47 protein-coding genes and 1 tRNA gene (2 of these 48 only partly in view) are annotated in these 57,671 nt (G+C 66.1%); 17 read left to right on the top strand and 31 right to left on the bottom strand.

Annotated features, from left to right (window positions below; genetic code table 11):
* The 3 genes in view from ACW17X_RS08700 to ACW17X_RS08710 are tightly spaced (at most 10 nt apart) and all read right to left on the bottom strand, a layout consistent with a single transcriptional unit that may run on beyond the window.
* Positions 1-488, bottom strand: partial view of an RNA methyltransferase gene (locus ACW17X_RS08700; protein ID WP_492096781.1) — the 5' portion only. The gene continues 322 nt to the left of window position 1, outside the view; 488 of the gene's 810 nt are visible here — the first part of the coding sequence; its start codon is at positions 486-488; its stop codon lies off the left edge, out of view.
* A 10-nt stretch (positions 489-498) separates the two neighbouring features.
* Positions 499-1,968: a tetratricopeptide repeat-containing sulfotransferase family protein gene (locus tag ACW17X_RS08705; protein ID WP_492096782.1), complete on the bottom strand. Its 1,470-nt coding sequence runs from the start codon at positions 1,966-1,968 to the stop codon at positions 499-501.
* The gene (locus tag ACW17X_RS08710) at positions 1,968-2,987 is read right to left on the bottom strand and encodes a phospholipase C/P1 nuclease family protein (protein WP_492096783.1); all 1,020 of its coding nucleotides are present in this window, start codon (positions 2,985-2,987) and stop codon (positions 1,968-1,970) included. Before ACW17X_RS08710 ends, ACW17X_RS08705 begins: the two co-directional genes overlap by 1 nt.
* 225 nt (positions 2,988-3,212) lie before the next feature.
* Here ACW17X_RS08710 and ACW17X_RS08715 point away from each other — a divergent pair, with 225 nt between their 5' ends.
* Entirely contained in the window at positions 3,213-3,848 is a 636-nt protein-coding gene (locus ACW17X_RS08715) for a DUF4168 domain-containing protein (protein ID WP_492096784.1), read from the top strand.
* A gap of 2 nt (positions 3,849-3,850) precedes the next feature.
* Here the strand turns inward: ACW17X_RS08715 and ACW17X_RS08720 are convergent, their stop codons facing one another.
* Together ACW17X_RS08720 and ACW17X_RS08725 are read right to left on the bottom strand one after the other, a co-directional pair.
* Entirely contained in the window at positions 3,851-5,713 is a 1,863-nt protein-coding gene (locus ACW17X_RS08720; RefSeq protein WP_492096785.1) for a monovalent cation:proton antiporter-2 (CPA2) family protein, read from the bottom strand.
* Positions 5,714-5,795: 82 nt separating this feature from the next.
* The gene (locus ACW17X_RS08725) at positions 5,796-6,608 is read right to left on the bottom strand and encodes an isocitrate lyase/PEP mutase family protein (protein ID WP_492096786.1); all 813 of its coding nucleotides are present in this window, start codon (positions 6,606-6,608) and stop codon (positions 5,796-5,798) included.
* A 177-nt stretch (positions 6,609-6,785) separates the two neighbouring features.
* Between ACW17X_RS08725 and ACW17X_RS08730 the strand changes: the two genes are divergently transcribed.
* The 3 genes from ACW17X_RS08730 (at position 6,786) to ACW17X_RS08740 (ending at position 10,304) form a co-directional block, all read left to right on the top strand.
* Positions 6,786-7,193, top strand: a complete 408-nt coding sequence (locus tag ACW17X_RS08730) for a CBS domain-containing protein (RefSeq protein WP_492096787.1) — start codon at positions 6,786-6,788, stop codon at positions 7,191-7,193.
* Between the two features lie 64 nt (positions 7,194-7,257).
* Positions 7,258-7,824: a hypothetical protein gene (locus tag ACW17X_RS08735; RefSeq protein ID WP_492087940.1), complete on the top strand. Its 567-nt coding sequence runs from the start codon at positions 7,258-7,260 to the stop codon at positions 7,822-7,824.
* 176 nt (positions 7,825-8,000) lie between these two features.
* Complete coding sequence (locus ACW17X_RS08740) at positions 8,001-10,304, top strand: PAS domain-containing sensor histidine kinase (protein ID WP_492096788.1); 2,304 nt, start codon at positions 8,001-8,003, stop codon at positions 10,302-10,304.
* 112 nt (positions 10,305-10,416) lie between these two features.
* Here the strand turns inward: ACW17X_RS08740 and ACW17X_RS08745 are convergent, their stop codons facing one another.
* The 4 genes from ACW17X_RS08745 to tsaD form a co-directional block, all read right to left on the bottom strand.
* On the bottom strand, positions 10,417-12,918 hold the full coding sequence (locus ACW17X_RS08745; protein ID WP_492096789.1) for a TonB-dependent receptor: 2,502 nt from the start codon (positions 12,916-12,918) through the stop codon (positions 10,417-10,419).
* Positions 12,919-13,209: 291 nt separating this feature from the next.
* The gene (locus ACW17X_RS08750; protein ID WP_492096790.1) at positions 13,210-13,584 is read right to left on the bottom strand and encodes a Rieske (2Fe-2S) protein; all 375 of its coding nucleotides are present in this window, start codon (positions 13,582-13,584) and stop codon (positions 13,210-13,212) included.
* A gap of 5 nt (positions 13,585-13,589) precedes the next feature.
* Positions 13,590-14,588 carry an NAD(P)H-dependent glycerol-3-phosphate dehydrogenase gene (locus ACW17X_RS08755; RefSeq protein ID WP_492100457.1) on the bottom strand — a complete coding sequence of 333 codons (999 nt, stop codon included), beginning with the start codon at positions 14,586-14,588 and terminating at the stop codon, positions 13,590-13,592.
* A 26-nt stretch (positions 14,589-14,614) separates the two neighbouring features.
* On the bottom strand, positions 14,615-15,817 hold the full coding sequence (gene tsaD / locus ACW17X_RS08760) for a tRNA (adenosine(37)-N6)-threonylcarbamoyltransferase complex transferase subunit TsaD (protein WP_492096791.1): 1,203 nt from the start codon (positions 15,815-15,817) through the stop codon (positions 14,615-14,617).
* Here tsaD and hemC point away from each other — a divergent pair.
* The 4 genes from hemC (at position 15,816) to ACW17X_RS08780 (ending at position 18,210) form a co-directional block, all read left to right on the top strand.
* Entirely contained in the window at positions 15,816-16,769 is a 954-nt protein-coding gene (hemC, locus tag ACW17X_RS08765; protein WP_492096792.1) for a hydroxymethylbilane synthase, read from the top strand. The two genes, tsaD and hemC, sit on opposite strands and share 2 nt — an antisense overlap.
* A complete protein-coding gene (locus tag ACW17X_RS08770) occupies positions 16,766-17,488 on the top strand; it encodes a uroporphyrinogen-III synthase (protein WP_492096793.1) in 723 nt (240 codons plus the stop codon). Before hemC ends, ACW17X_RS08770 begins: the two co-directional genes overlap by 4 nt.
* Before the next feature lie 40 nt (positions 17,489-17,528).
* A tRNA-Thr gene (locus ACW17X_RS08775) sits at positions 17,529-17,604 on the top strand.
* A 252-nt stretch (positions 17,605-17,856) separates the two neighbouring features.
* A complete protein-coding gene (locus ACW17X_RS08780; RefSeq protein ID WP_492096794.1) occupies positions 17,857-18,210 on the top strand; it encodes a helix-turn-helix domain-containing protein in 354 nt (117 codons plus the stop codon).
* Positions 18,211-18,212: 2 nt separating this feature from the next.
* Here ACW17X_RS08780 and ACW17X_RS08785 read toward each other — a convergent pair whose 3' ends face one another.
* The 4 genes from ACW17X_RS08785 to ACW17X_RS08800 all read right to left on the bottom strand — a co-directional run bounded on the left by ACW17X_RS08785 (position 18,213) and on the right by ACW17X_RS08800 (position 19,863).
* Positions 18,213-18,461, bottom strand: a complete 249-nt coding sequence (locus ACW17X_RS08785; RefSeq protein ID WP_492096795.1) for a hypothetical protein — start codon at positions 18,459-18,461, stop codon at positions 18,213-18,215.
* A 129-nt stretch (positions 18,462-18,590) separates the two neighbouring features.
* The gene (locus tag ACW17X_RS08790; protein WP_492096796.1) at positions 18,591-18,917 is read right to left on the bottom strand and encodes a hypothetical protein; all 327 of its coding nucleotides are present in this window, start codon (positions 18,915-18,917) and stop codon (positions 18,591-18,593) included.
* Positions 18,918-19,051: 134 nt separating this feature from the next.
* Positions 19,052-19,387, bottom strand: a complete 336-nt coding sequence (locus tag ACW17X_RS08795) for a hypothetical protein (RefSeq protein WP_492096797.1) — start codon at positions 19,385-19,387, stop codon at positions 19,052-19,054.
* 29 nt (positions 19,388-19,416) lie between these two features.
* A complete protein-coding gene (locus ACW17X_RS08800; RefSeq protein ID WP_492096798.1) occupies positions 19,417-19,863 on the bottom strand; it encodes a helix-turn-helix domain-containing protein in 447 nt (148 codons plus the stop codon).
* Positions 19,864-20,020: 157 nt separating this feature from the next.
* Between ACW17X_RS08800 and metK the strand changes: the two genes are divergently transcribed.
* The gene (gene metK, locus ACW17X_RS08805; protein ID WP_492096799.1) at positions 20,021-21,226 is read left to right on the top strand and encodes a methionine adenosyltransferase; all 1,206 of its coding nucleotides are present in this window, start codon (positions 20,021-20,023) and stop codon (positions 21,224-21,226) included.
* A 3-nt stretch (positions 21,227-21,229) separates the two neighbouring features.
* Here the strand turns inward: metK and ACW17X_RS08810 are convergent, their stop codons facing one another.
* From ACW17X_RS08810 to ACW17X_RS08840, 7 genes are all read right to left on the bottom strand, one after another.
* Positions 21,230-22,501, bottom strand: coding sequence for a pentapeptide repeat-containing protein (locus ACW17X_RS08810; RefSeq protein ID WP_492096800.1), 1,272 nt, complete (start codon positions 22,499-22,501; stop codon positions 21,230-21,232).
* A gap of 53 nt (positions 22,502-22,554) precedes the next feature.
* Entirely contained in the window at positions 22,555-23,184 is a 630-nt protein-coding gene (locus ACW17X_RS08815; protein WP_492087953.1) for a bifunctional diaminohydroxyphosphoribosylaminopyrimidine deaminase/5-amino-6-(5-phosphoribosylamino)uracil reductase RibD, read from the bottom strand.
* Positions 23,181-23,894, bottom strand: a complete 714-nt coding sequence (locus ACW17X_RS08820) for a 2,3-bisphosphoglycerate-dependent phosphoglycerate mutase (RefSeq protein WP_492096801.1) — start codon at positions 23,892-23,894, stop codon at positions 23,181-23,183. The genes ACW17X_RS08815 and ACW17X_RS08820 overlap by 4 nt, the downstream gene beginning before the upstream one ends.
* A 281-nt stretch (positions 23,895-24,175) precedes the next feature.
* Complete coding sequence (locus ACW17X_RS08825; protein ID WP_492096802.1) at positions 24,176-26,686, bottom strand: TonB-dependent receptor plug domain-containing protein; 2,511 nt, start codon at positions 26,684-26,686, stop codon at positions 24,176-24,178.
* A 221-nt stretch (positions 26,687-26,907) separates the two neighbouring features.
* Positions 26,908-28,842, bottom strand: a complete 1,935-nt coding sequence (locus tag ACW17X_RS08830) for a methyl-accepting chemotaxis protein (protein ID WP_492096803.1) — start codon at positions 28,840-28,842, stop codon at positions 26,908-26,910.
* 90 nt (positions 28,843-28,932) lie between these two features.
* Positions 28,933-30,330 (bottom strand): OprO/OprP family phosphate-selective porin, encoded by a 1,398-nt coding sequence (locus ACW17X_RS08835; RefSeq protein WP_492096804.1) that lies wholly within the window; start codon positions 30,328-30,330, stop codon positions 28,933-28,935.
* A gap of 166 nt (positions 30,331-30,496) precedes the next feature.
* Positions 30,497-31,882, bottom strand: a complete 1,386-nt coding sequence (locus tag ACW17X_RS08840) for a dicarboxylate/amino acid:cation symporter (RefSeq protein ID WP_492096805.1) — start codon at positions 31,880-31,882, stop codon at positions 30,497-30,499.
* Between the two features lie 283 nt (positions 31,883-32,165).
* Between ACW17X_RS08840 and ACW17X_RS08845 the strand changes: the two genes are divergently transcribed.
* Together ACW17X_RS08845 and ACW17X_RS08850 are read left to right on the top strand one after the other, a co-directional pair.
* Positions 32,166-33,938: a sensor histidine kinase gene (locus ACW17X_RS08845; protein WP_492096806.1), complete on the top strand. Its 1,773-nt coding sequence runs from the start codon at positions 32,166-32,168 to the stop codon at positions 33,936-33,938.
* The gene (locus ACW17X_RS08850) at positions 33,938-35,275 is read left to right on the top strand and encodes a sigma-54-dependent transcriptional regulator (RefSeq protein ID WP_492096807.1); all 1,338 of its coding nucleotides are present in this window, start codon (positions 33,938-33,940) and stop codon (positions 35,273-35,275) included. Before ACW17X_RS08845 ends, ACW17X_RS08850 begins: the two co-directional genes overlap by 1 nt.
* A gap of 3 nt (positions 35,276-35,278) precedes the next feature.
* Here ACW17X_RS08850 and ACW17X_RS08855 read toward each other — a convergent pair whose 3' ends face one another.
* Entirely contained in the window at positions 35,279-37,798 is a 2,520-nt protein-coding gene (locus ACW17X_RS08855) for a tetratricopeptide repeat-containing hybrid sensor histidine kinase/response regulator (RefSeq protein WP_492096808.1), read from the bottom strand.
* Positions 37,799-37,994: 196 nt separating this feature from the next.
* On the opposite strand from ACW17X_RS08855, the gene rpsT reads away from it, so the two are divergent.
* The 6 genes from rpsT to gyrB all read left to right on the top strand — a co-directional run bounded on the left by rpsT (position 37,995) and on the right by gyrB (position 45,556).
* Positions 37,995-38,264 carry a 30S ribosomal protein S20 gene (rpsT, locus tag ACW17X_RS08860; protein ID WP_135194610.1) on the top strand — a complete coding sequence of 90 codons (270 nt, stop codon included), beginning with the start codon at positions 37,995-37,997 and terminating at the stop codon, positions 38,262-38,264.
* A 505-nt stretch (positions 38,265-38,769) separates the two neighbouring features.
* Complete coding sequence (gene dnaA, locus ACW17X_RS08865) at positions 38,770-40,182, top strand: chromosomal replication initiator protein DnaA (protein ID WP_492096809.1); 1,413 nt, start codon at positions 38,770-38,772, stop codon at positions 40,180-40,182.
* A gap of 138 nt (positions 40,183-40,320) precedes the next feature.
* A complete protein-coding gene (gene dnaN, locus ACW17X_RS08870) occupies positions 40,321-41,439 on the top strand; it encodes a DNA polymerase III subunit beta (RefSeq protein ID WP_492087964.1) in 1,119 nt (372 codons plus the stop codon).
* Positions 41,440-41,506: 67 nt separating this feature from the next.
* Entirely contained in the window at positions 41,507-41,794 is a 288-nt protein-coding gene (locus tag ACW17X_RS08875; protein ID WP_492096810.1) for a GIY-YIG nuclease family protein, read from the top strand.
* A gap of 54 nt (positions 41,795-41,848) precedes the next feature.
* A complete protein-coding gene (gene recF, locus ACW17X_RS08880; RefSeq protein ID WP_492096811.1) occupies positions 41,849-42,985 on the top strand; it encodes a DNA replication/repair protein RecF in 1,137 nt (378 codons plus the stop codon).
* Positions 42,986-43,129: 144 nt separating this feature from the next.
* Positions 43,130-45,556 carry a DNA topoisomerase (ATP-hydrolyzing) subunit B gene (gyrB, locus tag ACW17X_RS08885; RefSeq protein WP_492096812.1) on the top strand — a complete coding sequence of 809 codons (2,427 nt, stop codon included), beginning with the start codon at positions 43,130-43,132 and terminating at the stop codon, positions 45,554-45,556.
* On the opposite strand, the gene ACW17X_RS08890 is transcribed toward gyrB, so the two are convergent.
* From ACW17X_RS08890 to ACW17X_RS08935, 10 genes are all read right to left on the bottom strand, one after another.
* Positions 45,553-46,737, bottom strand: coding sequence for an acetyl-CoA C-acyltransferase (locus tag ACW17X_RS08890; protein WP_492096813.1), 1,185 nt, complete (start codon positions 46,735-46,737; stop codon positions 45,553-45,555). The two genes, gyrB and ACW17X_RS08890, sit on opposite strands and share 4 nt — an antisense overlap.
* Before the next feature lie 72 nt (positions 46,738-46,809).
* A complete protein-coding gene (locus ACW17X_RS08895) occupies positions 46,810-47,757 on the bottom strand; it encodes a flavin reductase family protein (protein ID WP_492096814.1) in 948 nt (315 codons plus the stop codon).
* Between the two features lie 94 nt (positions 47,758-47,851).
* Positions 47,852-48,754: a 3-hydroxyisobutyrate dehydrogenase gene (gene mmsB, locus ACW17X_RS08900; RefSeq protein ID WP_492096815.1), complete on the bottom strand. Its 903-nt coding sequence runs from the start codon at positions 48,752-48,754 to the stop codon at positions 47,852-47,854.
* Positions 48,755-48,781: 27 nt separating this feature from the next.
* A complete protein-coding gene (locus ACW17X_RS08905) occupies positions 48,782-49,837 on the bottom strand; it encodes an enoyl-CoA hydratase/isomerase family protein (RefSeq protein ID WP_492096816.1) in 1,056 nt (351 codons plus the stop codon).
* Positions 49,834-50,973, bottom strand: a complete 1,140-nt coding sequence (locus ACW17X_RS08910; RefSeq protein ID WP_492096817.1) for an acyl-CoA dehydrogenase family protein — start codon at positions 50,971-50,973, stop codon at positions 49,834-49,836. The genes ACW17X_RS08905 and ACW17X_RS08910 overlap by 4 nt, the downstream gene beginning before the upstream one ends.
* A 91-nt stretch (positions 50,974-51,064) precedes the next feature.
* Entirely contained in the window at positions 51,065-51,928 is an 864-nt protein-coding gene (aguB, locus tag ACW17X_RS08915) for an N-carbamoylputrescine amidase (RefSeq protein WP_492096818.1), read from the bottom strand.
* Positions 51,925-52,944 (bottom strand): agmatine deiminase family protein, encoded by a 1,020-nt coding sequence (locus ACW17X_RS08920; RefSeq protein WP_492096819.1) that lies wholly within the window; start codon positions 52,942-52,944, stop codon positions 51,925-51,927. Before ACW17X_RS08920 ends, aguB begins: the two co-directional genes overlap by 4 nt.
* A 160-nt stretch (positions 52,945-53,104) precedes the next feature.
* On the bottom strand, positions 53,105-55,465 hold the full coding sequence (locus ACW17X_RS08925; RefSeq protein WP_492096820.1) for a TonB-dependent receptor domain-containing protein: 2,361 nt from the start codon (positions 55,463-55,465) through the stop codon (positions 53,105-53,107).
* Positions 55,466-55,644: 179 nt separating this feature from the next.
* Positions 55,645-56,778: a capsular polysaccharide export protein, LipB/KpsS family gene (locus ACW17X_RS08930; RefSeq protein ID WP_492096821.1), complete on the bottom strand. Its 1,134-nt coding sequence runs from the start codon at positions 56,776-56,778 to the stop codon at positions 55,645-55,647.
* Between the two features lie 533 nt (positions 56,779-57,311).
* Positions 57,312-57,671, bottom strand: the final stretch of a protein-coding gene (locus ACW17X_RS08935; RefSeq protein WP_492096822.1) for an OmpA family protein. The gene runs 786 nt beyond the window's last position; only the last 360 of its 1,146 coding nucleotides appear in the window; its start codon lies beyond the right edge, outside the window; it ends in the stop codon at positions 57,312-57,314.

Genomic DNA, 57,671 nt, shown 5'->3' on the forward strand with positions numbered 1-57,671 from the left:
ATCGCCACCGCCTGAGCCAGGTTCAGCGAATGGTGTTTCGGGTCGATGGGAATGGTGACGATGCCGGCGCATAGGGCGATGTCGGTCGTCTCCAGCCCCGCCCGCTCGCCGCCGAACAACAGACCGGTCTTCAGGCCCGATGCGGTGTCGTCGTACAGGATACGGCCGGCTTCGCGCGGCGTCCGCACCGGCTGACGCGTCTCGCGCGGACGGGCGGTGGTGGCGAAGACGGTGTTCAGGTCGGCGACCGCCTCGGCGACGCTGTCGAACACCCGCACCCCCTCCAGCACCCAGTCGGCGCCAGAGGCCATCGCCCAGGCCCGCTCCTGGGGCCAGCCGTCGCGCGGCGTCACCAGACGCAGGTCTGTCAGGCCAAAGTTCGCCATCACCCGCGCCACAGCGCCGATGTTCTCGGCCATCTGCGACTTGTCGAGGATGACGGCGGGGGGCGTGAGTTCGGCGGCGGCGAAGTCGGAAGAAGCGGACATGGCCGCCTCCCTACCCGTCCAGCCCGTAGCGAGCCAGAGCTGCGCGCAGATCGTCCAGGTGCGGCGCATAATTCTTCCACCGCCCCGAGGCCCGGGCGTACAGCGGTTCGCGCACCTGCCAGACGCTGGCGGTGCGGACCGGCCCCTGGCGCTGATGGAAGTCCATCACCGACGGCTCCCACGCCAGGTCGCAGGCCGCCACCAGATCGCGCACGGCCGGCTCGCCCCGCGCCACCAGGTCGTCGTAGTCGACCTCGTGCACGTCATCCGGCCAGACCGATTTCCAGTGCGCCGCCAGCCGTCGTTCCTGGGCCGTCCAGTGGGCGGCGTGCTCCAAGTCCAGCGCATAGGCCATGTCGTAGGACAGGTGCAGGAAGAAGACCGACAGGGCGTTGTCGATCGGATTGCGCACGGTGTGGATGATCCGGGCCTTGGGGAACAGGGTCTTGGCCAGACCGATATAGAGGATGTTGTCCGGGCGCTTGTCCGTGACCACCCCGACGCCGGGCACGCGCTCGCGCACGGCGTTCAGATAGACGTCGCGGATCTTGCGCCGGCTGGCGTCGTCGAACACGCCCAGGGCTTCGGGGAAGGGATTGAAGACATTGGCGGCCAGAGTAGGCAGCAGGTCCAGCTCTCCACCGGCGCGCACGCCGCTGTGTCCGCCCAAGATGCGCTCGACCAGGGTCGAGCCGGAGCGGAACATGCCGCAGATGAAGATCGGCGCCGCTGCGGGATCATCGTCATCCAGGGCGGCAACCGGCGCCGGCGTCGCCGCGATAATGCGATCAACGAGGGCCTCGGCCTTGGCCGGATCGTAGACGACGCCCTTGGCGCGGGCCAGGGCGGCGCTGGCCTGGTTCGCGGCGACATAAGCGTGGAAGGCGGCGTGATAATCGCCCGCCGCGTCCAGAATCCGCCCCAGGGCGAAGCCCAGATCCGCCTGTCCCAGCCCTTCAGGCGTGGCGGCCAGGGCGGATCGCAGCCGACCGATCAGGGGATCATCGGACGTCGCCACGGTCTGCAAGCCCGCCAGCCGCGCCAGGGCGGTTCCATGGCCGGAATCGATGGCCAGGACGGACTCATAGGCCTGCCGCGCCTCATCGCGTCGCCCAGCGTCCTCGTGCAGATTGCCCAGGTTGAGCCAAGCGGGCGCATAAGCGGGCGCCAGGGCGAGCGCGGTCTTCAGCTCGGTTTCGGCCGCATCGGGCCGGTTCAGATCCTCGGCGAGGATCACGGCGCGGTTCAGATGGATTTCCTGCGGATCGCGCGCGCCCTGGGCCAGGGCCTGATCATAGGCGGCCAGGGCGTCGTCGAGGCGGCGCATGCGCCGCAGAAGCCGCCCGAGATCGTACCAGACGTCGCCCAGTTCCGGTCGCTCGGCCACGACGGATTGATAGAGGACCACGGCCTCGGGGATGCGCCCTTGGCGCTCGAGGGTCGCGCCTTGCGCGAGGCGGACTTGGTGTGCGTCGGACATCAGTCTTCACCAACCATGGCGATCCAGGGATCAACGGTTCCAGCCTCGACCTCGGCCACCTTGACGGCGGGCCAGCCGATGGAGGCGCTGCCCGAGGCGGTCCAGGCGGAGGCGATGAAGTCCCGCAGCTCGGCCGCGCCCGCCGCCAGACGTTGGTTGACGAAGGCGGCGCCGCGCGGATCGCTGTCGCGGAAGCCCCCCGCCTTCTCCAGTCGATAGAAGGGAATGACTGTGCCCACGGTCGTGGTCAGATAGGCGACTGTGCGCGCCTTGACGTCGAAACCGTCCAGATCGGCGGCCGGCATAGCCGCCTCGACCGCGTCCAGACGAGCGACGCGGTTGGTGAACGCGCCTTCGAACAGGGCGTGGGTCTGGCGCGAATTGGTAAAGCCTTCGGGGTTCGGGAAGTCGCCCCAGCCGTTGTAGTGGATCGTCGTGTGGTGGGGTTGGGATCCGTCGCCGACGTAATGGCCCATCACCCCGATGTCGCGCAGAATCAAGGCCTCGCGACGCAGGCGGTCGGCCCGGTACCAGGCCTGGCGCTCCATATTGGTCTCACGCTTCTCTGCGGCGTTCAGCACGCGCCAATAGGCGAAGTCGCGACCCAGATTCTGCCAGGCGTCGATCATGGCGTAGGGCAGATAGCCTGCGTCATCGACGTCCAGCCCCGCCTTTGTCAGAGCGGCGTCGTATTCCGACTTCAGGCGCGGCAGTTCGGCCAGGGTCATGCCGCGTTGGTCGAAGACGTGGCCGTTGTCGTCCAAGTCGATAAAGTGGGCGGTGTCGCGCTCGCGGTCATGCGGCTGGCCCGCGCCCTTCCAGCGGTCGGGCTCTCGCGCCAGTTCGCCGACGTCAGCAATGGCGCTGGGGGTCTTCAGGAAGGCGGGCAGCGCGTCAGGCAGGGCCCGCATCGCCGCCACCCCGATCAGCCTGTGTCCAGTATTGCCCCAGGCGTCCACATGGACGGCAGGCGCGACGACGGCGACGAGGGCCAGGGCGGCGAAGACGAGACGTTTCATGAGGGAACCTGTACGACGATCACGCCCGTCTAACGCATCGTTGATCGGCTCTCCAGCCCGTCAGCGAGCTTGGCGGGTTGCCATTAGGCGACGGCTGCCTAGGTTAAGGACGCTCCTCGTTCCTTTTTGGCCCATCAGGCTCCACATCCTGCGAGGAGGCCGGCGTGACTGCGCCGGCGCTGTCGCCGACGGCCCCTGTGGACGCCAGACCGAAAGGACACGCCCATGCGCGCGCCCCCTCTCGCCTTTCCCCCTCTCGCCCTTATTGTATCCACCGTCGCCCTAGCGGCCGCCGGCAGCGCCCAGGCGCGACAGGCCACGCCGACGCAGCCCGCGACCGCGCAAGCCGCCCCGACGACCGCCCCCTTCACCGACGCCGAACTCAAGATGTTCAGCGACGCCATGACCGAGGTTCGCGCCGTCAGCGACACCTTGAACGGAGCCGAGCCCACGCCGGAGCAACAGGCCGAAATGGCCCGGGCGGTGATGGACTCCGGGTTAGAAGTCACACGCTTCAACGCTATTTCCAACGCCCTGGCCAATGACCCGCAGTTGGCCGCAAGGATCGCGATCTTGTCAGCGCCCCCGCCGGCGCCCGGTTCGGTCGCCGCCAGCGTCACGCCTGAGGAGTTGACCCTCTACACCACGGCCATGACGAAGATGCGCGAGATCGCCGCTGGAACACCCAACGATCAGCTGACGCTGCAGCAGCAGACCGCCATCGGCAATGTGGTGGGCGAGTCCGGCCTGGATCCCCAGCGCTTCAGCGCCATCGCGGATGCTGTGGCCGGCGATCCGGGCCTGCGGGCTCGCGTGAACCTGGAGCGGGCCAGGCTCGAGCGCCAGACCGCCCGGCAATAGGATCAGGTGTCGGCGGGTTCGCGCAACGTCTCCGGCGCCGCCGGACCCGCCTCGTCTTCGTTGAGCAGCCGTCCCTCGCGACGGGGCTTGATATAAGGGGCGGGCTGGGGCGTGGGCATGTTGCCGCGCATCAGCTGACGGCCGGCCTTGATGCCGCCAGTCAGTTGCAGGTCCAGCCGCGCTTCGTCGCGACGGCGCACGTCGCCGATGGCCTCGGCCGCCTGCCCCTCGTCCATACCCAGTTCGATCAGGGCCCGCTCACCGAACTTCAGCGCCGATTCGAAAGTCTCGCGGATCTGGTAGTCGACCCCCGCCTGGATCAACCGCATCGAATGGCCCCGGTCGAAGGCGCGGACCATAATCTTGGTGGTGGGAAACTCTGACTTCACCAGTTCGACGATGCGGTCGGCGACCTCGGGCTTGTCGACACAGACCAGGACAATCTCGGCTTCGTCCGCGCCGGAGGCCCGCAGCGTGTGGAGCTGGGCGCCGTCGCCGTAATAGACCTTGAACCCGAACTGGGAGGCGGCCTGAATCATCTCGACATCGTTCTCGATGATCGAGACGTCCACGTCGCGCGCCAGCAGGGGCTGGGACACGACCTGGGCGAAGCGGCCGAAGCCGATGATCAGCACCTGCCCCCGCAGATCCTTGGCGAAGTCCACGCCCTCGGCGCCCTCGGCCGATACAACCGGTTTGGGCAGAAGCCGCGTCGTCAGCAGACTGGTCAGGGGCGTCAGGGCCATGGACAGGATGACGACGGCCGACAGCATGGCCCCGACCTGGGCGTCGAACAGGCCGGCCGTCACCGCCGCGCCGTAAAGGACAAAGGCGAACTCGCCGCCCTGAGCGAACAGCGCCGCCCGTTCGACCGCCTCGTGGTGCGAGGCCTTGAACAGGCGGGCCACGACATAGATACCGACCGCCTTGACCGCCATGAAGGCGACCACGCCGCCGACAACGAGGCGCCAGTCGGCGACCACCACCGCCAGGTCCAGCGACATGCCGACGCTGAGGAAGAACAGGCCCAGCAGGATGGCGCGGAACGGCTCCACATCCGCTTCCAGCTGATGACGGAAGGTCGATTCAGACAACAGCACACCGGCCAGAAAGGCGCCCATGGCCATCGACAGTCCGCCCAGGGACATGGCCCAGGCGGCGCCGACCACGACCAGCAGGGCCGCCGCCGTCATCACCTCGCGCCCGCCGTATCGCGCCAGCAGACGGAAGATCGGATTGACCAGATATTTGCCGGCCAACAACACGCCGCCGACGGCGGCAACCGCGAAGCCGATCGTCTGCCACAGGGGCGGCGCCTGCTCGTTCGCCACGCCCAGGACCGAGGCCAGGACGGCGACAATGGCCAGAAGCGGCACGATGGCCAGGTCTTCCAGCAGCAGGATCGAGACGGACCGCTGACCGGCGCCGCCGGCGACCTCGCCGCGCTCTTCCAGCATCTGCATGATGACGGCGGTGGACGACAGGACGAAGCCCATGGCGCCGACGAAGGCCACGGGCGCCGAAAAACCCGCCAACATAGCGGTCAGGGTCAGGATCAGGCCGCAGAACAACACCTGTGCGGCGCCCAGGCCGAAGATGTCTTTCCGGAGCCCCCACAGGCGTTTGGGCCGCATCTCCAGCCCGATGATGAACAGGAAGATGACCACGCCGAACTCGGCGACGTGCAGGATGGTCTCGGGTTCCTGGAACAGCTTCAGTCCGAACGGCCCGATGGCCAGGCCCGCCGCCAGATAGCCGAGCACGGAGCCCAGGCCGACCCGCTTGAACACCGGCACGGCGATGACGCCCGCCGCCAGCAGGGCCGCAGCCGCGCCCAGATCCAGTCCCGTCGCTGCTTCAGCCATCGTGTCCCCTGATATGCGAGCGACAATATTGGGGAAGCGAACGCGATAATGCGAGCCCTATCCGCCCGCACCAACGCCGTGTTCAGCCAAAGACGACACCGATTTTCGTCAGGCCGTCTCCGGCTGGAGACATGGCCGACCAATCTTCGGCCAGTCCGTCGGCCAGATTTTTCAATCGCTCCAGAATGGCGAGCATCGGATAGGGACCGGTGCTGATCCGACAAGCGCCCGCCGCGAACAGCGCCGTCGCCGGCGGAGCATCCGGCCCCGCCATCAGGCTGATCGGCCCGCCGACGCCATCGGCCAGACGTTTCACGACGGCGGGCTCGGTCACGCCCGGCAGGAAGACGACATCCGCCCCTGCCTCCAGCCAGGCGCGACCCCGTTCGATCGCCATTCCGACCCGCTCGGCGTCGCTGTCGCCCAGCCCCAACAGGAAGACGTCCGTGCGGGCGTTGATGACTATTTCAGGCGCGGCGGCGCGCATCGCGGCGATGCGCGCCTGCTGATCGGAAACCGACGTGAGGGCGCCCGGGGCAGAATAGTCCGCGTCCTCGAAATTGACGCCGACGGCGCCGGCCGCCCAGGCCTGGCGCGCGGTCTCGGCCGCATCAACCGCAGCGGGGCCGTAGCCGGCCTCGACGTCGGCGTTCAGCGGCAGATCGAGGGCGCGGGCGATGGTCGCGATCTCCCGCATCATCTCGGCGCGCGTCAAACCCTCCCCGTCGCGAGCGCCGCGCGCCCAGGCGACGCCTGCGCTGGTGGTGGCCACGGCGTCGAACCCTGAGGTCTGAAACACCCGCGCGCTGGCGGCGTCCCAGGCGTTCGGCAAAATCAGACCGCCCTGTCGATGCAAGTCGCGGAAGCCTTGGGCGCGGCGTGTCTGATCGGTCATGCTGATCTCCTGTCTGGACGAACATCTGACATCAAATCCAGGCCAGAGGGCTGGCGATTTTCGGACGCGGTCAACAATGGCGGCGTGACGGCCTCAGCTCGCCGCACAGTGGCGGTTCACAGCGGAACCCCGCTGCTTTCGACGGGTTTTACCGCCAAGCCTTCACAAGGAAATCCGATGAAAATCCACGACGTCATGACCCGGGATGTCCACCTCGCCCGGCCAGGCGACACGATCCAGGAGGTTGCGGCGCGGATGGCGAAGGGCGATTTCGGCTTCTTGCCCGTGGCGGACGGCGACCAGCTGATCGGCGCCATCACCGATCGCGACATCGTCGTGCGCGCCCTCGCCGCCGGCGCCGCCCCCACCGCGTCTGTCGTCGAATACATCACCCGCGATCCACAGACGGTCCTGGACACGGATGACCTGAAGTCCGTTCTCGATCTGATGGGATCGCGCCAGATTCGCCGCGCGCCCGTGGTCGACAAACATGGGCGGATCGTCGGGGTGATCTCGCTGGGCGACCTGTCTACGCGGGTCAAGGAGAAGTACGCCGGCGAGACGCTGGAGAGTATCTCGCGTTAACCCAACCCTCACACCGGGCGCTAACGCCCGTCGTGCATCCTCGCGCAAATCGCTGGAGGGTGGGATGGCGCGCGCGCAGTTCCAGAAGGGTCAAAAAGTCTGGGTCGAATGCGTCGGCGCCTGGGCCACCATCGAAAAGGTCCAGCCCGTCTGGGCCAAGGGTTTCGATGAGCCCGTTCGCGTCACCTATGACGTCGGCCTGGGGCGTGAATTCGCCGCCACCGAACTGATGATGGCTGCAGAAGACGCCGCCGGCGCCGAAGTCGGCGACTGGCGCCTGCTGCGAGCGCGCAACAAGTGGCAGGCCGAGGAAGACTGCCTGCATCATCCCCAGCCGGGAACCTATCCCGTCGTCGTCACCGACACCGCCGATTGGGGCGGCTGGCGGGTGCCGGGGGCCGAATATGACCGGGACCCTGAGAAAATCGAATTCCAGGCCCGGCTGATCGCCGCCGCCCCGCGCCTGATGCAACTGGCCGAGAGCTTGATCGATCTGGTGGCTGAAGCGCCCGACGACGCTCCGCCCGCTGTTCTGGCCTTGGCGCGACAGGCCCGCGACACCCTGCGGCCGGTGACCGAGATACTGGAGTCCGCGCCGTCGCGGATTCCATCCCCGGCGGCGGCGGCCTGAGGTTCAGAAACCGTTAACCAAGCCTCGACAGGAATCCGCGACGCAGCCTAGATTCCCCGTGAAGCTGATTTGGTCGGGAGAGCGCCTTGCGGGGCATGGAGCGGAGGCAGGAAGGACGGGGTCGACGTGCCACCGACCGCGCCTCCGGCGCTCCGGCCTGGATGCGGATCGGCGTCTTGGTTCTGGCCTTGGGCGCCACCGGTTATGGCCTGCTGCTGTCACGCGAGGCCGGCCGCCCTGTCCGTGAGGCGCTGCGCCTCAGCGAAGAGAACCTTACCCTCAATGCGCGGCTGACGGCCAGTCAGACCGCAGATCTGATGCGCGCTGCGCGCGACGGTCTGGACGCTGGCGAAGCCGCCCTGAGCGAGGACGCCGAACCCATTGCCGTCGTGGAGGCCGCGCGTCAGGCGGCGCCGGGCATTGGCTTCACCGTCATCGGCGCGGATGGCGCCGTCCTGGCCAGCCAGGGCGAGGGCGAAGTCGCCATGCCTGGATCCGACCTCTGGGAGCGACGGCTGGAAGCGCGGATCACGCCGCCGCTTGAGAAGGACGCCGGCATACGGATCGTTTCCGCCGCTGGGATCGTCATGGCTTCCTTGAACGCCGACGAGCGAGGCAAAACGGTCCAGGCCGTGCTGGGCGTCGCGGCGGGCGACCTGGCCTCGCTGGACCAGCCGCGCGAGATCAAGACCGGCGCGGACGAGCACACAGTCGTCGCCGTGCCGGTCGCGCCCGGCGGCCCCTATGTGGTGGCGGCGGGCGAGCCGCCGGCGCACGGGCTGGCCGCGCTGATCGACGACTCCTGGGTTCTGGGCGCGCCCATCGTTCTGGGCCTGGGCGTCATGGCCCTGTTCCTTTGGCAGGGCGTTCGCCGGGCCCGCGCCAGCCGCGAATGGGCCTCGTCCGAGCGCCGCTTCCGTGTCGCCGTCGAGGCCGCCCGTTGCGGCGTCTGGGAATGGGACCTGGAGGCCGAGGAAGTCACCCTGTCCGACTATATGGCGACCCTGCTGGGCTTCGAGCGCGGCGGCGTGACGTCTAGCGATGCGGTGATGGCCCGCATCCATCCCCGTTTCCGCGACGAGGTGCGGCACGCCCTGCGTCAGGCCTCGGCCTATGGCGCCTTCGAGGTGACCTTTCCCGTCCCTGGCGAAGGCGGGCGCACGCGCTGGATCGACGCCCGGGGCCAGGCGCGCGGCGAACGCGGCGAGACAGGCTTCTCGGTCATTCTCGGCGTGGCTCTGGACATCACCGAGGCGCGACGCGCCAAGGCGGCCGCCCAGTCGGCGGAAAGCCGACTGCGGGACGGGGTCGAGAGCATCTCCGACGCCTTTGTCCTGTTCGACCGGCACGGCAGACTGATCCTGTCGAACCAAGCCTTCGAAGACGCCTTCGGATTCGAGCGGGGCGTGGTGCGACGCGGCGCAGCGAAGGATGAGCTGAATCGGATCGCCGCCCTGGCCATCAAGGCCGAACACGCCCCGGCGCACGGCCGCGCGGGGCTGCGCGAGGTCGAGTTGCACGACGGGCGCTGGTTGCAGCTGTCCGAGCGTTTTACCTCAGAAGGCGGATCGGTCGTCACCGCCGCCGACATCACCGCCATCAAGCGCGAGGAGGCCGAGCGTCGCCGCGCCGTCGAGGATCTGAGCCGGACCGTGGCCCAGCTGGAATCCAGCCAGCAGATGCTGTCGCAACTGGCGCGGAAATACGAGATCGCCATGACCCGGGCCGAGGCCGCCAACCAGGCCAAGTCCGAATTCCTGGCCAATATGAGCCACGAACTCCGCACCCCGCTGAACGCCATCAACGGCTTCTCGGAGATCATGGCCGCCGAACTGTTCGGCCCCATAGGCGACAAGTACAAGGGCTATGCTGGCGACATCCTGAAGTCCGGCCAGCACCTGCTCAGCCTGATCAACGACATCCTGGACATGGCCAAGATCGAGGCCGGCAAGATGACCCTGCACTACGAGCCCGTGTCGCTGCGCGAGGTGTGCGACGACGCGGTCCGTCTTATGCGCGGCAAGGCGGAGGACGCAGGCCTGAGCCTGTCGGTCGAGGCCGGCGATCTGCCCAATATCGAGGCCGACCAGCGAGGCGTGAAACAGATCCTGCTGAACCTGATCTCAAACGCGGTGAAATTCACGCCCGAGGGCGGCGCCGTCACCTTGTCGCTGACGCCGTTCAGGGGACCGGCCGGCGAGGATCGCATCAGGGTCGCCTGCGCCGACACCGGTATCGGGATTGCGCCTGAGGATCTGGTGCGTCTGGCCCGCCCCTTCGAACAGGTCGAGGGGCAGCACTCGAAGACGACCCAGGGCACAGGCCTGGGCCTGGCCTTGACCAAGTCGCTGATCGAGCTGCACGGCGGCCAGCTGGCGATGCAGAGCGAACCCGGGGTCGGCACCGTGGTCAGTTTCGACCTGCCGACCCGCCGGCCGACGTCGTCGGTCACGCCGATGAAGACCGCCTTCGCCGCCTGAGGCGGCGCCCTTCGGCCATTCCACGCGCAAACGAAATCGCCCCGGAGCCTGAGCTCCGGGGCGTTGCACCTGCCTCTGGGACACCGCCCGAGGGCGGTGTCCCGACAGGGGATCAGAAGGCGTAGCGGACCGAGGCCTGGATCGTCCGCGGCGCGCCTTGCGACGCATACGGGCGGCTCGACGCGCTGTAGCCGGGCTCGCCGGGCGTGACCGTCACAATCGTTCCGAGCGAACCATAATAGTCCTCGTCGAACAGGTTGATGACGTTCAGCTGCACATAGGTGCCGGCCATGCCGAAATAGCCCAGGTCGAAGCGGGCGTCGGCGTTGACGGTCGTATAGGCGTCGACCTTCAGATCGTTGACGTCGGTGACCCAACGCTCGCCGACGTATTTGACCTGGACGCCGGTTTGCAGCGGACCGGTCTCGTACTGGGCGCGCAGACCGAAGGTCCAGTCCGGCACCTCGACCAGGGTCTTGCCGGCCGTGTTGTAGGTCGTGGTCGTGTTGTAGACCACGTCGTCCTTGATCTCGCTGTCGTTGTAAGAGGCCGACAGATAGATCGACAGGGGCTCGATCGGCGAGAAACCGAGCTGGGCGTCGAAGCCCTTCAGGTCCACGTCGCCGACGTTGCGATCCGCATAGATGCCGGTCTCTTCGTCATAGGTCGAGAGAATGCGGTTCTCGAACTGGCTGTACCAGAGGCTGGCCGAGGCGATCAGGGTTCCGCTCTGGTAGCGATAGCCGATGTCGAAGGTCTTGCTCTTCTCCGGATCGACGATCGGGCTGACCAGTTCGCCGGAGGCGTTGTACGTCACGGTGTACAGGTTATCCGTCCGCGGCAGGGTCAGGCTTTCCGCATAGGAGCCGTACACGCTCTGGGCGGAGTTGAAGCGCCAGCTCGCGTTCACGTTCGGCAAGATGTCGTCGAACGTCTTCTCGCGGCTGTAGGGCGCGATGTAGTCGGTCGTCGATGTGCCGAAGCGGTAGTAGGTATAGTTGGCCGTCGAGTTCGGCGAAACCGTCGCCGTCTGTGTGGTGCACAGCACCGAACTCGTGCCCTTCGCCGAGTAGCAGTACTGGTTCATCTCGCGCTTGAAGAAGGGCGCGCGGACGCCCAGGCTCAGACGCAGGTGGTCGTCGATGAACTTGCCGCGATATTCGAAGGCGACCTGGTTCAGTTCGGCGTAGGACAGGCGGTCACGCGAGCGCAGGGCGTAGCCGTCCAGGTTGACGACGCGGTTGCCCTCTTCCTTCAGGCCGCCCCAGATGTCGGCGAAGACCGGCTCGGAAGCGTTCGTATAGTCGATGTAGCCATACTGGCCCGTCTGACGGTGGCGCGCCCAATCCAGCGTATAGGCCAGGCGGAACGAATGGTTTTCGCTCGGCGACCACAGCAGCGACGAGTTGATGCCGTAGCGCTGGGTATGGGTATTCGACGGAGACATCACGCGAACAGTGTCCAGCGTGTCGCCGTCGCCGTTCAGATCGACGCCGCCCGAGGTCTGCGAACCGCGCAGCAGAGTGCTGGCCTCGGAGAGGGTCGTCTGCTGCGAGCCGCCGTTGGCCATGACGTACTGGAACGAGGGGTCGAAGGTGAAGATCAGACCCTTGGCCAGGGTGAAGCGCGACTGCCCCCGGATATTCCCGGTGTCGGACGGGTTGATGCGCAGGCCGTAGTAGCTGGTCGAGTTGCTATCAACGTCAGCCGAGCCGTTGACGAAGGTCGGCGCCGTATAGTTGTTGGAGAAGTCGACATCCCAGCCGTAGGGGCTGACCTCGACGTCCGAACGGGAGTCCGTTGCCGACTGGATCAGATACGGGCCATTGTAGGCATTGTTGCGGTTGCGGTTCCAGTGGGCGGCCAGCGAGACGAAGTCGCCGTTGTCCCGGATCGGCTGATAGATCTTGGCATTGTACTGGATCTTATTCAGGTCGCCCTGCCCTTTGAACTTGTCATAGGACTGGTCGGAATAGGCGAACCAGGCGCGCGTGCCCCAGGGGCCGACGGCGCCGGTGTTCAGCAGCATGGCGAACCGCTGATAGTTGAAGTCGCCCAGCGAGCCTTGAACCCAGCCGCCGAATTCCTCAGTGGGCGTCAGCGACGAGATGTTGATCGTGCCGCCGGTCGCCGAAGCGGTCGGGCTGTCGGCGTCGGTCGTGCCCGTGTTGACCGTCGCCTTGTCGACCAGATCGCTGTCGAGCTGCTGGTTCGTATAGAGGGAGTAGTTGCCCGAGTCGTTCAGCGGCATGCCGTCGAAGGTCTGGGCGATGCGGTTGCTGTCGAAGCCGTGCAGACGGATGTTGCCGCCCGACGAGCCGTAGGGGTCGTTGTTGGTGAAGTTCATGCCCGGCACGAGGTTCAGCACCTCGTTGATCGACTGGCCCGAGGCCTGGGTCGAGATGAACTCTTGCGTGATGGTCGAGCGGCTCTTGCCGACCTGTTCCGCCGTGATCACGCCGTCGATGGTGCGCGGACCACGCTGACCGGTGACGACGATTTCGTTCAGTTCGGCGGCTTCAGTGCCGGTCGACTGAGCATAGGCGGTTCCGGCGAGAGAGAGGACGCCGGCCAGGGCGGTCGTCGCCCAGATCAGCTGTTTGCGGCTTGTCATTTAATCGATCCCCGATTGATGCGTCCGGGCGGCCGTGTCGGCTCTCCCGTCGCTCGCCCGGTAATCGGTTCAGTAGAACAATTCTCGAAAATAATGTGAATTATAAGTGACAATCACGGTATTTGACCTCAATATTTCAAATTAGAAATAAAAGATCGTGTCATCTCTACTTTCATGCATCTCAAATGAATCACTAACCCATCAATCGTGTCCATTCCGACAACTAGCACGACCCCCACATGCCCCCGCGCGGAAGTTGGTCGATCCGAGTCGATATAGGCGAGTAATTTTTCAGGCCGTGCGAATGATCCCGCCCGCCGCCGTCACCGGCCAGGGCGTCAGCCGCCCGCCTGCGCACGGACCGCCCCTGCACTCGCCCGTCAGCGGCTCGAACACCGCGCCGTGCCAGCCGCACAAGATCAGCGAACCATCAGGCGTCAGATAGCGGTCCAACTCCATGGCGATGGGAAAGCCGGCGTGCGGGCAGCGGTCGACCCAGCCGGCGACCTCTCCATCCTTACGCACGACGAAGCCGTGAAAGAAGGCGTCGCCGATCTGGAGAACGAAGCCGCGCGACCCAGGATCGGCGATGTCAGCCTCGGCGCACAGGGCCACGCCGGGCGGCGTCTTCCAGACCCGCTTGCGCTCGGTCGCTTCGTCGGACACGGAGGTCAGACCCGCTCGGCCTTCAGAGGTCGCGACAGCAGGCCGTCGATCAGGCCGTCCACGGTGATTTCACCTGCCAGCAGGGCGGCGATGCCCTCGGCGATCGGGGTCTCCACCCCCAGGCGCGCGGCCAGGGCGCGAACAGCCGGGGCGCTCTCATAGCCTTCGGCCACCGAGCGCTTGCCGGCCAGGGCCTGTTCCACCGTCTGGCCCTGGCCCAGGGCAAGACCCAGGCTCATGTTGCGCGACTGGGGGCTGGAGCAGGTCAGGACCAGGTCGCCCAGGCCGCACAGGCCCGCCACCGTCTCGGCCTGTCCGCCCATGGCGACGGCGAGGCGGGTCATTTCCGCAAAACCGCGCGTGATCAGGGCGGCGTGGGCGCTGCGGCCCAGCTGCCGTCCCTCGGACACGCCGCAGGCGATGGCCAGCACATTCTTCAGCGCCCCGCCCGCCTCGGCCCCGACAAGGTCGGTGGCCAGATAGGGGCGGAAGCCCGGCGCCGACAGGGTGTTCAGCAGGGCCTGACCCAGGACCGGGTCGGCGCAGGCCAGGGTGACCGCCGTCGGCAGGCCGCGCGCCACCTCGCCCGCGAAACTGGGGCCGGACAGGACCGCGGCCGGGGCGTCCGGCAGGGTCTCGGCCAGCACTTCGGTCATCAGTTTCATCGTGCCGCGCTCGACCCCCTTGGAGCACAGCACGACCGGCACGCCGGTGCGGTGATGGGGCGCAAAGGCCGTCAGGGTCGCCCGCATATGCTGGGCCGGGGGCACGGCCAGGATCAGGTCGCAGTCGCGCAGGTCGGCCAGATCGGCGGTGAATTTCAGATCTTCGGCCAGGGTGACGCCCGGCAGATAGAGGTCATTGGCCCGCGTCGTCGTCAGGGTCTCGACCAACTGGAGCTCGCGCGCCTGAAGCGTCGTGTCCAATCCGGCGCGGACGCAGACCTGAGCCAGGGCGGTGCCCCAGGCGCCGGCGCCGATGACCCCTGCGGTGCGGAATTCCATGCGCCCTCCCGAGGCGGTCTCGTTGGTCATGCTTTCGCGCCCTTACGGCCCGGCTTGTGCGAAGGATCGGCCAAGGCGCGCGCTTCGTCCAGCGGCCATCGCGGTCGGGCGACCACGTCGATGTCGCTGGTCAGGCCCAGAGCCAGCCGTTCCGCCCCCGCCAGGGCGATCATCGCCGCATTATCGGTGCAATAGGCCATAGGCGGCGCCAGGAAGTCGAAGCCGTGTTTCGCCGCCGTCGCCTGCAAGGTGGCGCGAATGGTCTTGTTGGCCGCGACCCCGCCCGCCACCACGAACAGGCGATGGTCGTGGGTCTCGGCATAGGCGGCCAGGGCCCGCTCGGAACGATCCGACAATTGTCGGGCGATGGCGCTCTGGACCGCATCGGCCAGATCGGCCTTGTCCTGCTCGGTCTCACAGGTCTGGGCGATGCGGAAGGCGGCCGTCTTCAGACCCGAGAAGGAGAAGTCGCAGTCTTTGCGTCCCAACAGGGCGCGCGGAAGATCGATCTTGGATCCGTCGCCCTGCTGCGCCAGCCGCTCCAGCGCCGGTCCGCCCGGATAGCCGAGGCCCAGGGCCTTGGCGATCTTGTCGAAGGCCTCGCCGGCCGCATCGTCGATAGTGGCGCCGATCCGGCTCATATCGCCGACGCCACGCACCTCGAGCAGTTGGCAGTGACCGCCGGACACCAACAGCAGCAGGAAGGGATAGGCGACCTCCTCCCCCAGCCTGGCGGAAACTGCATGCCCCTCCAGATGATTGACCGCTACCAAAGGCAAGCCGCGCGCCAGGGCCGCGGCCTTGCCGAAGCTCAGGCCCACCATTACGCCCCCGACCAGACCCGGTCCGGCGGTCGCAGCGATCCCGTCTAGGCCCTCATAGCCCAGGCCGGAGTCGGCCATGGCGCGGCGCGTGACCTCCGCGATCATCTCAACATGGCTGCGAGCGGCGATTTCGGGAACGACGCCGCCGTAGGCCGCGTGGTCGTCGATCTGGCTATGGACGACCGAGGACAGGACCTCAGCCCTGCCGCCCCGTTCAGACGGGTGCAGTCGCACCACGGAGGCGGCGGTTTCGTCACAGCTGGTCTCGAGACCCAGCACCGTCAGGGCTTTACCAGGAAGGGGGGGGACATCCCGTCCAGTTGCCGCTGCGGCGCCGCTGCTATAGTCGGCGGAACTCTCCATCGGGTCGAGGTAGCGATCCGGCGTCCGGTAAGCAACGACCATGAACCTTCCTCTCCGCATTGGCACCCGGCGGTCCAAGCTCGCCCTGGCCCAATCGGGCATGATGCAACGCGCCATCGGCCGGGCCCTGGGCATAGCCGAGGCCGAGATTGAGACGGCCGTGCCCCTGGTCGAGATCGTCACCACCGGCGACCGGATCCAGGACCGCCGCCTGATGGAGCTGGGCGGCAAGGCCCTGTTCACCAAGGAGATCGAGGAGGCCCTGCTGGCCGGCCGGATCGACATCGCCATCCATTCGATGAAGGACGTCCCCGCAGAACAGCCCGACGGCCTGTGCATCGCCGCCATCCCGGAACGCGAGGACGCCCGCGACGCCTTTATCAGTCGCGACTTCGACAGTTTCGACGCCCTGCCCTTCGGCGCCCGCCTGGGCACCGCCAGCCTGCGGCGCCAGGCCCAGGCCCTGGCCCTGCGGCCCGACCTGAAGATCGAGATGCTGCGCGGCAATATCGACACCCGGCTGCGCCGCGCCGCAGAGGGAGATTTCGACGCCATACTGCTGGCCGTTTCGGGCATGGCCCGATTGGGCGTGACCGAACATATCCGCGAGAAGCTGTCGCTGGACGCCTTTCTGCCGGCGCCGGGCCAGGGCGCCCTGGCCATCCAGACCCGCGCCGCCGACATCGACGCCCCTTGGGTCGCCGCCCTCAACCACCCGGAGACCGCCGTCGCCGTCGCCGCCGAGCGTGGGGCCATGACGGCGCTGGAAGGGTCGTGCCGCACCGCAGTGGGCGCCTACGCCCTGATCGAGGGCGACACCCTGCGCCTGACCACCGAAATGCTCAGCCCCGACGGCTCGGCCCGCTGGCGCCGTGTCGGCGAACTGTTCCAACCGACCGAGGCCGACGCCCGCGTCCTGGGCCAGAGACTGGGCGGCGAGGTTCACGCCTTCGCCGGCGATCAAGAGGTCGATCCCGCGACCCTTGACGGATGACAGCCCCCCTCCCCGAAAGCCCGGCGAAACCGCGCGTCTGGGTCACCCGCGCCGAGCCGGGGGCCTCGCGCACCGCTGCCCGCCTGCGCGACATGGGGTTCGAGCCGCTGATCCATCCGCTGCTGGTAGTGGAGCATCTGACGCCGCCCCTGCCGGACCTTGATCGATTCGCCGCCCTGGCCTTCACCAGCGCCAACGGCGTCGCCGCCTTCGCCGCTCTGACCCCACGCCGCGACCGTCCCGTCTTCGCCGTCGGCGGGGTCACGGCACAGGCCGCACGTCAGGCAGGGTTCGTCGCCGTTCGTTCCGCCGACGGCGACCTGAACGCCCTGGCGCGATTGATCGCCGCCGAGTTGAGCGATGCGGTCCTGCTGGCGCCCCAGGCGGAGACGCCTTCAGGTGATCTGGACGCCGCTCTGGACATCGCAAATGCCCACGGTGTCACTATTCTGCCTCTCAGCGTTTATCGAACGACCTGCGTCGCCCCGTCTGTTCCGACGGCGTTTGAGGGCGTCCTGATCCATTCTCCACGTGCCGGGCGGGCGCTGGCGTCGTGCATGACCAAGCCCGCCGACGCCGTTTACGCCTGTATCTCGGCCGCAGCCGCGGCGCCCCTGATCGCCCTTGGCCTGACCGCGGCCGTGTCTGAACGACCCGACGAGGCGACATTGTTGGCGACCTTGAAAGCGGCGCTTGGCAAGCGCGATACGCCCGTATAAAGAGCCCCTCTCGCGCGGGCTGTTTCGCCTTCGCAACCGGGCCGCTTTAGCTCAGCCGGTAGAGCACCTCATTCGTAATGAGGGGGTCGCGTGTTCGAGTCACGCAAGCGGCACCACCTCGCGGCCTTCGTTGCCGCAGGTCTGAAGCAAACACCGGGCTCGTCTTGGGACGCTTTAGAATTGAGGCCGAAGCGGTCTATCTGAGACCTCCTGTATTAGCCTCGATACATTAACCTTGATAATCGCTTCATGGTTGACAGGAATGATAGTCTGAGTACGTAGCATTCCTCTAAAGTGCAGCTACGGCTTGACGCCTTCGATGATTTGGGGCCTGACGGCGGCATTATCGTCTCCCCCCGAAGGCAAAGATGAGCGACACTGTAGATCCCATCGACATCGCCATCGGCGCGCGTATCCGCAGCCGTCGCGAAGAACTCCGCATAACCCAGGCCCAATTGGCCGCCGGCGCCGGCGTGACCTTCCAGCAGATTCAGAAGTACGAGCGCGGCGTGAACCGCGTCTCGGCCGCCCGGCTGCTGCAGATCGCCGCCGTTCTGAAATCGACCGGCGCCGCCTTGCTCGGCGAACTGGAGACGGCAGAAGGCGACGAACTGGTTCTCGCCTCTCCCGGCGTAGCGGAATTGCTTTCGGCCTTCCGCAGCATCCGCGACGCCGAGAAACGCGACGCCCTGTTGATCGTCGCCAAGGGCCTTCGCGGCTGAGATCAGGGGCGGGGTTGAAGCAGTCGGGCCATGGCCGGGCCCGCGCCCCCGCCAACTGATAGGTCCGCCAGCCACGACTGGACGGCTTCCAGCGCCCGAGCATCCAAACTGTCCGAACGGCCCGAGTCGGCGATGTTCTGACGGACGATTTCCAGAAGGCAGGCAGCCTCGACGGCGCTGGACGGGGCGTGGTTCAGCAACCGCGCTTCGGCCTCGACCATGGGGCCGAGGTCCAGTTCGGCGAGAAGCAAATTATCGCCACTGGACGCAAGGCTGGAGACGCCGAGCTTGTCTGCGATATGCGCAGTTTCGAACCATGACCTGAAAAGCGGCATGAAGTTCGCGAGCGATTTAGAGGTCATAGTTGATATCCTTGTCTTTCACGACAGACGCGACTTGGTGTGCTCTGACTTCTGATTGGAGTAAGGCGCGGCGTTCGCCTCCCAGACGCCGAAAAGTCCCAGGACCATGATTTCAACCCAGGCCACCATGCGGGTGGTCACAATCGACCATGTCAGAGCGTCCGGTCCGACGAGAGACGACACATGGGTGCCCAGCACCAACAGCTGGGCGCCGGCGGCAAGCAGAAGCCACCAACGATCATAGCGAAGGCTGAGTTGGGCCAGCCAGGCCAGCAGCCCGGCGGACACCAACGCCACCGCCCAGCGAAACTCCCCCACGGCAAGATGGTCGACCCAGCCAGACAAGAGTTGCGCCAAGTATAGGCCCGCGGCCGCCTCTCTTTCAGGTCGCTTCCCTTTCCAGATCAGCAGAACCAGCGAGAGATAGGTAAGGCCGACGCCAAACATCCAGAGCGGAGATGGCATGCCGTCGACGCCGATCAGGCCACGAGGTGCAGCACGTCGGCCTGCGCGACAGGATTGGACTTGCTCTCGTGCATGCCATCCATACGCCATCCGATCCGGTGTGCGTCCGCCACAGACGCCAGACCCGCGTGCCCCGCAGTGACGGCCGCGCGAACCGTGGCGAGCCGGTTGAGGCCCGTCACGATGTCTTCCAGCGCCGACTGACCGACCTCGGCCGCCAGACGCGCCTCGACCCGCCCCTCCAGCGAAGTCTGGATCAGTTTACAGACTTCAATCATCGCCTGGTCGACCGCATGTTCCGCAGTTCTGACCTGGCGTGCGACCCTGAGCCCGACGTGCATGTTTCTCATTGTCTCATCCCTCCGAAATGGTCCCCGCGTCAGCGGGCCCATTCGGGAGCGATCCGATCAAACAGGGAGGGAACCACCATGCCTGCCGTCACGATCCCGATGGCGAGCAACAGGGCGACGGCGGCCCCTGCGACAATGACCGCCAACCTACCGCCGACGCCACGAGGCGGAGCAGGAAGGAACCAGGCGGTCCGAAGTCCCGGGCCGTCGTCCTCCGATTGTCCGGCCGACGCCAGACCAACAAGCCCGTCTTCGCCGACATCGGAAATGAGTATCGGCTCCCCTGAGTAAACGTTACTCAGCCGCCGCGCGGCCAGTCGGCGATCGGACACCCCCAGTTTGCCGTACGCGCGATGCAGGTGATTGCCGACGGTTCGCGGCGATATGCCCAGACGCGCGGCGATTTGCTTGTCCTCGAGACCCAGCCCCGCCAAGCGAACACACTCGATCTCTCTTGGCGACAGGCTGTCAGACATTCACGCGCTCCCCACCCATGTCATAGAGGAATTTGCAGTGACAACCAGATACGACGTGCTCCCAAGCGTCAAAGACGGGAAGGTCACTTGAACATATAAACATGTCTTTATATGTTTGACGGATACCATTTCGGGCTGACACAGACAGGAGCCTCTATTGGCCGCTCGTTCTTCCTTCCTCTTCACCTCGGAAAGCGTGTCCGAGGGTCACCCCGACAAGGTCGCCGATCGCATCTCGGACACCGTCGTCGACGCCTTCCTGTCGAAGGACCCTGAGGCCCGCGTGGCGTGCGAGACCATGGTCACCACCCAACGGATCGTCCTGGCCGGCGAGGTGCGCGCCACACAGCCGGGCAACACCAAGGAACAGAACGAAGCCTTCACCCAATCCATCATCGACAGCCTCGAGCCGCTGGTTCGTGCGGCGGTGAAGGACATCGGCTATGAGCAGGACGGTTTCCACTGGGAGACGGCGGAATACGCCTGCTACCTGCACGCCCAGTCGGCCGACATCGCCGTCGGCGTCGACTCGACCAATGAAAAGGACGAGGGCGCTGGCGACCAGGGCATCATGTTCGGCTACGCCTCGAACGAGACGCCGGAGCTGATGCCGGCCACCCTCCAGTACAGCCACAACATCCTGAAGCGTCTGGCGGAGGTGCGCCACGCCGGCGGGTCGCAACTGGAACCTGACGCCAAGAGCCAGGTGACGATCCAGTACGTGGACGGCAAGCCGGTCCGCGCCACCTCCATCGTCCTGTCGACCCAGCACGCCAAGGGCTTGAGCTCCGAGCAGGTCGCCAAGATCGTCAAACCCTACATCCTGGAAGTCCTGCCCGAGGGCTTCACCGACGAGAACACCGTCTGGCACATCAATCCGACCGGCATCTTCGAGATTGGCGGACCGGACGGCGACGCCGGCCTGACCGGCCGCAAGATCATCGTCGATACCTATGGCGGTGCAGCCCCGCACGGCGGCGGCGCCTTCTCGGGCAAGGATCCGACCAAGGTGGACCGTTCGGCCGCCTACGCTTGCCGTTACCTCGCGAAGAACGTGGTCGCCGCCGGCCTGGCCGACCGTTGCACCATCCAGATTTCCTACGCCATCGGCGTGGCCAAGCCCCAGTCGATCCACGTCGATCTGCACGGCACCGGCAAGATCTCGGAATCGGTGCTTGAGGACAAGATTCTGGACCTGATCGGCGGCGCCACGCCGCGGGCCATCCGCAGCCATCTGGGGCTGAACAAGCCGATCTACGCCCGCACCACCGCCTATGGGCATTTCGGCCGCGAGCCGGACGCCGAGGGCGGCTTCAGCTGGGAAAAGACCGATCTGGTCGATCAGTTGAAGGCGCTGGCCTAAGGGCTAGGCGGCCTGGTCGTCAAGGACCAGGCCGCGGACGCCCGTCAGGTTGGCGTCCGTCAGGTCCAGTTGGCGGGTCTGGGCGCCGTGCAGGGTCGCACGCCCAAGATCCGCACCCGTCATGATCGCGCGGCGCAGATCGGCGCCCGAAAGGTCGGCGCCCCGCAGTACGGCTCCGGTCAGGTCGGCGGAAAGCAGTCGATCCGCACCGATCAGCAGGGGGCCCAGTTGCGCCCCACGCATGTCCGCCCCGTTCAACTTGGCGTTCTTCAACCGAGCGCCCCGCAGGTCAGCCCGATAAAGCTTGGCCGAGCGCAGGTCGGCGTTTTCGAGGTGGGCGCCCTGAAGCTGCACCCCCTCCATGTCCAACCCATAGAAGACCGCCCCCTTGGCCGACAGGGCGGTCAGGTTCAGGCCCGTGATCGACTTCAGCGGACGCAGATCGACCCCGTCGAAGACGGACGGCTGGCCCTCGGCCCCGCCCGTCTCACACCAGCGGGCATGGACGCGCAGCATCTCGGCCGCCGGCATTCGGTCAACGGACTCGCCGACGGTGCTCTTGTCCGTCAGGGCGCCTTCCATATTGGCGCCGTCGGCGCACCACATGGTCATCTTGCAGCCCACCAGAATGGCGTCGCGCATGTCGGCGCCGGACAGGTTGGCGCCCGACAGATCCGCACCGGCCAGGTCCGCGCCCCGGAAGTCGGCCTGTTTGAGATTGGCGCGGATCATCTTGCAATCCTTCATCACCGCGCCCGAAAAATCGGCCTTGATCGCGATGACGCCCGACATCTTGGAGCGTTGAAGATTGGCGCCGGCCAGGCAGGCGCCGGTGGCCTCGGTCTCCTGGCGATGGCGGGGCTCGATAACCTTGAAGCCCAACTTCGCGTCCGCAGCGGCGATGGTGCCCTCGCGTAGGTCGGCCTCAAACAGATCAGCGCCGGACAGATCCGCGCCTCGCAGACAGGCTCCGCGAAGATCGGCGCGCCGAAGACTGGACTCGGCCAGGATCGCATCCTGCATGTCCGCGCCAAAGAAGTTGGCGTTGTCCAGCTTGGCGCCGGTCAGGTCGCAGCCTTCCAGGCAGGCGGCGGCGAAATCGGCGTCCGCTAGGTTGCGGCCGGTCAGTTTCAGGCCGGAGATGTCCATCCAGGCGAAGACCGCGCGGGCGCCGCCGGGGCGGGCCTGGAACAGTCGGTCATGGCGGGCGCAGATCACGTCCACTTCCGCCTGGGTCAGGCGCTTGCGCACAAGGGGTTCAGCAGCCTGGGCCATTGGACCAGATTAACGCCCAGCAACTTAAGAAAGCCTTGCGCAACAGGTGGTTGTCACTCGGTCAGCAGGCCCTGCTCGCGAAGGGCGTCCGCCAGTTCTCCAGGCGAGGTCCACAGACGCGTATAACCGGCCTCGCCCAACCGCTTAAGCTCGGTCACCAGATCTGCCTTGGGCGAGGCGGCGAACCGCCCGTCGAACCCGGCGCCGTCCTTGCTGATCCGCACCATCGGCCGTCCGGTCTCCAACCGATGTAGAAAACCCTCGCAAAGGGCCGCGCCCTCTTCGCACATCAGTCCGGTCTCGACCGTCAGGCCCTTGGCGCGCAGGCGCTCGGTGCCGCGGCCGGCGGCAAAGGGCGAGGGGTCCAGACAGGCCACGACGACACGCCCAACCTGGGCCTCAGTCAGGAAATGGGCGCAGGACTGCCGACCGGATGACCGGGCGCCGCACGGCTCCAGGGTGACATAGACGGTTGCGCCCGCAACCTCCGCGCCGGCGGCGGGAACAGCCTGTTCTTCAGCATGGGGACGTCCGCCCGGCGCCGTGGCGGCCTGGGCGATCACCCGACCGTCCTTGACGATGACGCAGCCGACGGCGGGATTGGGCCAGGTCTCGCCCATACGGCCGGTCGCCAGTTCTATGGCCTGGGCCATGAAGGCGCGGTCGGCGTCGGACCAGCTCATGCGACGGCCGGCAGCTCTTCGGCGCGGGCGGCGTCAAGATAACGGGCGGCGGTCGGCTTCAGGTCGGCGTCGAGGTCGATCTCCAGCGGATTACCGGTCGGGATCTCCACCCCAACGATCTTGTCGTCCGGCACCGCGAACAACAGTTTGACGATGGCGCGCAGCGAATTGCCATGGGCCGCGATCAGGACGTCTTCGCCGGCCTTCAGGCGCGGCGCGATCTCGGCGTCCCAATAAGGTTCGACCCGCTCGAGGGTAGTCTTCAGGCTTTCGGTGTCGGGAATAGCCTTGCCCGCATAGCGGGGATCAGCGTTGAAATCGAACTCGCCGCCGGGCGCCAGCGGCGGAGGCGGCACATCGTAGCTGCGGCGCCAGACCTTGACCTGGTCCTCGCCGTGCTTCTGGGCCGTCTCAGCCTTGTTGAGCCCGGTCAGGCCGCCGTAGTGACGCTCATTCAGGCGCCAGTCCTCGACGATCGGAACATCCGTCAGGCCCGCAGATTGCAGCGCCAGGGCGCCGGTGCGTTTGGCGCGCGTCAGGACCGAGGTGAACATGACGGCCGGCGTGAACTCGGCCTCGGCGATCAGTTCGCCTCCACGACGCGCCTGGGCCTCGCCCTCCGCCGTCAGATCGACATCGACCCAGCCGGTGAAACGGTTTTCCAGGTTCCATTGGCTCTGGCCATGGCGGAGCAGGATCAGGCGCGGCATTCGATCGGTCCTCGGCAAAACAGTCTGTCCGGGTAAGCCGCCGTCATGAGCCGGTCAAGGCTTGCGCGCGCCGCCGTGTTGCAGCGCACAGCCAAGCTGGCGCGTGTCGGCTTGTAGCGGCTGGGGGCGGCCGCTAGGCTGTCGCCATGTCCGACCGTCTGTTCTTTCCCATCGCCTTGGCCGCTGTCGCCATTCTGATCGCCCTGGCGGTGGTCTGGCCCTGATCGTTCGTCAGGCAGTCCGGAAGGCAGGAGGGCCCGACACCGCCCTGCCCTCTCCAATCAGTACAGGATCTTGCGCAGGTTGATCCGGAAAACCCGGCCCTGCGGGTCGAGGTAATCGCGCTGATAATTGACCGGCGTCGCCCCGTCGCTGCTGGTGACGGAAATCCGGTCGTCGAAGATGTTCTGCACGCCCAAACCGACACGGGCCCCCTTCAGGAAGGGGAAACGCTCGACCCATGCGGTGCGTTGGGTCAGGTCGGCGAAGGCGAACAGGTTGATCGTTGTCCGGTCGGAGAAATCCAGATTGGCTGAATCCGCAGTATCGCCCTCGACGGTCGTGCCCGATTTCCAGTTTGCGTTCACGAAGGCGCCGAAGCCGTTCTTGAACAGTCCGGTCTGCACCTGAACCTCGTGACGCGACTGGCCGCCCGAGCCGGAGATGGAATCCCCATCCAGAAGGTCCAGCGGCGCCAGGCCGTCGCGGATCACGACTTCGTCCTGAACGCGCCAGGTGTGGGTCAGCGAGAAGTTGAACATCCCTTGGCCGGGTTGCATGCCGGGGGCAGTCGAACCGCGCAGTCGTCCGCCGCCGGGGCCGCCCGGGCCGCCGCCCATACGCACGGCGCCGCCCGGAGGCGGACCACCCGCGCCAGGGCCGCCGGGCCCGCCCGGTCGTTGCCCCATCATGGCGGGATTGGGCTTGCCGAAGGGTTTGGAGAAGTTGAAGCCCCACTGCACGTCCTGCTGCTCGCGGCTGGCGAAATTCAGCGGGCGAGCGTCGATCGACGTCAGCGTGCCGTCGTCGGCGCGGGTGAAGCGCTCAGGCAGGGCCGCTTCCAGGTCGGGGGTGATGGCGGGGAAGCTGGAAATCTCATCCTCGGCCTCGGTGCGGGTATAGGCCAGGTTCAGGCGCAGATCGGTGGCCGACAGGGGCTGCCAGTTGACGCCCAGCTTCAGAATCCGACGATTCTCCGCCTTCAGGTTCGGATCGCCGCCGGTGATCTGGGTGACCTGGACGGTCTGGCTGGTCGAATAGTCGAAGACGGCGGTGTTCGGCGTCGAGATGGTCGGATCGTTCAGTTGCTGGATCGTCGGCGCCTTGTCCTCGTTCGAATAATTGGCCGACAGGGACAGCCGAGCGACTGGCGACCAGTTTACACCACCACCCAGGGCCGAGACGCCGCCGAAGTCCGACAACTCCTGATAGGCCAGATTCATATTGGCGGACAGGTCGCCGATCTTCGGCAGGACGCCGCGATCCACGCTGGAGATTGGCAGGTCGAAGTTGGCCTGCAGGCTGCCCAGGTCGCGCGACTGCGACCGATCGCTGGCCACGCCGGACCGGAGGCTTTCTGAATCCAACGACTGGTGCTCGCCCCCGACCTTGAAGGTGGTAGTGACGCCGCCGGCAGGCAGCTCCCAGGCCGTTCCGTTCAGGACGACTTCGCCCTCGAGCGACTGCGAAACCGAGCTGGCGGTGTCGCGGGCGGCCCTCGTCGCCGCCCCGCTCAGATCGCCGTAGGGATTCACGCTCGTGTCGCCCGCGTCTATTGCGGCCTTAAGGGCGTCCTCGTCGACGCCGCGCCCGGTGGTGGTGTCCGTCTCAGTGCGGCTGTACTCGCCGGTCGCAGTCCAGCGCCAGTCGCCCAGATAGCCGTCGAACACCGTGCCCAGTTCCGCTTCCCGCGTATTGGTCTGGCGTTGCAGCGCGTCTGGCAGGCCGATGTAGCGATACAGATCGACGGGCGCGCCGTCGGGCGACCAGGGATTGCCCTCGGGCAGGCTCAGGCTGACGCCCGGCAAGCCCAGATAGCTGCGACTGCTGCTGTCCTCCAGGCTGCCGCTCAAGGTCATTCCGACCTTGTCGTTCAGGTCGTGCTTGTAGGTTCCCGCCACCGACGCCTCGGCCGTGCGCGGCTGCAGGGTGCGATAGGCGTTCAGATCAGTGTCGCCCACGGAATCGAGCTGCGCGGTCCCGGTACGATCGATGTTCCTTTCGGACTCGTACAAGGCGTTGCTGCTGTTGCCGTTGATATCGAGCGACCAGCGGTCCGCCCCGGCGATGTTGAGGATGTTGTTCTCGTTCGACGTCGTCGTGCGACCGCCCTGATCCGACCGGCTGACGTTGACCGAGGCGGTCAGCGAACGGAATTGGGCCTTGAGGATGATGTTCACGACGCGCTGGTTGGCGCTGTAGCCGTAAGACAGGGCCGTTTCCTCAGGCAGGACCTCGAAGCGTTCGATCGCCTCGGGCGGCACGCCCCGGATTTCGCGGAAGCCCGAGATGCGACGACCGTTGACCAGGAAGACCGGCGATCCGCCACGGGCGCTGCGGGTCTGGGCCTCCAGCAGGGTCACCAGTTCCCCGATATTGGTGGCGCCGAAGGCCTGGATCTGAGTGGAGTCATAGGAGACGATCGGCTCCTGCCCGCCCAGGGCCACGCCACGCTTGGTCGCAGTCACCTCGATATCCGGCAGGACGGTGGTCGCTTCCTCCTGCTGCGGCGACTGGATTTCAGTCCCTGCGGTGGGGGCGAGTGCGAGCAGCATGAGCGCGGTCGGGATCATGAGAACCGTGTTCCAGAGGAAGAAATCAGCCCCCTTGGGACGGGACAATCATGGCCGGAAAGCGGCTAAATTCATGAAGTTTCAGAAAGCGTTGCATGGCTTCAACACTGCCAAAACTTCAGCGACGGAAACCGCTCCGACCCCCGTTAAACAGGGTTTGAATGGAGTCTCATTTTCAAAGAAGAAGGGGCGGAACAAGCGCCCCGCCCCTCCCTATTCTGTCAGAACTCTTCCCAGCCGTCAGAACCCGACCCCACTGTCATATCCCGTCCGTTCGCGACCTTGACGACGCGTTGCTCAACCCTCGGCGCCGGGCGCGAGGGAGGACTTGCCGGCCCACCTTGGACCGACGAAGCCTTCTGGCCCGGTTTTCCACCGGATACCTGGAAGAAGGACACCTGCGCCGACAGTTCGGCCGTTTCCTGGCGCAGCGAATTGCTCGCCGCCGTCGCCTGTTCGACCATGGCGGCGTTCTGTTGGGTCACCTGATCCATCTGGTTCACGGCGATGTTGATCTCGTGCAGACCCGTAGCCTGCTCCTTGGCGGAGGCCGCGATCTCGACGACCAGGGCGCTGATGTCGTTGACCTGGGAGGCGATGGCCTGCAGGGCGGACCCGGCCTCGCTGACCAGGCGGACGCCGTTCTCGACCTCGGAGCCGGAGCTGCTGATCAGGGTCTTGATCTCCTTGGCGGCCTCGGCCGAGCGCTGGGCCAGGGCTCGCACTTCGGAGGCGACCACGGCGAAGCCGCGGCCGGATTCGCCGGCCCGCGCCGCCTCGACCCCGGCGTTCAGGGCCAGCAGGTTGGTCTGGAAGGCGATCTCGTCGATCACGCCGACGATCTGGCTGATCTGGCGTGAGCCGTCCTCGATCTTCTGCATGGCTTCAACGGCGTTCATGACGACCGCGCCCGAAGCCTCGGCGCTTTGACGCGCCCCGTTGGTGACAGTAGCGGCCTTGGTGGCGCCCTCCGCGGTCATGCGGACCGTTGCGGTGATTTCGTCCAGGGCGGCGGCGGTTTCTTCCAGGCTGGCGGCCTGTTGTTCGGTACGGCGCGACAGGTCGTCGGAGGCCTGACTGATCTCGCCGGCGCCGGAGTCGATGCCGTGGACCGAGCCGAGCACGCCGGTGACGGTCTCTTCCAGACGGGCGATCGAGCGATTGAAGTCGGTTTTCAGAATCTCGCTACGCTCGGGGAAGGGCGCGTCGATGCGATAGACTAGGTCGCCGTCGGCCAGGGCGGACAGCCCCTTGCCGAGGCTTTCGATAACGACGGCGTTTTCGGCCGCTTCCTGCTTCGCGGCGGCCTCGCGGCGGCGACGTTCGGTCTCAGACTCGTCGCGCATCGATTCCGCTTCCTGCTCCAGCGCCTTGGCGCGCAGGCCGTTGTCGCGGAAAATCTGCATGGCTTGAGCCATGGCGCCGACCTCGTCCTTGCGCTCCGTGTCGGGAATGGCGACGTCCAGCTTGCCCTGCGCCATGACGGACATTGCGCCGGTCATACGACGAACCGGGGCGACCATCAGGATCGACAACTGCACGCCCAGGAAGACGGCGGCCGCGACCAGGATCAACCCGCCGACAGCAAGGGCGAGGAAGGAGGCTGTGATCGCCGACGCCTGTTCGGCGTCACGCAGGGTCATCCGTTCGACTTCGATGTCGCGGACCTGGGTGATGGCCTTGGTGATATGGGTCACCCGAACCTTGTCGCCCGAGTCGATCACGACGCGACGTGCGGCTTCAATACGCGCCGTATCAAGCGCGGCCTCGGTCAGCGGCGTCCCGAACTCGGTCCGCCAGGCCACGGCATCCTGCTGAGCCTTATCGACCAGCGCCTTCTCTTCGGGGGTTAGATTGGACGCCTGCAGAGCGGCGACGGACGCTTCGAACTGCTCCCAGCCGGTTTTATACACGTCGAGATAGTCAGCATTGCCGGTCAGCAAGACACCGCGCATCTGCGAGTTCAGGCGAATGAAGCCCTTCTCGGCGACGTGCGTGTGATCGATGATCGCCTTGCTCTCTGCGTTCAGCTCGGCGGCTGTCTTCATGGCGGACAACTGGAAGAACACGGCGCCGATCATCGCGGCGGCCACGGTCAGCAAAAGGGCGAATGCGATCGCCAACTTCCGCTGCATCGGAATGTTCTTCGGATTCATGTTATCGTCTCGTTACGGCTCAATACTGTCTTGCGCGTTAATTATGAAGAAACCCGGAACGGAGGACCGTTCCGGGTTGATATTCTAGACTTAGAATGCGGTCTGGACACGGACGGTCGCGGTATTGCCGCTGTCGTCTCCGGCGAAGGTCCCGGTTCTGTTGTCGACCGACCAGGCGCTCCAGTGTGCGGAAATACGGGTATTGTTCGTCGGGTACCAGTTGACGCCCAGCAGCCAGGTGTCGGCCTCGCCGCCGGTAAGATTGTCGCTGTAATCGGCCGTATCATAGCGGCCGACGATCTCCACCGCGCCGTAGCCGTCGGCGCCGAGAGGGTTCAGGACCTTGGGCCGGGTCCAGGTGCCGGTGCGGGCCGAAAGCGGCGGCTTCTCTCCGGTGATGAAGAAGCCGGCCGAGATGCTGTAGGCGTCCTGATCATAGTCGCGCGTAGCGGTTTCCAGCACCCGCTTGCCGCCCTCGGCCATCAGCCAGCCCGAGCGATGCACGCCGCCCAGTTCAAGGCCCAGGCCCTTGCTGCCCTTGGGATCGGTGTACGCTCCAGCAGCAAGCCGCAGATTGTCGTTGCCGCGCGACGAAACGACCAGACTGCGCGAGGCGACCGAGGCGTTGGGCGTCAGATCCTCGACAAAGCCCCAGCCGCCCAGGTGCAGGAAGCCGGCGTCCGTCTTGAACGGCGACCAGTGGGTGCGGCCCATCAGGGTGATGGAGTCGTTCGCCGTGCCGCCGCTGATGGCGTCGCCGGTCAGCGACAACGAAGCGTGCCAGACGCTGCCCGTCAGTTTGGAGGTGACGCCGACGCCATAGGCGCCCCGTTCCGGGCCGACGGTGTTGACCATCAGACTGCGTTCCAGGAAGGGAACCACGTCCTCAGCCGTGCCGCCTTCCACGCCGCGGTCGTTCAGGCGTTGGCCCATCGACACTTCCAGATCGCGACCATCCAGTTTGCGGTTGTAGGACATGAAGGCATTGGCGACGCTGACCGCATTATCGGCGATATCAGCTTCAATCCAGTAGCTGAACCCGCCGGGCGTCTTGCCCTGGGCGCCCAGGCGCAGGCCGCGGAGTTCCGTGGTGGTCAGGTTGCGGCTGTCGAAGTCAGAGCCGAAGGTGTTGGACAGGTCGGCCGTGACGCGAACACGCGGCTTGAAGGTGAAGCCGCCGTCGGGGCTGCGGAGCTCAGGCAGGCCCGTGGCCCAATCGACCGACGAAGGCGCACTGGCGGCCTGGGCGGCCGGACGCGGCGCAGCGGCCGAGGCGACGGACGGCGTTCCCGCTGCGGCAGGGGCCGTAGCCTGGGCCTGCGACTGGGCCTGCGACTGGGCCTCCAACTGCTCAAGGCGAGCGGACAAGGCCTGGACCTGGGCGCGCAACGCGGAGATTTCGTCTGCAGACTGCGTCGATTGGGCGAAGGCTGACGAGCTTAGCGCGGCGAAGCCGACACCTGCCAGCAGGGCGCGTTGAATCATCATGGGGCTGTACTCGTCAGTGAATGATCGTTTGCGCCAGACGTAAAGCCTGACTGTTAACGAAGGGCCAAACCTGGATAAGCAGAACTGCGTATCGCCGGTTGAACGGATTCCGAATGCAGTACAGGCGCCGCGCTTTCGCGACGGCGCCTGTTTTCCGGGGAGGAAATCAGTCGGCGGTGACCAGGTCCTTGTCACCCGGTCCAGCGGCGGGATCCGGCTGGGCCGCGATCGGCTGGGCGGGACCGTTCAGCGCCGCGTGCAGGGCGTCCCGGTCCAGCTCGCCTTCCCATCGGGCGACGACGATGGTGGCGACCGCATTGCCGATGAAGTTGGTCAGGGCGCGACACTCGCTCATGAAGCGGTCGATGCCGAGGATCAGGGCCATGCCAGCGACCGGAACCGTGGGAACCACCGACAGGGTCGCCGCCAGGGTAATAAAGCCGGCGCCGGTGATGCCGGCCGCGCCCTTGGACGACAGCATGGCGACCAGCAGCAGCAGGATCTGTTGTTCCAGCGTCAGGTCGATGTTCAGCGCCTGGGCGATGAACAGGGCCGCCATCGTCATATAGATGTTGGTGCCGTCCAGATTGAACGAATAGCCGGTTGGAACGACCAGACCGACCACCGACTTCGACGCGCCGGCGCGCTCCATCTTGTTGAGGAGCGAAGGCAAGGCCGCTTCCGAGGACGAGGTGCCCAGAACCAGCAGCAGTTCTTCTTTCAGATAGCGGATCAGCTTCAGGATGTTGAAGCCGTTGGCCCATGCCACCAGACCCAGGACGCCGACGACGAAGATGATGGCGGTGATGTAGAAGGTGGCGACCAGGGCGGCCAGGTTGGCGATGGAACCGATGCCGTATTTGCCGATGGTGAAGGCGAAGGCGCCGAAGGCCCCGATAGGCGCGGCCTTCATCAGAATGGCGACCAGCTTGAAGAAGGCGTGGCTGATCGATTCCAGGAAGTTCAACACCGGCTTGCCGACATCGCCGACCATGGCCAGGGCCAGGCCGAACAGGACCGAGACGAACAGAACCTGAAGAATATTCCCTTCAGAGAAGGCCGAAACCATCGTGTCCGGAATGATGCCCATCAGGAAGCCGGTGATGGTCGTCTCGTGCGCCTGCTCGGAGTATTTGGCGACCGCGCCCACATCCAGGGTGGCTGGGTCGATGTTCAACCCACGGCCCGGCTGGACGATATTGGCGATGATCAAGCCGACGATCAGGGCCAGGGTCGAGAAGGTCAGGAAATAGGCGAAGGCCTTGGCCGCCACGCGACCGACGCGGCCGATATCGCTCATGCCAGCGATGCCGGTGACGATGGTCAGGAATATGACCGGGGCGATGATCATCTTCACCAGCTTGATGAAGGCGTCGCCCAACGGCTTCAGGCTTTCACCGAAGGACGGCCAGAAGTGACCGATGACAGCGCCCGCGACGATGGCGGTCAGAACCTGGAAATAGAGATGCCGATAGAAGGGCCGGCGGACGGACGGCTCTGGGGCGGAAGGTAACGCGATCACGGGGGAGGGACTCCTGCACTGCGGGACCATCCCGCGGTTTCCTCGGCGGCCCCCGCTGCTGACGTCGAGGTGCGCAGGCAAATGTCCCGCACGGTTTGAAACCGTCCAAGTTCATTCGAACTATGATATATTTTATTGTTTTATAAAGATAATTTCTGGTTCCGGCAGCCTTGAGCGCATAAGAGTGTGCGAGAGGCCGCACAAAGAGTTCGCGCATTTGTGTGAAATGTCGCACAGATCAGGAATGCAACCGTCCGCGACCCGTCAATTTCTCGAAAGAGCGTCGAGTTTCGCCCGAAATCCCTGGACGGTCTTGGCCGTCGCTTGGTTGGCGGCGAGTCTGCTTCTAGGCGGCGTCGCCGGCGAGGCCGCGAGACGTGATGCACTTGGAGAACTGGAGCGACAGGCGACCGCCGGCGCCGCCATGCATGCGGCGGTGTTGCGCAGCGAGTTGGAAAAGCAGCGCGCCGTACCCGTCATCCTGGCTGAGGACCCCGATGTGGCGAGGCTTCTGGCGACACCCGACGCCCGCACCGTGGATCGCGTGGATCGCAAGCTTGAACGTCTGGCGATCCAGACGCGCGCCGCCGTCATCTATGTCCTGGACGCCAAAGGCTTGACCTTGGCGTCCAGCAATTGGCGGGCGCCCACCAGTTTCGTCGGCATACGCTACGACTTCAGACCCTATTTCACCAACGCGATGCGCGACGCGAAGGGCGAGTTCTATGCGCTCGGCACGCGCAGCGGACGACCTGGCTTGTATCTTTCTCGCCGCGTGGATGCGAGCGACGGAACGCCTTTGGGCGTGGTGGTGCTGAAGCTGGAATTCGACGCACTGGAGTCCGAATGGCGCAGTTCGGGCGAACCCGCCTGGGTCGCCGATCCGGGTGGCGTGGTGCTGGTGACCAGCGTGCCGGAATGGCGTTTCCGCGCCACGGGACCGATGGACGAAACCCGGCGTCGTCTCAGCCAGACAGATCTGACCCTGCGCCCCGACGCCCTTGCCCCACTGCCCTTCCGGACGCCGGACGGCGACCATCCCCGACTGGTGTACGCGGCCGTCGGCGAGGGTCGCCCTCAAACCTGGATGCACTCCAAGACCGGAACGGCCACGCCGGGATGGACCCTGCATCTGCTGACGCCGGAGCGAGGCATGGTCGGGACCGCCGTGGCGGGCGGGCGTGGGATCGCCTTGCTCATCACAAGCCTGTTCGCGCTCGCTGCAGGCCTGCTGTTGCGGCGGCGTCGCCAGGCCACCGCCCGCGCGCGGGCCGAGGAGGAGGGTCGGCTGGAGCTTGAACGCCGCATCCGCGAACGCACCCACGAACTTCACGAGGCCAACCTCGCCCTGAACCGGCAGATCGAGGAGCGGCGGCGCGCAGAAGCCGCCCGGGAACTGCTGCGCGACGAACTGGTTCAGGCCAGCAAGCTGGCGGCGCTCGGCCAGATCGTCGCCAGCGTGGCTCATGAGATCAACCAGCCGGTCGCCGCCATCTGGACACATGCGGACACTGCCGTTCTGTTGCTGGAGCGGAGCGAAACCGACAAGGCGCGCGACGCGCTTCGGAAGATCGGCGATCTGACCCGCCGGATCGGCGCCATCACCCAGGACCTGCGTCTGTTCTCGCGCAAGGCCGCGCCCAGCATCGACGAAATCCGGCTGGAAGACGCCATCCAGGGCGGACTTCAACTGACCCGCGGAAGGCTGGAGGAAGGCGGGATAAGTCTGGAACGGATCGGCGACGGCGACATCACCATCCTCGCCGATCGATTCCGGCTGGAACAGGTCATCGTCAATCTGGTCAAGAACGCCGCCGAAGCCATGGAAGGCCAGGGCGACGCCCGACTGGTCCTGACGATCGAACGCCAGGGCGAGCGGGTGCGCCTGATCTTCGCCGACAACGGCCCCGGCGTCGCGCCCGAGGTGGCCAGCCAACTGTTCACCCCCTTCGTCACGACCCGCGCCAACGGCCTGGGCCTGGGCCTGGTCATCTGCCGCGACATCATCGCCAGTTTCGGCGGCGAGCTGGACCTGATCCCCAGCCCCCGGGGTGCAACCTTTATCGCCTCGCTCAAAGCCGCCTGATGCAACCGTTCCCTTCGCAAACCGTGGCCCTGGTCGAGGACGACGCGGACTTCCGACAGGCGCTGGTGGAGCGCATGACCCTGGAGGGGCTGGAGGTGAATGCCTTCGCCGCCGCCGAGACTGCGCTGAAGGCTGTGACCGCTGATTTTCCCGGCGTGGTCGTCACCGACCTTCGTATGGCCGGCATGGACGGGCGTCAGCTTCTGACCAGGCTTCAGGTCTTGGACCCGACCCTTCCGGTCATCATGATCACAGGGCACGGCGACATCGCCGACGCGGTAGCCGCCATGCACGACGGAGCCTATGACTTTGTGGCGAAACCGTTTCCCTTCGAGCGTCTGCAGGACAGCCTGAACCGAGCGCTGGAGAAGCGCAGTCTGGTGCTGGAAAACCGACGCCTGGCCGCCCTGGCCGCCGGTGACGGCGGCCATGAACTGCCGCTGGCAGGATCATCGCGCGCGATCACGGCGTTGCGGGCCACCATCGCCCAGATCGCCGACGCCCGCATGGACGTGCTGATCGAAGGCGAGACCGGCGTCGGCAAGGAGGCGGTGGCCCGCGCCCTGCACAACGGCGGCCGCAGACGACTGGCGCCCTTCGTCGCCGTCAACTGCGGCGCTCTGCCCGACGGTTTGATCGAGAGCGAACTGTTCGGGCACGAACTGGGCGCCTTCGCCGGGGCCATGAGGCGACGGGTCGGGCATGTGGAGCGGGCGCACAACGGTTCGCTGTTTCTCGATGAGGTCGAGAGCATGCCGCTGGCGGTTCAGGTCAAGATGCTGCGGGTGCTCGAAGAGCGTGAAATCCACCCGATCGGCGCCAACGAACCGCGGGTGCTGGACCTGCGGATCCTGGCCTCGGCCAAGATCGATCTGGGCGAGGCGGCGCGGCGTGGGGATTTCCGCGAGGATCTCTTCTACCGGCTGAATGTCGTGCGGCTGCGGGTGCCGCCGCTGCGGGAGCGTCGTGAGGATATTCCCCTGATGTTCGCCCAGTTCGTGCGCCGCGCCGCAGACCGCCACGGCGTGGAACCGCCGAGCGTCACCGACGCCGTCCGCCGCCGCCTTCTGGAAGAAGACTGGCCCGGCAATATTCGCGAACTGGCCCATTTCGCGGAACGGGTTGTCCTGGGCCTGGAGGAAGGAGCCGGCGGCAAGGAGACCGACCTCAGTCTGCCCGACCGGCTGCACCGGTTCGAGGGAGAACTGTTGCGAGGCGCCCTTCAAGCGCACTGCGGCGATATCGTCGCGGTGCTGGAAGAAATGAGAATTCCACGAAAGACCCTGTACGACAAGCTGCAGCGCCACGGGCTGAAGCCCGCCGACTTCCGCAGCTGAGGCTCAGGCCGCGACGGGGTTCTTCAGCCGCTCGACCGAGCCCATCGCCGCCGCCACGCCGTTAAGCAGACCCACCAAGGTGATCGGCTTGGACAGATGGCCGTCGGCGCCGGCGGCCCGTCCCGCCTCGACATGATCCGGCAGGGCGTTCGCCGTCAGCATGATGATCGGCGTGCGGTCCCGACCGTGCTCAGCCTCGAGCGCGCGAATGGCGGCGGTCGCGGTCAGGCCGTCCATCACCGGCATCTGCATGTCCATCAGGATCAGGTCAAACCCACCCTGTCCGGCCGCTTCCAAAGCCTGCCGCCCGTCCTCGACAAGGATCAGTTCGGTCGGCATGCCCGCCAGCATGATCTCGATGACCTTGCGGTTCGCCGGATGGTCGTCGGCCAGAAGGATGCGAGCGGGGAAGGCGACGTCGTCGAAATCCGCCGTGTCCCCCTGGCTTTGCACGACGACCGCAGCCGTTTCTGCCTGGGTTTGAGCCAAGGGAAGTTCGAACCAGAACTCCGCCCCCTGCCCTGGCCGCCCGTGACAGTCCAGAACGCCCCCCATCAACTCGACCAGCTCTCTCGAGATAGCCAGCCCCAGTCCGGTTCCGCCAAACCGACGCGTAATCGAGCCGTCAGCCTGCTGAAAACGGTTAAAGATGCGCGACTTCTGCTCGTCGTCGAAGCCGCAGCCGGTATCGCTGATCGTGAACCGCACCCGGTCGTCGTCTGCGGCCACGGCCGTGACGCTGACCGATCCCGCCTCGGTGAACTTCAGCGCATTGGAGATCAGGTTCGACAGCACCTGGCGCAGCCGGACCACGTCGCCCTCCACCGCACCTTCAATGAGGGGATCGATCTGGACGCGCAGGGCGACGCCCTTTTCCTCGGCCGTCGGCCGATACAGGGCCGCAGCGCCGCGCACCGTGTCCCCCAGATCGAAGATCGACCGTTCCAGCGCGATCTGGCCCGCCTCGATCTTGGCGGAGTCGAGGATGTCGGAAAGCAGCCGTTCCAGCGTTACGCCAGAGGATTGGATCACCTCCACCATCTCTCGCTCGCGCGGCTCCAGACGGGCGCGCGTCAGGGCGTCCGCCATGGCCACCACGCCGTTCAGGGGCGTGCGGATTTCGTGGCTCATATTGGCCAGGAACTCGGACTTGGACCGGCTGGCTTCCTCCGCGCGCCGACGCGCGACGCGCAGATCCTTGGCCTGGCTCCACATCCACAACAACGCGGCCACCGCCGACAGGGCGAAGACGACGCAGAAGGCCAGCAGTATGCCCTGCAACCGCGTGTTCGCTCGCGCCGTCTCCAGCTGGGCGCGTCGTTCGGTCAACTGGTGCTGCATATCGCCGGTCACCTGGCGGATGCCCCCGCTGAACCGACGGGAGTCGGCGATGCGGTCCTGACGGGCGTGATCCCGAAGCTTTACGAAGGCCTCGGACGCCCGCCCCTCGGCGAACAGTATCTCCGCCTCCACATGGGTGATTTCCGACTGCCCTTCCTCCCGGAACCGGTCGAGGGCGGTGCGGCGGCGGATTTGCTCCAGATCGCTACGCGCGCCGGCGATCTGACCCGTACGGGCGCGGGCTATGGCGCGGACCGGCAGGAGTTGCGCCGCCAGAAAGGACGCCTCTTCCCAATGTTCTCCGTAAGGCTCCAGGCATCGCAGCACCCCCTGCGGCGTCTCCGCCGCCTCGGCCGCCAGGGCGCACAGCCGAGCGTCATAGACCGCCAGGCTGGGCAGACCGGCGCGCAAGGTTAGCCGATGATGCGCCTGATACAGACGCTCGGCCTGCTCGACGTCTCCTAATTGGGCGGAAAGCCGCGACAGGTTGTAGATGGCGTCGAAATCGGGCCGCGGGTAATCGGGGTTGGCGAGGTCGATCTCGAACTGACCGAAGGCGGCCGTGGCCCCGTCGATGTCGTTCAACTTCATCAGGCCCATGCCCGTCATTTCCCAAAGACCGGCCCGAGCTACCCGTGCATACGGAGCCTTGTCTGGAATGAGGGAGTCGGCGTCCGCCAGCAGCTTCAATCCCTCGCCGATCTGGTCGCGATCCATCAGGGCCAAGGCCCAGATACGGATGGCGTGGACGCGGGCGAACCAGTCCGGCTCCATCGCCGCGAGCCGCCGCATCTCCTCGGCGGCGGCGGTTTCGCCCTCATCATAGCGCAGGGTCAGACCGTTCAGTTGAGCGATCCGGACATAGCGTTGGTCCCCCTGGTGTTGCGCGGCCGCAGCCAGACGATCATTCCACATCTCGGCGGTGTCGAACTCTCCTTGGTTCAGGAAAATCCAGGTCACGTGATAGAGGCGCTGCAGACCTTCGCGGTCATTGCGCCTCATCGCGTCGTGCCCGAAGGCTTCCAACGCCGCGAAATTGGTGGCCCCGGCCCGTCGCTCGACCGCCTGGGCCAGCTCAAGAGGCGAGCGCGCCCCGCTGTTCGGCTGGGCGTGCGCGTCATCGACGACGACAAGGCCCCAAAGGAAGCAGACGAGGGTTACAAGAACGGGTAATCTGAACATGCGGCTTCCGATTTGGACGGATATTGGCCGACATTTCGTTGAATAAGCTTTATCGGCCTCGCCCAAACGACGCTTGAGGGGGCGGAAATCAGACTCCGCGTTGACCACCCCCAGGCTTTCGGCTATAGGCCCGCCCTCTTGAGATTTCCGCGCCGTGGACGTGTGCTCCGCGGCGTTTTCCGTTCGAAGGTTTGAAATGGCTAACAACCCCGGCGCCCGCAAGGCGATCCGCAAGATCGAAGCGCGGACCGAAGTGAACAAGGCGCGTCGTTCGCGCGTCCGCACCTATCTGCGCAAGTTCCAGGAAGCCCTGGCCGGCGGCGACGCCGCTGTCGCCAAGACCGCCTTCGTGGAGGCTCAGTCCGAGCTGATGCGCGCCGTTTCCAAGGGCGTTGTTCACAAGAACACCGGCTCGCGCAAAGTCTCGCGTCTGGCCGCCCAGCTGAAGAAGCTGTCGGCCGCCTAAATCCCCTCAGGGATTCCCAGCGTACGGAGCGGCTGTCGCCGTTCCGTTACGACATTAGTTCGCGTTTTCAACGGCGAAGGAGCATGTGCTCCTTCGCCGTTTTGCGTTTGGCTATTAACTCTCTTTACGCACGAATACGGACTCCACATGCCCGAAACGGGGAATTTCCCAAGCAGGATTAGCGTTTGACGGAGTCAAACAATTTAACTGCGAATCGACCAACGAATCAGCGTTGACCGGACCGGCGTGCGGCGTAAGTTTTGGCCTCTAACGCACTTCCATCCCAACACGGATGAAGACGGCGCGGGACGATAGTTTCGCGTTGGCGGGAGATGTCTGTCCAGGAGCTCGGCCCCGCCCGAAAAGCATCGCTTTTCGGGGCAGGAGAAGTCGTCCCTGAACCATCGCCCTGAAGTGCCGAAGGTCGGAATAGTTTTTTGAATCGGGTGGCGGAATTATGGTTGGGGGTGCGACGGCGGCAGTGAGTGGCGTAAACGGATCGAACATGACCGACCCGGATCGCATCTGGAACGAGGCCTCTGTGCGTCTGCGGGCCGAAATCGGCGACGGTCCCTTTTCGTCCTACATCGCGCCGTCCGCCGTGCGGATGGATTCCGCCGGACAGCTGATCCTGGTGACCCCGACCGCCTATGCCCGCGACTGGGTCCGCAAGAACGCCCTGCGCCGGATGAACGAACTGTGGCTGGGGCTGGACGGCCTGAACCGCCGCCTGGACGTCCGCTGCCGCGCCGAAGTGGGTTCGGTGCCCCCGGCCTCGGCCATCATCACCGGCAATGTCCTGGACGCCACCCCGCGCCTGGCGGCCCTCGCCAACCCGACCGTCGCCCCCATCGCCGACGGCGCCCGCGCCGTCCGCGCCGCCGGTCTGCAGGACCGTCTGACGTTCGACAGCTTCGTCGAAGGCCAAGGCAACGCCTTCGCCCTGGCCATCGCCAAACAGGTGGCCAGCTGGGCCGACGGCCATTTCAACCCGGTCTTCTTCTGCGGCCCCTATGGCTACGGCAAGACCCACCTGCTGAACGCCATCGCCTGGGAAGCCCAGCGCCTGCGGCCCGAGGCCAAGGTGGTCTATCTGACCGCCGAACGTTTCCTGTCGACCTTCGTCAAGGCGATGCAGGACCGTTCGACCGCCGCCTTCAAGGAAAGCCTGCGCTCGGCCGACATGCTGCTGCTGGACGACGTTCAGTTCGTGGGCGGCAAGACCTCGACCCAGGAAGAACTGCTCTCGACCCTCACCGCCCTGATCGAGGACGGCAAACGGATCGTCTTCTCGGCCGACCGCGCACCCATGGCCCTGACCGAGGTCGAGCCGCGCCTGCGCAGCCACCTGGCCGCCGGCCTGACCTGCCCGGTGGAGGCGGGCGACCGCGAACTGAAGATCGCCGTGGCCCAGAACCGTCTGAAGGCCCTGTCGGCCCTCGGCGTCGTCCAGGGCGAGGCCAATCCCGAGGTTCTGGCCCAGCTCGTCGATCGCACGCCGGGCTCGATGCGCGAGCTGGAAGGCGCCGTGAACACCCTGGCCGCCGCCGCCGGATCGCGTCTGTCGACCGTCTCGGTCGACGAGGCCTCCACCCTGCTGGGCGCCGCCCTGCGCGGCGGGCCCGAGCGACGCATCACCGTGGACGAGATCCAGAAGACGGTGGCCGACCACTTCAACCTGAAACAGGCCGACCTGCTGAGCGAGCGCCGCACCCGTTCGGTGGCCCGTCCGCGTCAGATGGCCATGTACCTGTGCAAACAGCACACGACCCGCTCCTATCCCGACATCGGCCGTCGCTTCGGCGGGCGCGACCACACCACGGTGCTGCACGGCGTGCGCAAGATCGAGGAGCTGATGGGCCAGGACGACCAGATCGCCCGCGACGTCGAGGCTCTGACGCGCAAGCTGCGGGGGTGAATTTCCCCTCCCCCTGCCGGGGAGTGAGAAATCTGTGAACGGCTCGAACCGCTTTCCTTGCCCCGCCCGCCTAATCCGCTAGTGTCCTAGGCCACTTAACCGCGACCCTTCGAGTCGGGCCGCGCCGGGCGAGACGACATGCAACTGACCATCGAACGATCCGCGCTCCTGAAGGCCCTGGGCCATGTGCAGAGCGTGGTCGAACGTCGAAACACCATCCCGATCCTGTCCAACGTCCTGCTCAGCGCGGGCCGGGACCGGCTGGCTTTCGCGGCCACCGACCTGGATATGGAGATGGTGGACGAGGCCGAGGCGACGGTGAACGTCGAGGGCCAGATCACCGCCCCCGCCCACACCCTGTACGAAATCGTGCGCAAGCTGCCGGAAGGCGCCGAGGTGTCGCTGCTCTATTCGGGCGACGATCCCCGCCTGGTGGTCTCGGCCGGCCGGTCGCGCTTCAACCTGCCGGTCCTGCCGGCGGGCGACTTCCCGGTCATGTCCACCGACAGCGCCGGCGCCTCCTACGTCATGCCCAAGGAAGACCTGGCGCGGCTGATCGACAAGACCCGGTTCGCCGTCTCGACCGAGGAAACCCGCTATTATCTGAACGGCCTGTACCTGCACACGGTGGCTGAGGCCGGCGTGCCCCTGCTGCGCGCGGTCGCCACCGACGGACACCGCCTGGCCCTGGCCGAGACCCCGGCGCCCGAGGGCGCGGCCGGCGGTCCCGGCGTCATCGTGCCGCGCAAGACCATCGATCAGGTCCGCCGCCTGCTGGACGACGCCGGCGGTCCGGTCGAGGTCACGGTCTCGGCCCAGAAGATCCGCTTCCAGATGGGCGAGGCGTCCCTGACGTCCAAGGTCATCGACGGCGCCTTCCCCGACTATCTGCGCGTCATTCCCAAGGGCAATGACAAACAGGCCGACATCGACAACGCCCTGTTCGCCAAGGCCGTCGACCGCGTCGCCACCATCTCGGCTGAAAAGAGCCGTTCGGTGAAACTGGCCTTCGACAACGACCGGGTGAAACTGACCGTCCGCAACATGGAAGCCGGCCAGGCCGAGGAAGAGGTCGAGATCGGCTATTCCGACGAACCGTTCGAGATCGGCTTCAACGCCCGCTATCTGCTGGACGTCGCCGGCCAGATCACCGGTGAAAACGCCGCCTTCCGCTTCGCCGACCCGGCCTCGCCGACCCTGGTGCTCGATCCGGGCGATCCGGGCGTGCAGTATGTGCTGATGCCGTTGCGGGTGTAGGCAAGAGATTCCGCTCATCCCGGCGAAAGCCGGGACCCAGTACTTTCGTTCGTACCGGAGGCTGGCCTTGGCGTTCTTCACCTACATCATCGCCAGCCGCCGAAACGGCACGGTTTACACTGGATCGACCGACGATCTGATCAAGCGGGTCGCCGAACACCGCGACAAGCTGCGTCCCGGCTTCACGCGTCGATATGGCGTGGCGCTCCTGGTCTGGTACGAGGTGCATGAGACGCGCCATACGGCCTTCGTGCGCGAACGGCAGATCAAGGAATGGAAACGGATCTGGAAGCTGGAGCTGATCGAGCGCAAGAACCCGGCATGGGCGGATTTGTTTCCGACGCTGCTTGGTTAGATCGTGCCGAGCGAAAGGACTGGGTCCCGGCTTTCGCCGGGATGAGCGGATAGATTGAGCCTGATTTCCCTCTCCCTTACCGACTTCCGCTCCTATGCGAGCGCACGGCTGGAGCTCGCCTCCGGCCCGGTGGTGCTTCACGGCCCGAACGGGGCGGGCAAGACCAATCTGCTGGAGGCGATCAGCCTTCTGACCCCCGGCAAGGGGCTGCGGGGCGCGACCGCCGCCGAGATGGGCCGGCGCGAGCCCGGCGAGGCGGTGGGCCGCGCCTGGGCCGTCATGGTCGAACTGGACGACGAGACGCGTCTGGGCACCGGGGTCCAGACGGCGGCCGCGGCGCGGCGCATCGTCCGCATCGACGGCGAGACGGCGCAGCCGGGGCGGTTGCTTGATTACCTGCGTCCCGTCTGGGCCACGCCCGAGCAGGATCGGCTGTTCTCCGACGCCCGGGCCGAACGGCTGAAATTCTTCGACCGGCTGGTCTTCGCCGCCGATCCCGACCATGCCGCCGCCGTCTCCGCCTATGAGAAAGCCCTGCGCGAACGCTTGCGGCTGCTGAACGACGCACAGGATGGGCGCGAGGCCGACCCGGTCTGGCTGGACGCCCTGGAGGCCCGGCTAGGCGAGGCGGGGGCCCGCGCGGCCCTCGCCCGGGTCGCCGCCCTGCACGCGCTCCAGGCCGCCATCGACGCCCGCAGCGACCGCCCCTTCCCCCAGGCCGACCTGGGTCTGGACGGGCCCGCCGAACAGATGGCCGAGGCCGGCGCTGAAGAAGACGAGATCGCCGCCGCGATCCGCGAGGGCTTGGCCAAGGCGCGCGCCCGCGACGGCGCCGCCGGCCGCTCCCTGTTCGGCCCGCACCGCACCGACCTGACCGCGCTTCACCGCGAGAAGAACCGCCCCGCCGCAGAGGGGTCGTCCGGCGAGCAGAAGGCCCTGGTCCTGAACCTGATCCTGGCCCAGATCAGCCGCCTGTCGCACCATGAGGCCGCCGGCGCCGCCCGCCCCGTCCTGCTGCTGGACGAAGCCCCCGCCCACCTGGACGAAGCCCGCCGCGCCGCCCTGTTCGACGAGATCGTCGCCCTGAACCTCCAGGCCTTCATGACCGGCACCGAACGCGCCCTGTTCGCCGGCCTGGACGGCCGCGCCCAGTTCGTCCGCGTCGCCGGCCGGACCTTGGAAAACGACTAGGATTCCACGCCGGAATTCCTCGCTTTTTCGCCGCAAATTCCTATATGTTGCGGGCTTCGGCCCGGTGCGATCCCGGCGTCGATTCGAGCGCCCGAGGCGGCGCTCAATCCCCGTCCCGGTCGGGACTTCAGAGCCATAGATTTCATGACCGATCCGATTGCCGACATGCCCGAATACGGCGCCGATTCCATCAAGGTTCTCAAAGGCCTGGACGCGGTGCGCAAACGTCCCGGCATGTATATCGGCGATACGGACGACGGTTCCGGCCTGCACCACATGGTCTATGAGGTGGTGGACAACGCCATCGACGAGGCCCTGGCCGGCCACGCCGACCTGGTCCAGGTCATCCTGAACGCCGACGGCTCGGTCACGGTGACCGACAACGGCCGCGGCATTCCCACCGGAATCCACGAAGGCGAAGGCGTCTCGGCGGCCGAGGTCATCATGACCCAGCTGCACGCCGGCGGTAAGTTCGACCAGAACTCCTACAAGGTCTCGGGCGGTCTGCACGGCGTGGGCGTGTCCGTGGTCAACGCCCTGTCCGACTGGCTGGAGCTGAAGATTTATCGCGACGGCAAGGCGCACCAGATGCGATTCGAGCGCGGCGACACGGTCAAGTCGCTGGTGATCACCGGCGACGCCCCGATCCGCGAAGACACCGGCAAGCCGCTGAGCGGCACCGAGGTCACCTTCTATCCGTCGGTCACGACCTTCAGCCACATCGACTTCGACCTGAAGACGCTGGAACACAGGCTGCGGGAACTGGCCTTCCTGAACTCGGGCGTGGTCATCAAACTGGCCGACCAGCGTCATGCCGAACCGGTCGAGATGATCCTGCACTACGAGGGCGGGGTCGAAGCCTTCGTGCGCCACCTGGACAAGTCCAAGGCGCCGATCCTGAAGGACGTCATCGTCATTCGCGGCAAGAAGGAAGGGATCGAGCTGGATCTGGCCCTGTGGTGGAACGATAGCTACCACGAGACCATGCTGTGCTTCACCAACAACATCCCCCAGCGGGATGGGGGCACCCACCTGTCGGCCTTCCGCGCCAGCCTGACGCGCGTCATGGGCGGCTATATCGAGAGCTCGGGCGCCGGCAAGAAGGAGAAGGTCTCTGTCACCGGCGAGGATGCCCGCGAAGGCCTGACCTGCGTCCTGTCGGTCAAGGTGCCGGACCCCAAGTTCAGCTCACAGACCAAGGACAAGCTGGTCTCGTCCGAAGTGCGCCCCGCCGTCGAGGCCCTGTGCTCCGAAGGCCTGGCCCAATGGTTCGAGGAACACCCGGTCGAGGCCAAGATGGTCGTCGCCAAGATCATCGAGGCGGCGTCCGCGCGTGAAGCCGCCCGCAAGGCGCGCGACCTGACCCGCCGCAAGTCGGCGCTGGAAATCAGCAGCCTGCCAGGCAAGCTGGCCGACTGCCAGGAGCGCGATCCCGCCAAGTCCGAACTGTTCATCGTCGAGGGCGATTCCGCCGGCGGCTCGGCCAAACAGGCGCGCAACCGCGAGAATCAGGCCGTCCTGCCCCTGCGCGGCAAGATCCTGAACGTCGAGCGCGCGCGCTTCGACCGGATGTTGTCGTCGGACCTGATCGGCACCCTGATCCTGGCCCTGGGCACCGGCATCGGCCGCGACGACTTCAACGCCGACAAGCTGCGCTATCACAAGATCATCCTGATGGCGGACGCCGACGTCGACGGCGCCCACATCCGTACCCTGCTGCTGACCTTCTTCTATCGCCAAATGCCCGAGCTGATCACGCGCGGCCACGTCTATATCGCCCAGCCCCCCCTCTATAAGGTCTCCAAGGGCAAGCAGTCGCGCTACCTCAAGGACCAGGCGGAGATGGACTCCTATCTGATCGAGGAGGGCTCGTCCGAGGCTGAGCTGGACCTGTCGACCGGCGAGCGTCGCCTGGGTCTCGATCTTCAGGCCCTGGTGCGCGAGGCCAAGGCCTTCAAGGGCGGCGTCGATCGCCTCAGCCAGCGCGCCCCAGCCTTCGCCATCGAACAGGCGGCGCTGGCCGGCCTGTTCAACGACAACGCCGACATGACCCAGGCCTCGGCCGCGGCCGCCGTGCGTCTAAATCTCTATGCCGAAGAAGGCGACGGCGACTGGACCGGCGCACCGGGCGAGCAGGGCGCGGTCGTCTTCACCCGCACCCGTCGCGCGGTGCAGGAAACCATCGTGCTGGAAGAAACCCTGCTGCGTTCGCTGGACGCACGTCGTCTGGCCGAGCGCGCCGCCGCCTTCGACGGCGTCTTCTCCGCTCCGGCCACCTATCGCCGCAAGGAAAAGTCCACCACCATCCGCGGGCCGCTGGACCTGCTGAACGCGGTGCTTGACGCCGGCAAGAAGGGCCTGGCCATCCAGCGCTACAAGGGTCTGGGCGAGATGAACCCGGAACAGCTGTGGGAGACCACGCTGGACTCCAACGCCCGCACCCTGTTGCAGGTCTCGGTCGAGCACGAGGAAGACGCCAACGACCTGTTCGCCAAACTGATGGGCGACGTGGTCGAGCCACGCCGCGAGTTCATTCAGGAAAACGCCCTGGACGCGGCGGTCGACGTCTAAACCAGTTCGACGCCCATGGCGGTGGCCTCGCCACCGCCGATGCACAGGGCGGCCATGCCCTTGGTCTTGCCGCGCGCCTTCAGGGCGGACAGCAGGGTGGTCAGCACACGCGCGCCCGAGGCGCCCAGCGGATGGCCCAGGGCGCAGGCGCCGCCGTTGACGTTGATCTTGTCATGCGGAACGCCCAGTTCCTGCATGGCGATCATCGGCACGATGGCGAAGGCCTCGTTGACCTCCCACAGATCGACGTCGTCGGCGGTCCAGCCCGCCTTGGCCAGGGCCTTCTTCAGGGCGAAGACCGGCGCGGTGGTGAACAGGCTGGGCTCATGGGCGTGCGCAGCCTGGCTGACGACGCGGGCGATCGGGGTCAGGCCCAGGGCGTCCGCCGTCGATTGACGCATCATGACCAGGGCGGCGGCGCCGTCCGAGATCGAGGCGGCCGAAGCGGCGGTGATGGTGCCGTCCTTGCCGAAGGCGGGCTTCAGATTAGGGATCTTGGACGGGTCGGACTTGGTCGGCTGTTCGTCTCGGTCCACGACCACCACGCCCTTGCGCGTCTTGACCTCGACCGGCGTGATCTCGGCGTCGAAGTCGCCGCTGTCCTGGGCGCGTTTGGCCCGGCCGGCGCTTTCGGTCGCGTAGGCGTCCTGCTGTTCGCGGGTGAACTGATAGGCCTTGGCGGTGTCCTCGGCGAACTGACCCATCAGCTTGCCGGGCTCATAGGCGTCTTCCAGACCGTCCAGATACATGCTGTCGGAGATGACGTCGTGGCCGATCCGGGCGCCGCCCCGGTGCTTCTGCATCAGATACGGCGCATTGGTCATCGACTCCATGCCGCCCGCCACGATCACCTCGGCCGAACCGGCCAGCAGGGCGTCGTGCGCCATCATCGCGGCCTGCATGCCCGAGCCGCACATCTTGTTGATCGTGGTCGCCTCGGTCGAGATCGGCAGGCCCGCGCCCAGGCCCGCCTGACGCGCCGGCGCCTGGCCCAGGCCGGCGGGCAGGACGCAGCCCATGATGATCTGCTCGACTTTGTTCGGATCCAGGCCCGCCCGGTCGAGCGCCGCCTTCACCGCCGTCGCGCCCAGGTCAGTGGACTTGGCGTCCGACAGCGCGCCCTGGAAACCGCCCATCGGCGTGCGGGCGTAGGAGACGATGACCACAGGATCGGCAGACATGGGCGAGCTTCCTCTTGCTTTGGCGTCTGAGATAGCGATCCGACCGCCCGATGTGAACGGGCGCCTGCTCAATCAGGCGAAGTGCAGCCGCCGGTAGCGGCCCCTGAAATAGAGCAGCGGGTCGCGGCGCGGCTCAAACCGGGCGCGCGTGACCCGGCCGATGAAGACCAGATGGTCCCCGGCCTCGACCACCTGATGGGTCGCGCATTCGAAACTGGCCAGAGAACCGGACAGGATCGGCGCGCCCGTGTCCCAGGTCTCCCAGGCCACGCCGTCGAACCGTTCGGCCGAAGACCGGGCGAAGGCGCCCGACATCGGCTGCTGGCCGATGTGCAGCACATTGATGGCGAAATGCTCCGCGCGCTTGAACCGCTCCAGGTTGGACGAACTGCGGGCGAGGCAGAACAGGATCAGCGGCGGGTCCAGCGACACCGAGGAGAAGGAGTTGGCGGTCAGGCCGACCGGTTGACCGCCCTCGTCCAGCGTCGTCACCACCGTCACCCCGGTGGCGAAACAGCCCAGGGCGTCGCGCAGGGTGCGGGGATCGGAGCCGGCCTGGTAGTAGAGGGCCTCGCGCGGCGCCTGGCGTTCCAGAAAGCCCAGTATGGCCGCCTCCGCCGCCTCAGCTGGATCGGCGGGGTCCAGACAGAGGATCGACAGGCCATCGAGCATCGCCTCAGCCTGCGGCGGCGCATCGCCGACGACGATCAGGCAACTGGCCAGGGCCGGCCCCTTGACGACAAGCGCCGGCGCAACGCTGCCCAGGGTCTCCGAAGCACATAGAATGGCGGGCCGCGACGAGATGTCGGTCAGCAACCCCCGCAGAGCGGCGGCCTCTTCGCCTTTTTCGAGAACCGACGCCAGCAGCACGTGCCGTCCCGCCTCTTCCAGCGCCCGCACCCAATGGCGCCAATCCGGCGACAGGCGCTCGGGCGGTCCGATCAGCAGGACGACCGGATCCTCGGGATCGCCCCAACCCTGGACGTCCAGACCTCCGATCCGGGGCGGCGATACAGTCATGAAGCGAGGCGGTCCAATCCGGCGGTGAAGAGACGTCTAATAGGGCAGGTCCGGCCGCAGACGCCACGATTTACGCCGGCGGCCGGGGATCGGATCATCCCGCGTCCAGATCGCTCAACCGCCCCCGTAGCATCTGTAGCATGGCCGAGAAGTCTCGCCCGCCGTGGCCCAGGCCGTCGAACAGGGCGTACATCGCCTCGGCCTGCGCGCCCAGGGGCGTCGAGGCGCCGGACTTGGCCGCCGCATCCTGGGCCAGCTTCAGATCCTTCAGCATCATGGCCGTGGCGAAGCCGCCCTGATAGTCGCGGTTCGACGGCGCGGTCTGCACCGGACCGGGCCAGGGGTAATAGCTGGTCACGCTCCAGCACTGGCCCGAGGATTTGGACGCGATCTCGAAGAACCGCTCCGGATCCAGGCCCAGCTTCTCGGCCAGAGCGATGGCCTCGCACGTGCCCAGCATGGACACGCCCAGCAGCATGTTGTTGCAGATCTTGGCCGCCTGACCGGCGCCGTGATCGCCGGCGCGGATGGTGATCCGGCTCATCGGCTCAAGCGCCGCTTCGACGCGCGCGAAGTCGCCTTCGTCGCAACCGACCATGAAGGCAAGTGTCCCGGCGTCCGCCGCCGCCGTACCGCCCGACACCGGTGCGTCGGCGAAGGCGTATCCCGCCTCCTTGGCCAGGCCCGCCACCTTGCGCGCCGTTTCGACGTCGATGGTCGAGCAATCCAGCAGCAGGGCGCTGGACGGCGCCGCGCCGATGATCTGTTCAGCATAGACCTTATGCACATGGGGGCCTGCGGGCAGCATGGTGATCACCACCTCGGCGTCGCGTACAGCCTCCGCGACCGAGGCCGCAGGCGCACAGCCTGCCGCCGAAGCCCGCTCCAGCGCCGCCTCGCTCAGATCGAAGGCGGCGACCGCATGGCCCGCCTTCGCCTGATTGGCGGCCATGCCGCCCCCCATATTGCCCAGGCCGATGAAGGCGATCTTGGTCATGGTTCTCTCCCTTGGTCGGCGTCGCTGTCAGGGCAGCGGCGTCCATTTTTCGTTGTCCGGCAGCGGCGCGAACAGCGCGTCCAGCGTCGCCTCCGTAACGCCCGACAGGTCCGAAGGGGACCATTTCGGCGCATTGTCCTTGTCCACGATCACGGCCCGCACGCCTTCCTGGAAGTCGTGGGTCTGCACCACCCGACCGCCCAGGGCGTATTCCATCGCCATGTTCTCGGCGAAGCCGGCGAGCGTCGCGCCGGTCCGCAGCTGGCGCAACGTGACCTTCAGCGATTGCGGCGACTTGGTCTTCAACGTCGCCAACTGCGCCAGAGCCCAATCCGAACCGTCCGCCTCCAGCGCCGCGAAAATAGCCTCGACCGTGTCGAAGGCGAACAGCCGGTCGATGGCCTCGCGATGAGGGTTCAGCGGCGCCTCTTCCGGGTCGGTGGCGCAGACCCAGCGGTTCGCCTCTTCCAGCGGGTCCGCAGGGTTCGCCAGCAGCGCCGCCTTGAAGCCTTCGATATCGATAGCCGGAACGAAGTGGGTATGGATTCCCAAGGCCACCGTGTCCGCCGCCTTCAGCCGCGCGCCCGTCAGCGCCAGCCAGACGCCGGTCTGGCCCGGCAAACGCGGGAGAAACCAGCCGCCGCCCACATCGGGAAACAGGCCGATGCCCGTCTCCGGCATGGCGTAGGTGGTGCGCTCGGTGGCGATACGGATGGCTGCAGGCTCCGATATCCCGACGCCGCCGCCCATGACGATCCCGTCCACGATCGCCGTAATCGGTTTGGGATAATCGAACATCAGATGGTTCAGCCGGTATTCGGCCAGGAAGAAGGCCTTGGCCTCGGACGCATCCCCCGCCCCGCTCTCGGCTATCATGCGGATGTCGCCGCCGGCGCAGAAGCCGCGCTCGCCGGCATGATCGACCAGCACCGACTTCACCGCCTCATCCTCGCGCCAGGTCAGCAAGGCCTCGGTCATCGCCTCGCACATCGCCCGGTTGAGCGCATGGATGGCCTTGGGCCGGTTCAAAGTGATGCGGCCGACCCCGTTCTCGATGCGGGCGATGATTTCGAGTTCGGTCATGCTCTGGACATCTCCCGCGCGATGATCACCCGCATGATCTCGTTCGTCCCTTCCAGGATGCGGTGGACCCGCAGATCGCGCACGATCCGCTCTAGCGGATAATCCTTCAGATAGCCGTAACCGCCGTGCAGTTGCAGGGCCTCGTCGGCGATCTGGAAACAGGCGTCGGTGGCCAGACGCTTGGCCATGGCGCACCATTTGGTCTTTTCCGGATGGTCGGCGTCGATGGCCCAGGCGCCGCGCAGCACCATCAGCCGCGCCGCCTCCAGGTCCGTGGCCATGTCCGCAAGCTTGAACTGCAACGCCTGGAACTCGCCCAGCGGCCGACCGAACTGTTTGCGGGTGGCGACGTAATCCTGCGCCGTCTCCAGCGCCAGACGCGCCCCGCCCAGCGAACAGGCGGCGATGTTCAGTCGCCCGCCGTCCAGCCCGGCCATGGCGTAACGGAACCCCGCCCCTTCTTCACCCAGCAGATTGGCGACGGGCACACGGGAGTCGTCGAACTGGACGATGGCGGTCGGCTGGGCGTTCCAGCCCATCTTGCGTTCCTGCGCGCCGAACGACAGGCCGGCCGTCCCGGCCTCGACGACGAGAGCGCTGACACCCTTCGCCCCCTCCCCGCCCGTGCGGACCATGACGACATAGAGATCGCTGGTCCCCGCGCCCGAGATGAAGGCCTTGGACCCGTTCAATACATAGTGGTCGCCGTCGCGCACCGCCGTCGTCCGCAGCGCCGCTGCGTCCGACCCGGAGCCCGGCTCGGTCAGGCAATAGGAGGCGATTTTCTCCATCCCGACCAGATCCGGCACGAAGCGGGCGCGCAGATCGTCCGCCCCGAACCGGTCGATCATCCAGGTCGCCATATTGTGGATCGAGATGAAGGCCGCCGTCGCCACGTCGCCGCGCGACAGTTCCTCAAAGATCAGCGCCGCCTCGACCCGGCCCAGGGCCATGCCGCCGTGTTCCTCACCCGTGTAGATGCCGCAAAAGCCCATCTCGGCCGCCTGCTTCATCACATCGACGGGGAAATGCTTCTCCTCGTCCCACTTGGCCGAATGGGGCGCCAGTTCGGCCTCGGCGAAGGCGCGGGCCGCGTCCTGAATGGCGCGCTGGTCATCGGTAAGGGCGAAATCCATGATCTCTAAACCTGCTCAGTCATCCTGGGGCGTCCCGACCACCGGCCACACTGGACAGCAATGGGATACGCCCCACGATGATGATGGCTGACTATCTCGCCCCCGTCAGCACCCCATACAGATCCGTCCGCCGATCCCTGAAAAAGCCCCAGACTGCGCGGTACTTGTCCAGCTCATCCAGGTCGAAGCGGTGCACCAGCACCCCCTCCTCCTCGGCGCCCAGGCTATCGACCAGTTCGCCCTGCTGATCAGCGATGAAGGAATGGCCGTAGAAGGTCTGGCCGACCGCCGTCACCGTCTCATGCCCGATCCGGTTGGCGCCGACGACGGGAACCGCGTTGGACACGGCGTGCCCCTGCATGGCCCGGCGCCACGGCTGGGCCGTGTGGAGGCTCGCGTCGTGCGGCTCGGTGCCGATGGCGGTCGGATACATCAGCACGTCGGCGCCCATCAGCATCATCGCCCGCGCCGCCTCCGGGAACCACTGATCCCAGCAGATGCCGACCCCGACCTTGCCGAAGCGCGTCTTCCAGACCTTGAAGCCCGTATCGCCCGGCCGGAAATAATATTTCTCCTGATAGCCGGGGCCGTCGGGAATATGGCTCTTGCGATAGACGCCCAGAGCCTCGCCGTCCGCATCCAGCATGACCAGCGAGTTGTAATACTGCGGCCCGTCTTTCTCGAAGATGGAGACGGGAATGGCCACGCCCAGTTCTTTGGCCACCGGCGCCATGGCCGTGACGCACGGATGCTCGCGCCATTCATAGGCCTGGCTGAACCAGTGCTCCTCCTGCGACACGCAGAAATACGGCCCCTGGAACAGTTCCGACGGCAGGATCACCTGCGCGCCCTTGCCCGCCGCCTCGCGCACGAAGTCGATGGTCTTGGCGATGTTCGCCTGCATATCCTCGCCATACGAGGTCTGGATGCCGGCGACAGTGATGTTGCGGGTCATGCGGGCTCCTGCTGGGAGATACAGTGGAACGAGCCGCCGCCGGTCAGGATAGCCTTGGACGGAAGCGGGATGATCTCGCGATCGGGGAAGGCGGTCGCCAGGGCCTCGCAGGCGAACCGCGCGGCCTCGTCGTCGCCATAGGTCGGCACCACCACGGCGCCGTTGGCGATCAGGAAGTTCATGTGGCTGGCCGGAATCGGGCGTTCGTCCTCGTCCAGCACCAGGCCCGGCGACGGGATCCTCAGCACACGGAGCTTACGTCCCTCAGCATCCGTCATGCCCGACAGATCGCGCGCCGTGGCGTCATAGACCTCGGCGTTGGGGTCGTTCCGCCCCCAGGCGACCGGGCAGGCGACGACGCCCGGCGCGACGAAACGGGCCAGGTTGTCGACGTGTCCGTCGGTGTGATCGTTCAGCAGGCCGTCGCCCAGCCACAGCACGGCCTTGGCGCCGACGGCCGTCTCCAGCGCGGCGGTCGCGACCGTCTCATCCTGATTCCAGGCCGGGTTGCGGTTGGGGTTCAGCAGGCACTGACGCGTGGTCAGGACCGTCCCCTCCCCGTCGTGGTCCAGCGACCCGCCTTCCATAACGAAATCGTTCCACGTCAGGGCCACGCCCGAATGCTCGCCGATCTGGCCCGCGACCCGTTCGTCGCCCGGCATGCCATACTTGCCGCCCCAGCCGTTGAACCGGAACGCCGCCGCCGTCTTGGACCCCGCGCCGAAGATCGGCCCGGTGTCGCGCAGCCAGATGTCGCCGAACTCCCCGGCCACCACCTCGACATTCTCGACGCCCTCAAAGCGCGCCTGGGCGTCCGCCAGCACCTCGGCCTTGCCGACCATCAGCCTGACCTGTTCACGCCCCGGCCCGGCCAGCGCCCGCACCAGACCCTCGACCTCGTCCTGCGCCTGCTCCAGCGCATCAAACCAGTACTCGGCATGACTGGGCCAGCCCACCCACATGGCGCGGTGCGGAGCCCATTCTGCGGGGATGGGAGCGGAGATGGGAGCGGTCATCGGCAAACTGATCCTGTCTTTGTCCCGGGGCGTATCCGGAGACGAAACGCGAGCCGCGCCATATGGCCCCTCCCGTCCCCGACTTCAACGCCGGGCCTCAGCAAAGAAAAAGGGCGGCCCGCGAACGGACCGCCCTTCGTCGTTTCAGTCTGGCTTTGCCTTAGAAGGCAGCGCGCAAGGTCACCATCGCCGTACGGGGCGCGCCGAGCTGGTAGCTGGCAGAGCCGGTCGTCGAGGTCGAGATATCGGCCAGATATTCTTCGTCGAACAGGTTGATCACGTTGAACTGGATATAGGATCCACTATTGCCGAGGCTGGCGAGGTTATAACGGACGTCCAGATCGAAGGTGGTGTAGTCGGGCGCGACTTCAGTGTTGATGTCGTTGGAGAAGCGCTCTCCGACATATTTGCCCTGCAGGCCCAGGTCGAACGGACCCACCGAATAGGCGACCCGCATGCCATATTGCCACTCCGGAGTTTCGACCAGTTGATTGCCGGCGGTTTGGATGAAGACCGGCACACCATTGACGACGCCGTTGGGCAGATTGCTCTTAACTTCGCTGTCCGTATAGGTCACCGAGCCGGTGATGTTGAACTTCTCGAACGGCGACCAGCCGAGTTGACCGTCAAAGCCCTGAAGCGTCACGTCGCCGACGTTGCGGGTCAGGAACAGGTTCTCCGCCTCATCGAAGGTCCGCACGATACGGTTCGAATAGTCCGTCTTCCACGCTGCGATCGAGCCGATCAGGCCAGGAGCCTGGTAGCGATAGCCGATGTCGTAAGAGTTGGTGCGCTCGGGCTCCGGGTTCACGTCGACCTTGTCGTACAGATCGTCCGTCCGAGGCGCCGAGAAGCCTTCGGCGTAGCTGACATAGACCGAGTTGTGATCGGCGAAGCGCCAGGTCAGGCCGCCATTTGGCAGGACGGCTTCATAGCTCTTGCTGAACGAACGGGGCTTGCCGTAGGTGTTCGACGCGCTGCTGTTCATCGACGAGGCCGGGAAAGTCACCAAGTCCGTTCCAGCCACCGGCGTTCCGACCTGGGTCGTGCAGTAGGCGTTGAAGGTGTCGCGCTGGTAGCAGTAGTTGTTCAGCTCGCGGTCAAAGTAGGGCGCGCGGACGCCAAGATCCAGGCTGACCGCATCGTTGAAGAAGTTGCCGCGATATTCGGCGGCGATCTGATTCAGCTTGGCGTAGGACAGGCGGTCGCGACGGCGCAGGATGGTACCGTCCGGCAGTTTCACCGACGTGCCGTTACGGCCGGCGAAGGGGTCTTCCGGTTTTCCATTGGCGTCGATGTAGCCGAACTGACCCGTCTGGCGGTGACGGCCGTTGTCGTAAGTATAGGCGACGCGCAGGCGGTTATCTTCGTTGATGTCCCAGATCAGCGAGCTAGTCAGGGCGTACCGGTGGGTGTTGGTAATATTCGGGCGGAATAGGGTCACGCGGGTCGCGCCGTTGATCACGCCGTCGCCGTTCAGGTCCACACCAGCGGCCGAAGAATTGCCCCGCAGTTGCGCGTCGGTTTCACTCATGGTCTGAGTGCCGCCGCCGTGCGCCAGGACGTACTGGAAGGACGGGTCGACCGTCAGGACAAGGTTGTCACGCAGCGTAAAGCGCGAAGCGCCACGAATATTGCCCGTGTTCGACGGGTTGATGTTCACCAGGGTGGAAGACAGCGAGTTGCCCGAGTCGTAAGCCGTACCTGCGTTGAACTGAGCAAGCGTCTTGCGAGCGATGAAGCTGTTGCGGTTCTCGTTGTAGTTGGCGGTCAGCGACAGGAAGTCGCCGTTGTCGCCAAGCGCCTGGTAAAGGCGACCATTATACTGCGTCTTATCAACGCCGCCGGCGCCGATGAAGTGGTCGTACTGGGTTTTCGACGCCGAGAACCAGGCCGTTGTGCCCCAGGGCCCGAAAGCGCCGGTGTCCACTAGGCCGAAGAAGCGGCGATAACCGGTCTCGCCGATCGAGGGCTGCAGTATGACGCCGAACTCTTCTTCCGGGCGGCGCGTGGAGTAGTTCACGGTGCCGCCGGTCGCCGAAGCGGTCGGACTATCGACGTCGGTCGTGCCGAGGTTGACGGTCGCCCGGCTGATCACCTCAGGGTCCAACTGCTGGTTCGAATAGATGGCGTAGTTGCCGGTATCGTTCAGCGGAACACCGTCCTGAGTCAGCGAAATGCGTGCCGAGTCGAAACCGCGAATCGTCAGATCACCGCCCGACGAACCGAACGCGTCATTGTTGGTGAAGTTCACGCCCGGCAGCAGGTTGATCGAGTTCAGGATCGTCTGGCCGGGAGCCTGGGTCGAAATATATTCTTCGGTCACGGAAGCCCGCGACTTTGAGACGTTTTCAGCCACGATAGCGCCGTCGATGGTGCGCGGGCCGCGCTGACCGGTGACGACGATTTCGTTCAGTTCGGCGGCTTCCGTACCGGTCGATTGCGCGGAGGCGGCGCCCGCGCCGGCCATGACGCCGACGATGGCGGTGGTCGCCCAGAAGAGGCGCTTGCGGTTGATCATTGCATCTATCCCCAGATGGAGGCCGAACAGGCCCAAAGGCGACAGGCGGGGTCGCCTGCCGAAATCTGGCCCCATCTACGTCCGCCATTGCAACGTCAGGCGACAGTTATATGACAGTGATATGACGCGCCACATCTGTGGCCGGATCGCAACATTCATGCCGTTCTATGTCGGATTGGCTAGAAAATCCGCCCGAACATATCCGCCACGCCTTGCGCCGTCCGCTCAATCGCCCGGGGTTCGTGGAAATTGCCGTTCACTTGGCTTTGAGCGATCACATGGGCACGGAAACGGGCGAAGAGGGCCGGATCTGGCGCCTGGGGCGCCGCCCAGAAATCGTCCAGCGATTTCTGATCCGTCAGACCGTCGAAGTCGAAGAAGGCGTCGCCCATCACCTTGACCGGGGTCTGGAAGCCCAGAGCCGACAGGGCGGCGCTGGAGTTATTGACCACCATGCCACGCGAGGCCCGGCACAACTGGGCCAGATTGCCGCCGTCAATGAAATCGACCCGGCCCTGCAGCCCGCGCTCTATGACCAGCCGGCGAGTCACCGCCGCCAGATCGACCACGCCCGGGTCAAGCGGATGGTTCTTGACCACGAGACGGGCCTGTTTGGGCGCATGGGTCGCAAAACTGGTCATAAGCCTCGCCAGGAAGGCGGTATTGTCCGGATAGCGCGAATAACGCAGCAGTTGGGCGTCGCCCTCGCGCTGAAGACAGGCGATGAAGAAATCGCCCCGCGGCGCGATGGCGTCCACATGGCTGGCGGCGGAGGACTGGAAGGCCAGACCCAGATAGCGCCGAATATGGCCCAGGCACTGGGCCAGGGGCGAAAACGTATAGTGGTTGACGTAGCGCGGGAAAAGCAGCCCGCCCACCCCCTGGACCAGATGATAGGCGCTGATGTTCAGCACATGGTACGGCAGAATCCGGCCGACCTGGACGGGCTCGGGCAGTTTTGGAGCCGGCGCGCCATAGGCCTGTTTGAAGCGTGGCAGGCCGCTGGACGCGTTCACCCCATTACGCTCCACCGTAATCCAGTCCGGACGGAAATAGCCGTTCTCAAGCACCCAAATCTTGGCCTTCAGGCCCTCGCCGGCTGACAGAACGGCGCGGTTATAGGGACCGCCCTCGCCGAACAGGACAATGTCGGTGAATTCCGCCGTCATTTCCTGAAGCCGCGACGCCCAGACATCGGCCCCGCCCTTGAACACCACCCCGCCGCTTCGCCGCCACTCCATGGCGTCGCCGGCGTTGAATATCATCCGCCGCACCGTGGCGCCCCGCGCCTCCAGCACGGCCGCCAGGGCCAAACTGAACCTACCGAACGGCGCCGAAACGATAAGAAACCGCCGCCCCTCCAGACGCGCGGATTGCGATCTCTCCGCCTCCGCGGGTCGAGCGAGGACATAGGTCAGCCCGCCAATCTTTTCAGCTGGTTGGGGCTTGTGCAGGGTTCTGATCCTGGCCTGGGCTAGGCCTGAACCGTCGGCGCGAAGCCGGTAGCGGCGCGAGCGCCTCGCTGACACGGACCGATGAACGGGACGAAGATCGACCATCTAGACGACTCTCGATCGCATGGCGCCGCCCGGGCAAGACACGCAGGCCGGACCGGCGCACTCGAAACGTTTGGCGAAGAGGGCGATCATCTTGCTCTATGTGGCTTGTCGCTGAAATTCGTTCAACCGAAATGACGGACCGTCAAACAGGTTTTTGGCTGCGATGCGCAGGCGCCAAAACCAGAAAGCCGCCGCTTCCAGCAAGGAAACGGCGGCTCTGGCCGTCAACTTCATAAAACCTCGACCTTAGTGGCCGACCCGACCGGAGCCGGGTCGGCACTCAAGGCTTAGAAGTTGATGTCGATGGTGGCGCGACGGTTCAGCGGCTCACGCACGCCGTCAGCCGTGGGCTTGGCCAGGGCGGTTTCGCCCTTGCCGTCCAGGGCGATGACGCCGCCGTTGACGCCTTGTGCGACCAGGGCGTCCGCGACGGTGCGCGAACGACGGTTCGACAGGCCGAGGTTATAGGCGGCCGAGCCCGAGGTGTCGGTGTAGCCGACGATCACGACGCGGGTCGCCGCGCCGGTCTTGGCGTAGTTGGCGGCCTGGGTCACGACCGAACGGGCTTCAGCCGTCAGATCCGAACGATCCCAGTCGAAGTAGACCACGAACTGACGCGCGGCCGGCTTCTGAGCGACCGGCGGGGG

This window comes from Brevundimonas sp. FV1ye4L (genome assembly GCF_058681255.1).

Coding starts and splice junctions, on each gene's coding strand:
- ACW17X_RS08705 (WP_492096782.1), bottom strand. CDS start 1,968: ATGTCCGACGCACACCAAGTCCGCCTCGCGCAAGGCGCGACCCTCGAG.
- ACW17X_RS08710 (WP_492096783.1), bottom strand. CDS start 2,987: ATGAAACGTCTCGTCTTCGCCGCCCTGGCCCTCGTCGCCGTCGTCGCG.
- ACW17X_RS08715 (WP_492096784.1), top strand. CDS start 3,213: ATGCGCGCGCCCCCTCTCGCCTTTCCCCCTCTCGCCCTTATTGTATCC.
- ACW17X_RS08720 (WP_492096785.1), bottom strand. CDS start 5,713: ATGGCTGAAGCAGCGACGGGACTGGATCTGGGCGCGGCTGCGGCCCTG.
- ACW17X_RS08725 (WP_492096786.1), bottom strand. CDS start 6,608: ATGACCGATCAGACACGCCGCGCCCAAGGCTTCCGCGACTTGCATCGA.
- ACW17X_RS08730 (WP_492096787.1), top strand. CDS start 6,786: ATGAAAATCCACGACGTCATGACCCGGGATGTCCACCTCGCCCGGCCA.
- ACW17X_RS08735 (WP_492087940.1), top strand. CDS start 7,258: ATGGCGCGCGCGCAGTTCCAGAAGGGTCAAAAAGTCTGGGTCGAATGC.
- ACW17X_RS08745 (WP_492096789.1), bottom strand. CDS start 12,918: ATGACAAGCCGCAAACAGCTGATCTGGGCGACGACCGCCCTGGCCGGC.
- ACW17X_RS08755 (WP_492100457.1), bottom strand. CDS start 14,588: ATGGAATTCCGCACCGCAGGGGTCATCGGCGCCGGCGCCTGGGGCACC.
- hemC (WP_492096792.1), top strand. CDS start 15,816: ATGAACCTTCCTCTCCGCATTGGCACCCGGCGGTCCAAGCTCGCCCTG.
- tsaD (WP_492096791.1), bottom strand. CDS start 15,817: ATGGTCGTTGCTTACCGGACGCCGGATCGCTACCTCGACCCGATGGAG.
- ACW17X_RS08770 (WP_492096793.1), top strand. CDS start 16,766: ATGACAGCCCCCCTCCCCGAAAGCCCGGCGAAACCGCGCGTCTGGGTC.
- ACW17X_RS08780 (WP_492096794.1), top strand. CDS start 17,857: ATGAGCGACACTGTAGATCCCATCGACATCGCCATCGGCGCGCGTATC.
- ACW17X_RS08795 (WP_492096797.1), bottom strand. CDS start 19,387: ATGAGAAACATGCACGTCGGGCTCAGGGTCGCACGCCAGGTCAGAACT.
- ACW17X_RS08800 (WP_492096798.1), bottom strand. CDS start 19,863: ATGTCTGACAGCCTGTCGCCAAGAGAGATCGAGTGTGTTCGCTTGGCG.
- ACW17X_RS08810 (WP_492096800.1), bottom strand. CDS start 22,501: ATGGCCCAGGCTGCTGAACCCCTTGTGCGCAAGCGCCTGACCCAGGCG.
- ACW17X_RS08815 (WP_492087953.1), bottom strand. CDS start 23,184: ATGAGCTGGTCCGACGCCGACCGCGCCTTCATGGCCCAGGCCATAGAA.
- ACW17X_RS08820 (WP_492096801.1), bottom strand. CDS start 23,894: ATGCCGCGCCTGATCCTGCTCCGCCATGGCCAGAGCCAATGGAACCTG.
- ACW17X_RS08825 (WP_492096802.1), bottom strand. CDS start 26,686: ATGATCCCGACCGCGCTCATGCTGCTCGCACTCGCCCCCACCGCAGGG.
- ACW17X_RS08830 (WP_492096803.1), bottom strand. CDS start 28,842: ATGAATCCGAAGAACATTCCGATGCAGCGGAAGTTGGCGATCGCATTC.
- ACW17X_RS08835 (WP_492096804.1), bottom strand. CDS start 30,330: ATGATGATTCAACGCGCCCTGCTGGCAGGTGTCGGCTTCGCCGCGCTA.
- ACW17X_RS08840 (WP_492096805.1), bottom strand. CDS start 31,882: ATGGTCCCGCAGTGCAGGAGTCCCTCCCCCGTGATCGCGTTACCTTCC.
- ACW17X_RS08850 (WP_492096807.1), top strand. CDS start 33,938: ATGCAACCGTTCCCTTCGCAAACCGTGGCCCTGGTCGAGGACGACGCG.
- ACW17X_RS08855 (WP_492096808.1), bottom strand. CDS start 37,798: ATGTTCAGATTACCCGTTCTTGTAACCCTCGTCTGCTTCCTTTGGGGC.
- rpsT (WP_135194610.1), top strand. CDS start 37,995: ATGGCTAACAACCCCGGCGCCCGCAAGGCGATCCGCAAGATCGAAGCG.
- dnaA (WP_492096809.1), top strand. CDS start 38,770: ATGACCGACCCGGATCGCATCTGGAACGAGGCCTCTGTGCGTCTGCGG.
- dnaN (WP_492087964.1), top strand. CDS start 40,321: ATGCAACTGACCATCGAACGATCCGCGCTCCTGAAGGCCCTGGGCCAT.
- gyrB (WP_492096812.1), top strand. CDS start 43,130: ATGACCGATCCGATTGCCGACATGCCCGAATACGGCGCCGATTCCATC.
- ACW17X_RS08890 (WP_492096813.1), bottom strand. CDS start 46,737: ATGTCTGCCGATCCTGTGGTCATCGTCTCCTACGCCCGCACGCCGATG.
- ACW17X_RS08895 (WP_492096814.1), bottom strand. CDS start 47,757: ATGACTGTATCGCCGCCCCGGATCGGAGGTCTGGACGTCCAGGGTTGG.
- mmsB (WP_492096815.1), bottom strand. CDS start 48,754: ATGACCAAGATCGCCTTCATCGGCCTGGGCAATATGGGGGGCGGCATG.
- ACW17X_RS08905 (WP_492096816.1), bottom strand. CDS start 49,837: ATGACCGAACTCGAAATCATCGCCCGCATCGAGAACGGGGTCGGCCGC.
- ACW17X_RS08910 (WP_492096817.1), bottom strand. CDS start 50,973: ATGGATTTCGCCCTTACCGATGACCAGCGCGCCATTCAGGACGCGGCC.
- aguB (WP_492096818.1), bottom strand. CDS start 51,928: ATGACCCGCAACATCACTGTCGCCGGCATCCAGACCTCGTATGGCGAG.
- ACW17X_RS08920 (WP_492096819.1), bottom strand. CDS start 52,944: ATGACCGCTCCCATCTCCGCTCCCATCCCCGCAGAATGGGCTCCGCAC.
- ACW17X_RS08925 (WP_492096820.1), bottom strand. CDS start 55,465: ATGATCAACCGCAAGCGCCTCTTCTGGGCGACCACCGCCATCGTCGGC.